The organism is Shewanella chilikensis (assembly GCF_037953065.1).
Taxonomy (GTDB): domain Bacteria; phylum Pseudomonadota; class Gammaproteobacteria; order Enterobacterales; family Shewanellaceae; genus Shewanella; species Shewanella chilikensis.
In genome coordinates, this window is sequence record NZ_CP149966.1 from 2,177,489 (window position 1) to 2,235,159 (window position 57,671).

A 57,671-nucleotide genomic window follows, 5' to 3' on the forward strand; every position below is an offset into this window, starting at 1 on the left:
TTCATCGCTCCCTTCAATATCCCGTCATTGCTGGATTTGTACAGGATGTACCACTAAAATTTTGCTCGAATTATGGTTTGTTTAGTAATACACTGCGCGGCATGACCTCGGTCACAAAAAATTCAGGCCCGGGTCATTCGACGAAGCATCCATATAATGAAAAAAGCGCTGCCATAGACGCTTAAGGAAACAGCAAAATGGCCTTGAAAGATGCAATGCCTTCAGTACTACTTGAAAAGGTAGTCAGTTTAATCCACTCCAAAGTCCCTAAAACACAAGCAAATCAGGTGGAACAGTTCGCCACCTGCCTCTACGCTCACATGTCTAAGGACGATCTCCTGGCCCGTAACGATAGCGATCTCTACGGTGCCGTCCTGAGTCTTTGGAATGCTCTGAACAGCACGCCTTGTGGGGAAACTCACTTAAGGGTATTCAACCCAAGCCAAGCCAAGCACGGCTGGCAATCAACCCACTCCATCATAGAAGTTGTGCAGCCCGATATGCCCTTCCTGGTGGATTCTGTGGGTATGGCTCTCAACCGTTTGGGGATCACAGCTCATATGATGTTGCATACGCCGCTGGCAATTGAGCGCCAGGGCACAGACATCAAGCGGGTCAGCTTTGTTAACGACAGCAAGGAAGACAGCGACAAGGTTGCGGTATTCCTGATTGAAATCGACCGCCAAAGCAGCGACAAGGACATAAAACAACTCGAAAAAGAGATAGAGTCCGTGCTCGGTGATGTGGCCGCCGCCGTCAATGATTGGCGCGCCATGTCCGATAAGCTGGCTGAAGTGGTTGATGAGTTGCCAAAGCGCCCGTTCCCCGGCGATAAGGCTGAACTTGAAGAAGCGATTCGCTTCCTTGGTTATTTGAACAACCATCATTTTACTCTGATGGGTTATCGTCGCTACGACCTGCGTAAAGTAGAGGGTGATGTTGAGCTGGTGCCGGATATGGCAAGCAGTCTGGGCTTGATGAACAAACCCGGTAAGGCGCAGCCAGAGCACGGTTTGATGCTGTCTTCTTTCTCTGAATCGGCTCGCCGTGAAGCGCTGGACAACAGCCTGCTTATCCTGACCAAGAGCAGTGCCAAGAGCCGGGTTCACAGACCCGCCTATGTCGACTATATCGGCGTCAAACGTTTCGATGAGGCCGGTAATGTCGTCGGCGAAGACAGATTCATCGGCCTGTATGCCTCCAACCTGTACAACCGCAGCCCGAAAGAGATCCCCCTGCTGGCCGAGAAAGTCCAGCGGGTGATGGACAAGTCAGGACTGGCACCGCGCTCCCACGACTATAAAGCGTTGATGAATATTCTGGAAAATCTGCCAAGGGACGAGATTATTCAGGCAAGCGTCGAAGAGTTGTCGCACATGGCGCATGGCGTGTTGGAGATGCAGGATAGAGATAAACTTAAGCTGTTTGTCCGTAAAGACGGTTTCGGCCGCTTCCTGTCCTGTTTGGTGTATGTCTCCAAAGACAGATATAACACCCGTCTGCGTGAAGATACCCAAAGGATCTTCGCCCAAACCTTTAACAGTAATGAAGAGGTGGAGTTTACCACTTACTTCTCCGAGTCGAGCTTGGCCCGTACCCACTACATAGTTAAAGTCGACAACAACAATAATTTGGAACTCGATGTGGCTGCCATAGAAAACAATCTGATTGAAGCCGCTCGCTCATGGGAAGATAAACTTCAGAGCGCGCTCAACAATTCACTGGGTGAAGAGCAGGGCACTCGCCTGTTCAAGCGCTATCTGACCGCATTCCCGCAGAGTTACAAAGACGATGTGTTGCCTACGTCGGCCGTGGTGGATCTGCAACAACTGGAAGCGCTGGACGACGACCATAAGCTGGGCATGTTGTTCTATCAGCCACAGGAAGCGGCGCCCGGCAGTAACAAGGTACGTTTGAAGCTGTTCCACAAGGATGAGCCTATCCATCTGTCGGATGTGCTGCCTATGCTGGAAAACTTCGGTCTCAGGGTGATCAATGAGCGTCCCTATGAAGTGAAGAGCACAGATGGCGCAACCTTCTGGATCCTCGACTTCCTGATGACAGTACAGGGTGGCGCCACTGAGAACCTGGCAGACAGCCAGGACAGATTCCAGACCGCGCTGGCTCAGGTTTGGCAGAAAAAACTGGAAGACGACGGCTTCAACCGTATGGTGCTGGCTACCGGACTTTCCGGCCGCGAAGTGTCAGTGCTGCGCGCCTATGCCAAGTATATGCGTCAAATAGATGCGACTTTCAGCCAGGCTTACATCGAAGAAACCTTCAGCCGTTATCCGCAGATTGCCGATTCGCTGGTGAAGATGTTTATTCGTAAGTTCAATCCCAAGCTGAAGACCCGCACACTGGACAAGTTTATCGAGCAGATCAATCTGCGTCTTGATGATGTATCCAGTCTGGATGATGACCGTATCATTCGTCGCTATCTGGATCTTATCAACGCCACGTTGAGAACCAACTTCTATCAGCAAGATGCCGCCGGCCAGCCGAAGGATTATATCTCCTTCAAGTTTGCCCCCAACCAGATCCCTGAAATGCCCAAGCCGCTGCCGAAGTTTGAAATCTTCGTTTACAGCCCAAGGGTTGAAGGTGTGCATCTGCGTGGTGGTAAAGTTGCCCGTGGTGGTCTGCGCTGGTCTGATCGCCGTGAGGACTTCCGTACCGAAGTACTGGGTCTGGTGAAGGCGCAACAGGTTAAGAACACTGTGATTGTGCCCGTAGGTGCCAAGGGTGGCTTTGTTTGTAAACAACTGCCGACCGAGGGCGGCCGTGAAGCCTTCTTCACCGAAGGTCAGGAATGCTACCGGATCTTTATCCGTGGTCTGCTGGATATCACAGACAATATTGTCAACGGTGACCTGGTTCCTCCTGTGGATGTGGTTCGTCACGATGAAGACGACCCTTACCTGGTGGTCGCCGCCGATAAGGGCACGGCGACCTTCTCTGACACAGCCAACGCCATTGCCATCGAATATGGCTTCTGGCTGGGTGATGCCTTCGCGTCCGGTGGTTCCAACGGTTATGACCACAAGAAGATGGGCATCACCGCCCGCGGCGCCTGGGAGTCGGTGAAACGTCACTTCCGCGAAGTGGGTATCGATTGCCAGACTACAGATTTCACCTGTGTGGGTATAGGCGACATGGCCGGTGATGTATTCGGCAACGGCATGCTCTTGTCTGAGCACACCCAGCTGGTGGCTGCTTTCAACCACATGCATATCTTCATCGACCCAACGCCGGATTCAGCGACCAGCTTTGTTGAGCGTAAGCGTCTGTTTAATCTGCCTCGCTCCAGCTGGGAAGACTATAACAAGGAGCTTATCTCAAAAGGCGGTGGCGTGTTTGCCCGTAGCGCCAAGTCCATCAGTTTGACGCCGGAAATCAAGAAGATGCTGGCGACCGACAAGGATGCTATGACGCCGACTGAGCTGATCAAATGCCTGCTGAAAATGCCGGTTGACCTGATCTGGAACGGCGGTATCGGTACTTATGTCAAAGCGAGCAGTGAAACCCATGCCGAAGTCGGCGATCGCGCCAACGACGGTTTGCGGGTCAACGGTGGCGAGCTTAAGGCTAAGATCATAGGTGAAGGCGGTAACCTGGGCTGTACTCAGCTTGGTCGTATCGAATACGCCGCCAATGGCGGTCGTATCAACACCGACTTTGTCGATAACGTGGGTGGCGTGGACTGTTCGGACAACGAAGTTAACATCAAAATTTTGCTCAACGCCCTGGTGGCCGAAGGTGAGATGACCCTCAAGCAGCGTAACCGCCTGCTGGAAGAGATGACAGATGAAGTTGCTCAGATAGTACTGCAGGACTGTAAAGATCAGACCCGCACCATCTCTGTGACTCAGGTGCGCGGCGCCGAACAGCTTAAAGAGCAGATCCGCTTTATCAACTATCTGGAAAAAGAGGGTAAGTTGGACCGAGCACTGGAGTTCTTGCCTACAGAAGAGGAGCTGTCCGAGCGCTTGGCCAACGGCCGAGGTTTGACCCGTCCTGAGCTGTCGGTATTGGTGGCCTATGCCAAGATGGTGCTCAAGGAGCAACTGCTGACACCTGTTATTACAGATGATGCCTGGTTGAGCCAACTGCTGGTGGATTACTTCCCTGGCAAGCTGCAGCAGAAGTATGCCGACAAGATGACTCAGCATCCGCTGCGCGGTGAGATCATTGCTACCTCGCTGGCCAATGAACTGGTTAACGATATGGGGCTCAATTTTGTCCAGCGTATGCAGGATGAGACAGGCGCCTCAGTTGCCGATGCCGCCATTTGTTACACTATGGCTCGCGAAGTGTTTGGTTTGGCAGATTTAACCAAAGCCATTACTGATTTGAACGGCATAGTACCTGCGGTTGTTCAGGGCGAGATGCTGCACCAGCTGCGCCGTAACATGCGTCGTGCCTGTCGCTGGTTCCTGCGTAATCGTAGCCGCGCCATGAGCATAGAGCAGGTTGTTGCCTTCTATAAGCCGGTGTTCGACGAGCTGAAAGCCAATATTCGCTCTTATCTGGTAGCCGACGAGTTGGCGGGTATTGAAGAGGATATCGCTGCGCTGGAAAAAGAAGCTGTTCCTCATGAGGTCGCCAATCTGGTTGCCAACATGAGTACGCTGTTCTCGGCACTGGATATCGCCCAGATAGCTCAGTTGGAGTCCAAGCCGGTTTCACTGGTGGCAGAAACTTACTTTAAGTTGGGTGCCAGAATCGATCTGCACTGGTTCCTGGAACAGATCGGTGGCCAGCCGGTGGCCAACCACTGGCAGGCACTGGCCAGGGCGGCGTTCCGCGAGGAGCTGGATTGGCAGCAAAGAGCGCTGACATCGGCGGTACTGCGCAGCTGTACCGACAGCTGCGAGTCCGATGCCATTATCGAAGAGTGGGTCGAACTCAATCAGGGCTTGCTGGAGCGCTGGTTCCACATGCTGGCTGACTTCAAGACATCGCAAACCCATGAATTTGCGAAGTTCTCAGTAGCGCTACGTGAACTGAATCTGCTGATCCTGCACTGCGAAGGGCAGAAGTAAGCTATTATAACAATAAGAGCCCTGGCAAACGCCGGGGCTTTTTTTAGGTCTAGGAGAAGCCATGTTTTACAAACTCGCACAAAAAGTCATGTTTCAGATGGATCCTGAGCGCGCCCATAATCTTGCCATCAGTAGTCTCAGAACCACAGGTAATTCACCGCTGAACTGTTTTTATGCGCAGCATCTTGCCCCGGCCCCGGTCGAATTCATGGGGCTGACATTCCCTAATCCTGTCGGTTTGGCTGCCGGTATGGATAAGGACGGTGAATGTATCGACGCCTTTCATGCCATGGGATTTGGCCATATTGAAGTGGGAACTGTAACCCCAAGGCCGCAACCTGGTAATGACAAACCTCGGCTTTTCCGGATTAAGCCGGCCAAGGCGATTATTAATCGCATGGGCTTTAATAATCTCGGCGTGGATAATCTGGTGGCCAATCTCAAGGCTAAAAAATCCAACGCCATGGTCGGTGTCAATATAGGTAAAAATAAAGATACCCCGGTAGAGCAAGGGAAAGATGATTATCTGATCTGTATGGATAAGGTTTATGCCTATGCCGATTACATCGCGGTTAATATTTCTTCTCCCAATACCCCCGGCCTGCGTACCATGCAATATGGCGAATTACTGGACGACTTGCTGTCAAGCTTAAAAAATAAACAAACAGAACTGGCAGAAAAGCATGGCAAGTATGTACCCATAGCATTAAAAATAGCGCCGGATCTAACCGAAGAAGAGATCGAAAAGATAGCCGAGTCATTATTGAAACATAAGTTTGATGGTGCTATAGCCACCAATACCACTTTGACCCGTGATGGGGTCAGTGGCTTGGCCAACTCCAACGAGACAGGTGGCCTGAGTGGCAAGCCGCTGAACCAGTTGTCGACCAAGGTGATCAAGTATTTGGCGCAGTGTTTGAAAGGTGAGATCCCGATCCTGGGAGTGGGTGGTATTAATAGCGCCGAGGATGCTCTGGATAAATTGGATGCAGGAGCAAGCATGGTGCAGATCTATTCCGGCTTTATCTATCAAGGGCCGAAATTAATTAAAGATATTGTTGACGCCTATAGATCCAAATAAGTTAAAAAATACTCAAAGGGATCGCGATTGCGATCCTTTTTTATTTAAATCGATCGTTTTTTGATCTAAAGGATCTGTCTAAGATATTGTTATCTCAGTCTAATATTTAAAACTTTTTTTGATATTGGGTAAAATATCATCTATTATTCGGTTTGTAATAAATCACAGGTCTTATTGGATTGCGTTATGTTATTAATGCCAAACAGAGATTGGCAATGGAGATATAACGATTCGTACGGTGTCCTTAGCGTATCGTTAGGTTCGGAAATGGAATTTCTGACTCCTTATAAAGCCAAGACTTTGATACCGGATGCAATGAAAGAAGCTGAATTTAGCGTCGAGCACGCCAAGTTCTATATTGACCTGCTTGATCGTCTAACCAAGTCACTGTCATTGACGGATGCACAAGTGGTTCAGTTGGCATTGAATGCCACAGCCGCTCACTTTATGCAAAAACCGCAGATGCCCAAGTCATGGTTCTTCGACACCAGTGCTGTCTGTGTTTACAGTGAGCCAGGGAAGGTATTTGACCTCAAATGTCGCGGAGAGCGTGTGCTGGTGATGGTGGTTGAGACCGGGCTGCAGGTTTCTTTGGTAATGATGTTGGCCAACGAATGTCGACTCAGCGATGTCAAAACCCTGACCCGCTTTGAAACCATCAAGGTAATGCACGATCGTCTGCATCCGCTCAGGGCGCAGCAACAGATAGTTGCCGCCTGACAAAGCTTGTCAGCGAGTATCAACGGGGCTTATGGCCCCGTTTTGGGTTTTTCAGCTGAATGACTGACTCAAGTGGTCAATCAAGGCCCTTAGCGCCACCGGCATATGCTCTCTTGAGCTATAGAGAGCGTAGGCCGTCATGACTCTCGGTGTCCAATCCGGTAGCAAGCGTTGCAAGCTGCCATCTTTGAGTGCCTCAGCCAGCAGATAATCGGGCAGTTGGGCGATACCGCTGCCTGCCTGAGCCGCCTTGAGTAACACTGTCGCTTCATTGGCCACCAGTTGGCAGTTGACCGCCACAGATTCGTTCTGCCCTCCCTTGGAAAGATGCCAAAGATTGCGATTGAAATGGCGGTAGCCAAGGCACAGGTGTTGGCGAAGATCCCTGGGGTGCTGCGGCGCCGAATACTGTTTGAGGTATTCAGGAGAAGCCACCAGCTGCGAATTCACCTTGATAAGCGGCTTGCCAATCAACAAGGGATCCGGGCTTGAAGCAATACGGATCACCAAATCGACCCTTTCCACCACCAGATCCACAGCGCGATCGCTCACATCCAACTCGATTTCCACCCCGGGATTAAGCCTGATGAATTGCGCGAGGCTCGCTGCCAGTCGTGCGTGTGCGAATGACATGCTACTGCTTATTCTCAGTTTGCCGGTCAATTGTCTGCGTCTCTCGCTTAGGCTGATTTCCAATGCCTCACGGGTCGAGAGTAACTGGCGACAATATGTCAGGCACTGATTCCCGGCATCTGTAAGGGTTACACTGCGGGTGGTGCGATTGAGTAATCTGGCGCCCAACCAATGCTCAAGCGTCTTGATATGGCGGGTTACCATGGCGCGCGACATCTCAAGCCGCTCGGCGGTAGCGGTAAAGCTGCCACTGGCGGCCAGATCCACAAAAACTTCGGCGGCGGTTAATCTGTCCATCTGCGATTACTTGTCCGGGTTATGCAACAATATTGCGCAATTTTAGCCGTATATCTGCATTAATTGAAATCATAAACTGGCCAACGTTGAAATTCACCGGAGTAAAACCATGCTTAAATCACTCGTATTGGCTGCCAGTTTAGTGTTGCCATTTTCTTTACACGCCGAATCGGACGCCCTCGACTTCAAAGTCTATAACGCCGACGGTAACAGCTTTCATGTCAACGCCACCCTGATAAGCGGTGACAAGGAAGCCATTTTGGTCGACACAGGCTTCACCCGCGCCGATGCCTTGCGACTGGCCGCCGAGGTTCTGGACAGTGGCAAGCACTTGACCACTGTATTCGTCAGCCAGGCGGATCCTGACTATTACTTCGGGGTTGCCACACTCAAGCAGTTTTTCCCTAAAGCAAAATACCTGACGACCCCGGCAGTGCATGCACAAATTGCGGCCAAGCTGGAAGACAAGCTGAGCTTTTGGATCCCCAGAATGGGTAGCAATGCCCCCCTCAAGGCGCAGCTGCCAGAGATATTTAAAGGCAGTCAATTAATGCTTGAAGGCAAGGCGATTGAGATAAAAGGTGACCTGGGACGGCTGGCTGACAGGCCATACCTCTGGGTACCTTCGAGTAAAACCATTCTCGGCAATGTGGCCGTCTCCGGAGGCTTGCACCTGTGGATGGCTGATAGCCAGAGCCAGAGTGAGCGAGCGGCCTGGAAGGCGCAGCTTGCGGAAATGGCGGCGCTTAAACCTGCCAAGGTGATCCCCGGACACATGTTGTCTGAATCTTTTCTCGAGCAGGACAATATTGCCGCGACACTTAAGTACCTGCAGGATTTCGAACAAGCCGAAGCCGACACCCAAACCAGCGCTGAGCTTATTGACACCCTGCAGCGTCTGTACCCGAATGCCGGGCTTGCTATGGCATTGGAGATAGGTGCCAAGGTCAGCAAGGGCGAGATGAAATGGTGAGGCTGCACTACTTTTTTGACCCCTTGTGCGGCTGGTGCCATGGTGCGGCGCCCCTCATTCATGCCTTGAGTGCCAGACTCCCGATAGTTTTGCATGCAGGCGGCCTGATGGAGGCAACAAGAATAACGCCCGGTCTCAGGCAACATATCCTCAGCCACGACAGCAAAATTGCCAAGCTGACCGGGCAGCCCTTTGGCGACGATTACACTCAGGGTTTGCTTCAATGTCCTGACGCCGTGTTGGACTCGGGACCGGCCATTGCCGCCATCCTGCTCGCCGAAAAGGCGGCAGGGCAGGGATTGGCGCTGCTGGAGATATTGCAGCGTGGTCATTATGTTCAGGGTTTAAGGCTTGCCGAGCCTGAAGTGTTACTGCAACTGCTGATGGCGCTGCGAAGTCTCCAGGCGCTGGGGCGCGAGAAATTGGCTAGCGATCTGACGGCGGTTATGGAAGCAAACTCAGCCGGGCAGATTTCGCCACTGGCGAGCCATATCGCCCAAAGCCGAGCCATGATGGCAAAGCTCGGATTGGCAGGCTTTCCGTCGCTGGTTCTGGAAAGCGAAATCGGTGAGTGGCACCCTGTGCCTTTGAACCGCTTCTACGGCCAGACAGAGGCAATGCTGGGTTGGTTTGACTCAAGTTTTGCCAAACAGCTCTCTGTGATTGACGCCAAGAGTGATAATCCGAAAGCCGCGCCAAGCGCTCCGGCGGCTTGTATCCTGGGAGGCGGCTGCGATTAAGCTTTCCGCAAGGATTAGAGAGGGCTTAAAGGCGTTGAAAGAGGCTGCAATCTTACTCTTGGCTTGAGTAAAATGAGCATCCTAAGCTTGCGCTGACAGCAGAAGGGGATGAATACCTATTGGTTGCATTCATCCCTTTCTCTTTTTGCCTTTGTTCGTTGGTGCTGTGCCACTGCCTTATGTAGGCTTTGCTTTAATCCTGTGCCGCTTTGGCCTGGGTGTGACGTTTGGCCAGGTTGGCATGGATATCATCGAGGGACAGTTGTTGATCTTCCAGCAGTACCAAGAGGTGATAGAGGAGATCCGAGGCTTCATTCACCAACTCTTCGCGATCATGAGTGGCCGCCGCCAGCGCGGTTTCCAATCCCTCTTCGCCCACCTTCTGGGCAATGCGCTTGGTACCGCGCTGAAACAGCGAAGCTGTATAGCTCTCGTTGGGGTCTTCCTCCTTTCGTGAGGCGATAAGGCTTTGGAGGCGATTGATAAAGGGGTGCACTTCGCCGCAGGCCGGATTATCCCAGCAGCTGTCAGTCCCCTTGTGGCAGGTGGGGCCTAAGGGGGCGGCCTGCAGCAGCAGGCTGTCGTTGTCACAGTCCACTCCTATGCTGACCAATTGCAGCAGATTGCCTGAGCTTTCACCCTTGGTCCAGAGCCGCTGTTTGCTGCGGCTGTAAAAGGTCACCAGGCCTTTGCTTAGGGTGACATCCAGGGCTTCGCGGTTCATATAACCCAGCATCAACACCTTGCCACTGTGAAAGTCCTGTACTACGGCCGGCAGTAATCCCTGTTGTTTATCCCAGTCCAACTGTTTGAGCCAGTCGGCATTGTTTGTCTCGGTTGTCATATCAAATACCTGTATTGGGTTGTGGGGCATTAAGGAAGGTGCGAACAAGTCCCATGTGTGCTCTGCGCCGGCTTACGGGCCTGGATGCAAGGCGTGGTTCGCAGCCAATGGCCCTAGTCCTTTGCAAGAAGCCTTCCTTAGCTGCGAATGGCGACGCCGCTTTGCTTGAGAAAGGCTTTCAGCGCCTGGATCTCTATGATCCCCTTGTGAAATACGCTGGCGGCCAAAGCGGCATCGACCTTGGCCTTGTCGAAGACCTCGAGAAAGTGCGCCATGGTGCCGGCGCCGCCGGAGGCGATAAGCGGCACATCGCAGACGGCTCTCACTTTGGCGAGCTGCTCGATATCATAACCCTGGCGCACCCCATCCTGGTTCATCACATTGAGGACGATTTCGCCGCAGCCCTGGCGTTGCACCTCTTCGACCCAATCCAAGGTGTGCCATTGAGTGTCGCGGGTCGCCGCTTCATCGCCGGTAAACTGTTTCACCTTATAGCTGTTGTCATTGGCATCGAAGAAAGAGTCGATACCCACCACTATGCACTGGCGGCCGAATTCGTCTTGCAGCCTGCGAATAAGGCTGGGATCTGACAGTGCCGGTGAATTGATGGAGATCTTGTCGGCACCGAATGCCAGCAGCTCGCGTGCCTGGGCCAGGGTCTTGATGCCACCGGCCACGCAGAAGGGTATGTCTATCTGTTGCGCCACCCGGCTGACCCAGGACTTATCCACCACCCGCGAGTGGGCGCTGGCGGTGATATCATAGAACACCAGTTCATCGGCGCCTTCGGCGGCATATCTGGCCGCCAGTGGCACGATATCGCCTATGGTTTCATGGTTACGAAACTGCACGCCTTTGACCACCTTACCGTCGCGTACATCGAGACAAGGGACTATACGTTTTGCCAGCATGCGATCGCCTCCTCTACGCTGAATTCGCCGGTGAGCAAGGCCTTGCCGATAATCAGGCCGCTGGCACCGGAATCCCTGACTGCAGCGACATCATCCAGACTGGCGATACCGCCGGAGGCCTGCCAGGCGATATCGGGAAAGGTCTGCGCCAACTCGCGGTACAGGGCTGTGTTGGCGCCCGTCATGGTGCCATCACGACTGATGTCGGTGACCAGGGCATGTTTAAGGCCCAAAGGGGCAAACTGGGCCACCAGAGATTCCAGGGTTTTGCCACCGCCACTCTGCCAGCCGTGAACCGCCACTATTTTCTCGCCCGCGGCATTGATATTGACATCCAGCGCCAGACAGATGGCATCCGGGCCGTATTGCTCGAGCCAGGCGCCAACCAGTTTGGGCTCACGCACCGCCAATGAACCTATCACTACCCGGGAAACCCCGGCTTTGAACAGTTCATCGAGCTGACGCTGACTGCGCACGCCGCCGCCCACTTGCAGTGGTGTATCCAGGGCGGCCGCGAGTGACGCTATCAGGCTGCTCTGGCAGCGGTCAGGGTCCTTGGCGCCGGTCAAGTCCACCAGATGCAAGAGTGAAGCCCCCTGGGCCTGATAAGCGAGCAGTTGAGCCTCAGGTTGCAGATTGAAGCGGGTCTCCTGTTGGTAATCGCCCTGAAACAGGCGCACTACCTGACCTTCTATAAGATCGATTGCCGGTATAATCATGCTGCAGCTCCGTTAAAATCATCCTGGGTCAGAGTGAGAAAGTTAGCCAGGATAAGGCTACCGATAACGGCGCTCTTTTCCGGGTGAAACTGCACTCCCATAAAGTTGTCTTTGGCAATGGCGGCGCTGAAACGCTCGCCGTAACGGCATTCGGCTATGGTGGCCGCGGAAGGCGCGGCGCAAAAGGAATGGACGAAATAGCAGTAGCTGCCTTCATCGATACCGGCAAACAGCGGGTGTGCCTGGCCGTTGGCATCAAGTACGGGGCTCAATTGATCCCAGCCCATATGTGGACTGGGCAACCCCTTGCAGTCGAGCTGGCGTATAGTGCCCGGGATCAGCCCAAGACACTGGCATTCATCGGCATCCTCGCCACTTTCCTGCGAGCTGTCACACATGAGCTGCATACCGAGACACACTCCCAGCACCGGCTGTTTCAGCGCCTTGATAACAGGAATTAACTGCTTTTCAGTGAGCGCCGCCATGGCGGCTCTGGCTGTGCCCACACCGGGAAGCACCACTCTTTCGGCGCTGCGGATAACCTCGGCATCATCACTGATACAGACTTCGGCGCCGAGGCGCTCAAAGGCGTATTTCACCGAGCTCAAGTTGGCGCAGCCGGTATCTATAATCACTGTCTTGGCAATGGCTTGGGTCATTACAACACTCCCTTACTGGAAGGCAAGGCATCACCTTCAACCTTGATGGCCTGGCGCAGAGTGCGCCCCAGCACCTTGAACAGCGCCTCTACCTTGTGGTGGTCGTTGTCGCCCTCGCAGCCAAGGTGCAGGGTGCAGCGCAGGCCGTCGGCAAAGGAGCGAAAGAAGTGCGCTACCATCTCTGTGGCCAGCTCACCGACCTTTTCCCGCTCAAATACGGCGCTGAACTTGAGGAAGGGACGGCCGGAGAGATCCAGCAGGCAGTCGCCGCGGGCTTCATCCATGGGCAGGGAAAAACCGAAGCGGGCAATGCCGCGTTTATCGCCCAGCGCCTGACGCAAAGCATCGCCCAGCGCCAGCGCGGTATCTTCCACACTGTGGTGATCGTCTATCTCAAGATCGCCGTCAACCTTGACCGCCAGTTTGAAGTTGCCGTGGGTGGCAATCTGATCCAGCATGTGATCGAAAAAGCCTATGCCGGTATTGATGTCGCTGTTGCCGGCGCGGTCGAGATCCACCTCGACCCGAATGTCGGTCTCTTTGGTGGTGCGCACCACAGTTGCCTGGCGACCCCGGCTCAAGAGGGCATCACAGATATCGCCCCAGTTGAGCTTTTCCCTGTCATAGCGATAGCCGGTCAAGCCCATGGCCTCGGCCAGGGCAATATCGGTTTCCCGATCACCAATAACTGCCGAGCGGGTGAAATCCACCAGGCCCTGGGTCAGAAACTCTTTTACCAACCCGAGTTTGGGTTTGCGGCAACTGCAGTTTTCATCGTTGAAGTGAGGGCAAATCAACACCTCGCTGAAGTTGACCCCCTGGCTTGAAAAAATCTGCATCATCAGATTGTGGGGCGCATCGAAGTCTTCTTTCGGGAAGGAGGGCGTGCCCAGGCCATCCTGATTGGAGACCATCACCAAGCGGTAACCGGCGCTTTGCAGTTTGAGCAGCGCCGGAATAACGCCGGGTTCAAACACCAGCTTATCCAGTCTGTCCACCTGTTTGTCGGTTTGCGGCTCTTCAATAAGGGTGCCGTCGCGGTCGATAAAGAGTATTTTCTGGCTCATTGATGTTTCCTTGTGCCGGCCGCTGCCGGGCTGATTATTATCGTTATTGCACCTGGCTCAGGGCGGCTAGCAGCCGCTCGGTATCTGAGTCATCGCTGAAACTGAAACGTATGGCGTCGACAAGACGCGGATCCTGGTAGCTGCGGGCGACTATGCCAAAACGCTGCAACTGCTCACGCACCTTGGGGGCATCGGCGAAATACGCCAGCAGATAGTTGCCGCCACTTGGCAGTACCCGGGCACCGAGTCTTTCCAGCGCCGTAGCCACTCTTTGCCCCTGGGTCTTGAGCAGCGCCACGTCGGCCAGCATTCTGGCTATGCCCTCAGGACTTAACGCCAAAGCCGCCAAGCATGCCACAGGGACAGGTACCGGGTAGGGGGCCAGCACCTGTTTTACCATCTCGATAATGCCTTCATTGGCCAACATAAAGCCGCAGCGGGCTCCGGCCAGGGCAAACGCCTTGGAGAGGGTGCGCAGCACGACCAGGTTGGGATAACGCTTGAGCAAAGAGGCGGCGCTCAGCTCGGGGCTGAATTCAATATAGGCTTCATCCACTACCACTAGCGTGTCTGGCATGGCCTCGAGTATCCGCAGAATTTCACCCTGGCTTACCCAGGTGCCAGTGGGGTTATTGGGGTTGCAGATAAACAGCAGTTTGGCGCCTTGGGCCTGGGTTAACGATTTGGGCAACTGAAAGTTGTCATCCAACGACAGCGCCTTGACCTCGACATTGAAGGTCGCGGCACTGATGGCGTACATGCCGTAGGTGGGGCCAAAGAGGGCGATGCTGTCTGCCCCCGGGGTGCAAAAGGTGCGGATCAGCAACTCTATCGCTTCATCGGCGCCGCGGCTGCAGATGAGCTGCAAATCTGAGACTCCGGCATAGGCGGCATAGGCGGCTATCACCTCTGGTGGCTGGCACTCGGGGTAGCGGTTGACCCGGTCGATATCCGTGTGGTTGAAGGGGGATTCGTTGGCGTTGATCCAGACTTCCCCCTGGCCGCCAAGGCGCCTGGCGCTTTGATAGGGCTCGAGTGCCAAAAGCTCGGGGCGGGCCAGAGTAGCGGCAAGCTCGCGGCTTTGGTGGGTAACGGCTATTGTTCCTTTCTTGGCATCCGCAGTGGCGGTATTAATGGCTGCAGGCATGGTGTTTATTCCTCCATTCTCGCGGACGGCGCGCGCGATGATGAAACACTCTCGGTTGAACCTTCGGAGCCGGATACCCCAAGAGAGGCCAGACGCAGGGCAACGGCATTGCTGTGAGCGTCAAGCTGCTCTGCCTGGGCCAGGGTCATTACCGAGGGCCCCAAGGCGCACAGACCTTCGGCGCTCAGCTCCTGCACGGTAAAGCGGCGGCAGAAATCTGCCAGTGACAGGCTGGATACCGAGCGGCTGTAGCCGTAAGTGGGCAGCACATGGTTGGTGCCGCTGGCGTAATCACCCACAGATTCCGGGGTGTAGGGGCCGAGAAACACAGAGCCGGCAGCGCGAATTTGTGCCAGCACTGCTCTTGGGCTGCGGGTCTGGATGATCAGGTGCTCGGGGCCATAGCGGTTGGAAACGGCTGCAGCCTTATCCAGTGAATCGAGCAGTAAAATACGGCTTTCGGCCAATGCCTGGCGGGCAATATCGGCGCGGGGCAGAGCCGCAAGCTGCTTGTCCAGCTCTTGGATGACGGCTTTTGCCAGCGATTCACAGTTAGAGAGCAATATCACCTGAGAGTCGGGACCGTGCTCGGCCTGTGACAGGAGGTCAGCCGCCACAAAGGCTGGATTGGCAGTCTCATCGGCGATGACCAGCACTTCGGATGGCCCTGCCGGCATGTCGATACTGACTCGCGCCCTGGGATCCTGGGACAACTGGCGCTTGGCTTCGGTGACATAACGGTTGCCCGGGCCAAATATCTTGTCCACCGGGGCTATGGTCTCCGTGCCCAATGCCAGCGCGGCAATGGCCTGGGCGCCACCGGATTGGTAAATCTCTTCGATGCCGCATTCGCTGGCGGCGTAGATGATGGCGCTGTCTATCGGAGCCGGGCTTATCAAGACCCGGCGGCGACAACCGGCGATTCGGGCCGGCAGCGCCAGCATCAACACAGTGGAGATCAGCGGCGCGCTGCCGCCCGGTATGTAGAGGCCGACGCTGTCTATGGCTTCGCTTCTGAGCTCACAGCGCACTCCGGCCTGGGTATTGATATCCAAAGCCTGAGGCTGTTGCGCGCTGTGGAACACATCTATGTTGGCCATGGCGGTCTTGATGGCGTCTTTGAGCTCAGGGCTAACGTCCTGGGCAGCGGCCTTTATCTGCGCCTGACTGAGGGCGATATTCTCAAGGGGGATATTATCAAAGCGCTCGCTGTACTCCCTGAGGGCTTGGTCTCCCTTGGCGGCGACGGCCTCAATGATCTCGCCGACGCTCTGCTCGAGCGCTTTGCTGCTTACCAGGGAGGAGCGCTGGAGCGCGGCGGCCTGCTCGCTTTCGCTCAGTTTGTCCCATACCAGATACTGCATGCTTCACCCCATCATCTTTTCAATTGGCATTACCAGAATCGAGCTGGCACCGAGCTTGGTCAGCTCTTCCATTGTGTCCCAAAACAGATCTTCTGTGCTGACCGCGTGGATGGCGACCCGGTTGCTGTCATCGTTGAGCGGCAACACTGTGGGGTTCTCGGCGCCGGGCAGCAGGGCAACAATCTGCTCCAGGGTTTCAGTGGGAGCGTGCAGCAGGATATATTTGCTTTCCCGGGCACGGATGACGCCGTTGACCCGGCTCATCAGCTTGTCGATCAAGGCCTGTTTGGCCGGGGTTTGGGTTTGCTGTGATTGGATGACACAGGCCATAGAGCGGAAGATAACTTCGGTCTCGTACAAGCCATTGGCTTCCAAAGTGGCGCCGGTGGAAACCAGATCGCAGATCCCGTCGGCGAGTCCGGCACGGGGGGCCACTTCTACCGAGCCCTTGAGCATACAATCGCGATAACTTATGCCCTTATTTTGCATAAAACGGCGCAACAGGTTGGGGTAGGAGGTGGCAATTCGCAAGCCTTCCAGTGAGGCGGCGTCCTGATAAGGGAACTCACTGGGTACCGCCAGCGATAAACGGCAGGCGCCGAAGTCCAGTTGTCTGAGTTTGTTGCAGGCCGAAGGTTTGCCCAGTGTCTGCCGTTCTATCTGCTCCTCTTCCAGCACATTCTCGCCAATGATCCCCAAATCGACCACGCCATCCATGACCAGGCCGGGAATGTCGTCATCACGCACCCGCAGCAGATCCAGCGGCATATTGTCGGCGTGGGCTATCAGACGTTGTTCGTTGACGGTGAATTTTACGCCGCAGTTTTTCAGCAGTTGTTGTGATTCTTTCGAAAGCCGGCCCGATTTCTGGATAGCGATGCGCAGTCGATTTGAAGTCATAGTGGTCATTCCTGTTGGTCAATTCAATCTTGGTTAAAAAACTCAAATCCGGAAACGAAAAACCCCCGGAATTCCTTCCAGGGGTTTTCAGATCTTATGAATCAACCGCCAGAAGGAATGAACCTTCGGCAGTCAGCTCCGAAGGCTACCGCTCGTGGTGGTGATGATGGATAGCGTTGCGAAGCTGTGTCATGTAATAAATCCTGTGATTTCACGCTGTAATTTGGCAGCGCATAAACATTCAATTCTGAGCCAATTCGGCTGGCGTGTTTTTAAGCTAATCCCTTTGGCTGGAATTTGCAACACCCAAAATCAAAAAATGTCTGCTGCTTGAAAAGGATTCATCAAGCGGCCCGCTTGGGCATAAGTTTGCGAATCGTTAGCCTGAAGAGTTTGGTTTAAGTGGTTATGTTAACTATATCAATGCCAACTCTGTTGGGTAGAGCGGCTTGGCGATAAGGTTTGTCCCTTGTATCCGTCACTCAAATAGCGATAATGCACGCCATACCCCAGGGCAAAATGGAGCACAATGCGTAATCGACTCGTCAGCGAAACGGCACTGGCCTTCGCCCCGGGCGGCCCTTTGGCCTCCAATATCAGGGGCTTCAAGCCTAGAGAGCAACAACTGGAGATGGCCCGCGAAGTGGCCCAGTTACTCCATGGCTCAAGCGGCGCTGCAGTGCCTTTGGTGCTCGAAGCCGGCACCGGGGTTGGCAAGACCTTCGGTTATCTGATCCCGGCGCTGCTTTCAGGCAAGCAGGTGATTGTCTCCACCGGCTCAAAGAACCTGCAAGAACAGCTGTTTTATAAAGATCTGCCGGCCTTGCTGCAGATGCTGGATCTGCAAGTTCGGGTGGCGCTGCTCAAAGGGCGCAACAATTATCTGTGTCAGTTGTTGCTGGAGCAGCAGTTGGATGGCGCCCAGAGCCGCAGCCCGGAAGTGCTCGATGATCTGCTCAGGATAAATCAATGGGCCGCGGCCAGCACAGATGGCGATCTCGGTACTCTGGCCACGGTTTCCGAACAGTCGCCGGCACTGGCGCTGGTGGCTTCTTCGAAAGAGCGCTGCACCGGCAAGCGCTGCGCCTTCTATGACAGCTGCTTTACCCGCAAGGCCAGACAGAAGAGCCTGGAAGCCAGGATTATCGTGGTTAACCATCATCTGTTTTTTGCCGACAGGATCCTCAAGGATACCGGCTTTGCCGAGTTGTTGCCCGATGCCGATGCGGTGATTTTCGATGAGGCTCACCTGCTTGCCGATATTGCCGTAACCTACTTTGGTCGCCAATTGTCGCTCGCGGCCATGCAGCGAGTGCTGGAGCGGGTGGAAGCGGTATATCAACAGGAACTCAGGGATACTTCACAACTGAGCGATCTCGCCAGGCGCTGCGGCTCCCGCCTGGCGGATTGGGCGCAGATGACCCAGGCTTCCGGGCAAAGCGACTGGCGGCCCCTGTTGGCCGATAAAGAACTTGCGAGGCAATGCTGGCAGCTGCTCGAAGAGTTTCGGGCGCTGGAGCGGGTGATGCTGGCCAATATCGGTCGCAGTGATGAACTGGATGATTGCCTGGAAAAATGGCTAGATTACTGTGTGCAGCTGGAGCAGTTTTTCAACTGTGAAGACCAAAGTGCGGCTTACAGCATAGAGCAGGGCAGTCGGTTGCCGACGCTGAGAATGGCGCCTATTGATGTTGCCAAGGCGTGTCAGGCGCTGTTTGAGGTGCAAACCCGTTGGCTATTTACCTCGGCAACGCTACAGGTGAATCGCAGCCTGAACCATTTTTGCCGGACATTGGGGCTTAAGGGGGCCAGGGAGCTTATTCTGGACAGCCCTTTTGACTACCGACGCCAGGCAATTTTGTGTGTCCCCAGGGAGCTTGGGGATGTGCGATCTGAAGGGGATTATCAGTTTCGGCGCCTGCTTGAGGTGTGCGAGCAGGCGATTAATGCGGCCAAGGGCCGAACCTTTATTTTGTTTACCAGTCACAGGATGCTCCAACGGGTGGCGCAGGCGCTTCATGGTCGCAGCCGCTATCCACTCTTGGTGCAAGGCAGCGCCGGCAAGCAGACACTGCTGAAAAAGTTTCGTCAGCTGGGTAATGCCGTGCTGCTGGGCACCGGCAGTTTTTGGGAAGGCGTGGATGTGCGCGGCAAGTTACTCTCTTGCGTGATAATCGACAAACTGCCCTTTGTGTCTCCGGACGATAATCTCTATCGCGCCAGAGCCGCAGAGATCAGTAAGCGACAGGGTGACCCCTTTGTGGAGTTGGCCTTGCCCCAGGCTGTGATAGCACTCAAACAGGGTGTTGGACGGCTCATTCGTGACGAGAGCGACCGCGGTGTGCTAATTCTCTGTGATAATCGCATCGTCAATCGCAGTTATGGTCAGGCATTTCTCAACTCCTTGCCGCCCATGTACAGGACCCGCAATTTGCAATCTGCCTTGTCTTTTCTTGAAAGAATAGATTGATTAAAAACAGTTGGATACTGTATTTGAGAGTATTAATTCAATTTTTGGAACAAATAAATTGATAGTAAAAAGGCGCCTAAAACTAGGCGCCTTTTGCTCTCTGTCTCTGTACTAGCTATTAGCCGCGATCTGCGGCCAGCCAGGAAGCAAATTGCTTGGTGTAGTAACTGACAATCAAGCTGGCACCGGCGCGTTTGAAGCCGACAAAGCTTTCGGTAACCACGGCCCTTTCGTCCAGAGCGCCGGCCAGAGCCGCGAACTTGATCCCGGCATATTCACCGCCCACATGATAAGCCGCCAAAGGCAACTCGGTACGCTCTCTCAATTGTGACAACACATCCAGATAAGGCGTACCAGGCTTAACCATCAGAATATCGGCGCCTTCCTCTTCATCGAGCAGGGCCTCCAACAGCGCTTGCCGGCCATTGGCGCTATCCAGTTGATAACCTTTACGATTGCCGCTGAGTTCACAATCTACCGCCGCCCGGAATGGACCGTAGAAAGAGGAGGCAAACTTGGCCGAGTGGGCCAAAATGGCGACATTTTCAAAACCGGCCGCATCCAGGCCTTCGCGTATCGCCCGAATTTGGCCGTCCATCATGGCCGAAGGAGCCAGCATGTCGGCACCGGCGCGGGCAGCGCAGACAGACTGCTTGACCAGGTTTTCCACAGTCGCGTCATTACAAACTTCATTGTGCTCGACCACACCGCAGTGGCCGTGATCTGTGTACTCGCAGAAACAGATATCCGGGATCACCAGCATCTCGGGCGCTTCCTGCTTGATGGTGCGGATCATCCGTGCCAGCAGGCCGTCATCGTTCCAGGTATCGCTGCCGATGGCATCTTTATGGTGTGAAATACCAAAGGGCATTACATAGCGGACTCCGAGGGCCTTCAGCTCACGGATCTCAGCTGCCAGCATGCTCTCGGGCAATCTGCTGATCCCGGGAAGGGTGCTGATGGCCACAGGCTCAGTAATGCCTTCTTCGATGAACAGTGGGTGTACCAGATCTGTCAGGGAAACTTGCTGCTCGCGAACCAGATCCCGCATGGCTTCTGAACTGCGAAGACGGCGAAGACGACGAAGAGGTTTAGTGAAGCTGCCGTGACGGCAATGACTGTCTGACATGAGATTTCCTTTACTGCTATGGCGGGTGCCTGTTTGCCGAATATTGTCTCAAGACTCGGTAAAGAGCACTAAGCTATTGAGGTTAAAGGGGCGCAAGCGCCCAAGTGCGCCTAGGATACCCTTTGCAGGAAACGCGATACTATGACGAGGGTCACAGTTCACCCAGGCAGATGTTGGCAGGTGCAATACTGGTCTCACAGGGACTTGTTCCCTGTTGCCATTGCTGCTTGTCGAGCTTGGCGGTGCAACCACTGTCTTCCATCAGGGCCCGCTCACCGTCTGCGCTGCACAGCAACAAGAGGGCATGATCCTCGATGCGAAACAGGTGCAGTTGGTATTGGCTGAATGGCTCGAGCAGGGAGGCGTCATGGGCTGTGGCCAACGCCAGTAAAGTTTGGCCGTCGAGATTGGCCGGATGATTTTCATAACGTATGGTGGCCTCGGCGGCGCTGGTCACCTTGGTCAGTGCCGGTGCCAGTTGTTGGTAGTCTTGTTCATGCCTGTCACCCAGACCGCAGCCACCAAGTGTCGGTAGCAGTGCCAGCAACAGGCAGACGATTGGGCCTTGATGGAAAATTGATTTCATCCTTGAATCCTTATCTACAAATAGTAGGTCAGCGCTAGTTCCTGTTAGGCCTGTTCCTGCCAAAAGGCCAGTTTACCTGCGGCATCCCGGCCCGTGTCCAAATTCCAATCTTTGATACTCTCCAGATAGGCGCTATCTTGCTCGAGCACACCGCTGGCGATAAGTTGCCAAAAGTGTTTGACGTTTTCTCTGGCGCGCAGAAAAATCGCGTCATAGTGCATATCGCCCTCAGGGGTGGTCAGGGTTAAATATGCTTTTTCAATCAGCTCCTGCTCTGGGTAGAGAACGGCGAACTTGACGCCCAGGTGGCGGGCAAACGGCAGCAGTCTGTTGCCTTCCTCGGCAATCTTGTCCACCACAGTGATAAAGCCTTTATGCCAGTCATTGATGGCCGGCGGATTATTGGCCCACTCATCGATATAAACATCTTTGAAGCAGTTGTCCCACAATCTCTCTATGACAGGATCCAGTTTCTGGCCTGTGGCATCGCAGCAGGCGGCAATGCCGGAATCCAGGTGTTCGGATAGACCTATTGTCCCGAGATTGAGCTTGGGATAGATGTAGGCATCCTGATGCATTTCACAATGCCTGTGGGCATCGGCGTTGTCTTTGTAGGGGCCTACTTTCATCTCAATAACCGGATGGACAGTGATATCTGTGATCACATGGGCACAATAGCCCAGCAACCAGGCCAGGCCCTTGTCGCGTTCTTCCCCTTCACTGCAGGCCAGATGACGAACGCCGGCTTTGAGCATTTCGCCGCTATGCTGGTAATGCATCTTGTCGGCCCAGCTTTTGGCCTGTTGGCGATCATTGAGGGCAAGATAGGGATAATCCGGGCTGACAGCCCCGAGCTCGCAGTATTTGAAGTGCTTCAGTAAGGCGCGAATAGCGTCCTTGGGCATATGGGTAACCGCCTCTAGCTCAAGTGGCTGTCTGAGGCTGTTGACCATGGTGAGGTGTGCATAGGCGCCTGGCATTCCCTGGCCTCCAATCCTTTGCTGTTGCGTGCGGTTCCTTGGGGTTAACCTTAGCCGCTTAAGGTGACAACGGCCATAGCCCGAAGCTACTATCAAGCGCAATTCACTCAAGAGTAAATCAGACTGGCCGCTTCCCTTGGTTGATACCCGGAAACCACCATGCCGCCTTCCTTAGTTAGGATACGGCTGGTGAAGCTTGGGCTCTACTGCGGCGGATATGGCGCTCGACCAGAGCACCTATCAGGTACATCATCAGGTAACCGCAGCCGAGGGCGAGGATTACCGCCACCACATTGGCCGTCAATTGCCTGAGCAGGAAGAAGGCGCCCACCAGAGTAATGATGCCGGCCAGGCGGATCAGCAAACTGGCATTAAAGTAGCCTTCGGCCTTGATATAGGCTAGTTGATAACCGTTGAGCATCAAAAAGATGAAGAAAATGGCATAGTGCAGCAGTACCGGGACGGCGCCGTGATACTGGGGCGGAAACAGCATTCTGAACAGACTATCGCCGCCCAGCAGCATGACAACAAAGAAACTGGTGCTGACAATTAGCGCCATCTTGTAGAGCCAGTGTTTGATGGCGCGGATCTGTTCATTGTCCCGGGCGCGAACACAGACCGCCAATTCCGGCAATACGAAGCGGTAGATAGGGAATACAAACAGCAAGGTCATGTAGGTGAATACCGGTCTGACCACCACTTGGAAATCCCCCAGCTCTTCGACACTGAAATAACGTATGGTCAGTAGTACGGTAATATAGATCATCAGAATGCTTGAACCGGCCTCGAGCGAGGCGGTGACACTGCGCTTCATAAAGCTCTTCAGCGCCGGCTCAAGATTGACCTTGGCGAGCGGCGCGGTGGCGATTTGGCGCCGCCTTCTCAGATACATAAAGACCGCGATAATCAGAGACGACAGCGTCGTGGCGTAAAAGAGTGCTCCCAGCGGCGCCATGCTCAGCCCGTAGTAACACAGGGCAAAGGCCAGCACCAAAGACAGCGGCTCCATCCAGGTTACCTTGTTGCTGATTTCATAGAGACGATACATGGCAACCAGGTTGGTAAAGTACACCTTGAGCCCCATGCTGACTATGATGCCCACCAGTTGCAGGTACTCCACATCTATGGCGAGTTTGTGCTTGATATAGGGCAGTATAATGCCCCAGGTCAGCAGCACTACAAGTATCAGCACATAGCGGAAAATATTGATGATATCCCTGTCGTTGCGGGTCTGGCTGTATGACACCACCATAGACGAGCGAAAGCCTGTCATCAGGATAAGTGACAGCGAGATGATATCGATAACTGTGTGGTAGATAGCCAGATCCGCCTTGGGAACCCAGCTTGCGAGCCAGACTTTAAAGGAAAACCCGATTGCTATGCTGATGAGCGTGGCCCAAATACCGGCGACAAAGGCACGTTTCAACCGCGAAACTGCGGTTTCATTGGAAGACTGAGAGAGGCTGGACATAACAGACGCTAACCGAAAAGGGGACTCTATATTAGTTGAGAACTGTTCTCATTGTCCATGATAAGGATCACAAGGGCAGATCCGGGCTTGGTTTCGGCGTATTTGATGGTATGATCCCGCCGCTATTAACTCGCCGAAGGCTATACCTTCGCTTATCAAGGTTTAAACCATGACATCGACTACACTTGCCAATTCTCCTGTTATTCTGGCTCTGGATACCTGTACCGAACTCTGCTCAGCGGCGCTGGCATGGCAAGGTGGCAGTATTGCCGAATCTGTCGATGCTCCCCGTGAACATAGCCAAAGATTGCTGCCCATGATAGAGAACTTGCTGAGCCAATCCGGGCTCAAGATGCAGGATATCGGCCTTATCGCCTATGGCCGAGGGCCAGGCAGTTTCACCGGCATCCGCATCTGCACTTCTATGACTCAAGGGTTGGCGCTGGGGCTGGATGTACCTGTAATCGGTATCTCTACCTTGGCTGCCATGGCGCAGCAAGCGATAACCGAACATGGTGCGCAGCAGGTGATTTGTGCCATAGATGCCCGCATGGGCGAAATCTATTGGGCGGCGTTTGAACAGGAATCCGGCCTGGCCAAACTGGTGGGCATAGAGCAAGTGAGCGCCCCTGAGACAATGACCTCGCCCTTTGCCAATGCGGACAAGGTGTATTGCTGCGGTACAGGGTTTGACGCCTACCCGGCACTGTTACAACATGCCGAGAACTTGACCTTGCTGGATGCGGTGAAATATCCTCAAGCCAGTGCTATGCTTGCTTTGGCAAGCCTTGGCTGGCAACAAGGACAGGCCACCTCGGTCGATGAGCTGGCGCCTGTGTATTTGCGAGATACAGTTGCCTGGAAGAAACTGCCGGGAAGGGAATAGGGCTTCAGGCGGGTTAACTGCCTCAAGGGCTTGGGGCAAACGGGGATCAAACCAGTATCATGATGATCAAGCAGACGGGACATCCGGGGGCAGTTCAAAGTCTGTCGCAGGCGGTAGCCGGCAACAGGCCACCTGAGAGTGCCCAGCAAACCATTGAAACTCAAGATGAAATCCTTGTCAGCCCATCCAGACAGTTGCTCGAGTTTGACAGCCAAGCCCTTAACGACAAATACCAACAAAGAGAGCAACTTAAGCGGGAAACCGCAGGTCATTCTGATGCTATCGCCCTCTATCTTCATACCCAACACGCCGCGCAGCGGGACGCTATCTCAGCCATGGTGGGCATAGATGTCTACGCCTGACAATCCCGCCGCCGATAACGCGTTTGTAAAACCCTCCCATTCTCTGGCGTTGCCGGGAAGAGGCCAGTTTCTGCTGGAACTCTTGCTGGCCTTGATGTTGACTCATCTGCCCTATGTCTCTGTACCTTTTAAATGGTTGGAAAGCTATTTCCATGAATTGTCTCATGCGCTAGCCACGCTGTTAAGCGGCGGGATTGTCAGCCATATCCAACTCTTTCCGAGTGGCGCCGGTTTCTGCTTCAGTCAGGGCGGTTGGCCGCTCCTTATCGGCTTCAGTGGTTATTTGGGCGCGGCCTTTTGGGGCTGCCTGCTTTACCACCTGGCCACTTGGCCGCGGGGGATCCGTGTCAGTTTCGCCTTTATCGGCGCCTTGGTGCTGCTCACCATACTGCTGTGGGGACGGGACTTACTGACTCTGAGTATCCTCATTAGTCTGAGTGTATTGTTTTTGCTGCCGCTGAAATTTGGCGGCAATCGACTGCTCAGCGGCAGCTTGCGCCTAGTGGCCTTGATGGTGATGCTCAACGCGCTCGCCAGCCCAGCAGTATTGCTGGGGCTGGACAACAGGGGAGATGCGGTATTGCTGGCTGAGCACAGCTGGGTGCCTGCGTTCGTCTGGGTATTGCTGTGGTTCGCTTCCGGCTTATTGGCGTTACTGCTTTGCTGGCGCCGCATAGATGGAAAATCAAACTGATCCTTGGCAAGTCTGCCGCTCACTGTTAGCTTGAACTCCAATCTTATTTGGCACCAGTGCGTGCCAAAAAGTCGTTTCGGCGGGTTTGTTGCCGCAGCATAAATCCACATTCAAAGGAGAAGGGAAATGGAATACAAGCAATTTAATCGCAAGCTGGCAACGCCGCTTGGCAAGGCGTTGCTGTTTGCAGGCATGCTGCTTGGCAGCGGTGCGCTGCAGGCCGGCGAACAGGCGTTGCAGGAGGCGGTTAACAGTGACTTTCGCCGGGAAGCCAATGTCGAGCGCGACCAATATCGTCATCCAGAGCAGACACTGGCTTTTTTCGGGATCAGTGCGGAGCAAACCGTGATTGAGCTCTGGCCCGGCGGCGGCTGGTACACAGAAATCCTGGCGCCTATGTTGGCGGACAAGGGGCAGTATATTGCCGCCGGTTTTAACACAGCGCCGCAGGAAGACACCCCGGGCAGCCGTTATCGGGCCAAAGCGGGCAAGCGTTATCTAGAATGGCTGCAAGCCCACTCCAAAGAGCTTGGCAAAATCGAACTGGTGGTTTTGGATCCTCCCGCACAGGTTAAACTGGGAGAAGATGCCAGCGCCGATGCTGTACTCACTTTCAGAAACCTGCATAACTGGGCCAGTCAGGGGCAACTGCAAACCGTGTTTCAGGCTGCTTTTAATGTGCTTAAAGATGGCGGCGTCTTTGGTGTGGTTGAGCACAGGGGCAAAGCCGGTAACGGCCCTGACAGCGGCTACATGATACAGGATGAGATGATAGCACTGGCAGAAAAGGTCGGCTTCACCTTGGAAGCCAGCAGTGAGATCAACGCCAATGCCAAGGACAGTAAGGATTACCCCAAAGGCGTCTGGACCTTGCCGCCGACATTGCGACTGGGTGAGCAGGACAGGGACACTTATCTCAAGATAGGAGAAAGTGACCGTATGACACTCAAATTTATCAAAAAAGCGAACTGATACACTGACAACAGAGGCATTATGTGGCAACCTTCCGCCCCCGTAAAAGCACTGAAGATCCCGCTGCCGCACCTCACGCTGGCAGCCCAATGCTGGGGAGCGGAAGATAAGCCGCTGTTACTGGCATTGCATGGATGGCTGGATAACAGTAACAGCTTTGCTCCTTTGGCCGAGAAGTTGATGAATGATTATCGTATTCTTGCCATTGATTGGCCGGGGCATGGTTTATCGGAACACAGGCCAGGGTGTTATCCGCTGCACTGGATTGACTATCTGTATGATCTTGAGCAGCTGCTGGACCACTTGGCCGGCGATGCACCAGTCACTCTGTTGGGGCACTCGCTTGGGGGAATCGTTGCCAGTGCTTATGCTGCCGCATTTCCCGAGCGAGTTGCCAAGTTGCTGTTGATTGAAGCCTTTGCACCTCTTTATGAGGCGGTGGAGCAGGCCAAACCCAGGCTGAGAAAGAGCTTTGCTGCCCACAAGCGTATGCTCGCCAGCAAACGTAGCCAAGTGGTTTATGACAGTATCGAACCGGCCATCAAAGCAAGAGTGCAGTTGACCGGCTTGGCGGAGCCCTGGTCCAGATTATTGGTGACACGCAATATGCAAATTGATGCACAGGGTGCCAGATGGCGCAGTGACCCAAGGCTGCGGCTTGACTCGCCGATGCGACTTTGTTTTGAGCAGGTAGCATCCCTGATGCAGGGGATCGCCATCCCCAGCTTACTTATCACGGGTGAGCAGGGATTTCCCGGATTGGTGCAGAGTTTACCCCAGGCACGTGCCTGGTACAGCGAGTTGCAAATAGTACAACTACCAGGGGATCACCATCTGCATATGGCGAACGCCGATGGGGTAGCGCAAACTCTGGCCGGATTTCTCCAAGGTAGAAAATCCAATCCGGGGGACTAGGCAAATAAAAGCTTTTATGTGATGATGATCAAAATTTTAAACGCCCGTATGATTTTTTGCGGCGCGAAAGTTAACTACCAAGAGTCGAGGCCAAAGGCCTTAATAAGAACTTTATAAAAAATACTCAGTGCTTTGCCCGCAGATGTTGCGGGCTTTAACGACATAGAGAGTCGTTTCCGCTGAAGACGGAATTTTAGGAGAGATTTGTGGACCAGCCCTGGATTAACAGTTTGCCTGCCGACGTGCCTGCCGAAATTGATACCAGCCGCTATGCTTCCTTGCTGGAGATGTTGGAATCAGCGGTCAATACCTACGCCGATCAACCCGCATTCGTCAATATGGGTGCAACCCTGACGTACCGAAAACTGGAAGAGCGCAGCCGGGCCTTTGCCGCCTATTTGCAAAATGATCTCAAATTGCAAAAGGGCGATCGGGTGGCGATCATGATGCCGAACCTACTGCAATACCCCATCGCCCTGTTTGGTGTGTTGCGGGCCGGTATGGTTGTGGTCAACGTCAATCCGCTTTATACCCCGAGAGAGCTAAAGCACCAGTTGGTCGACTCCGGCGCCAAGGCGATAGTGGTAGTGTCCAACTTTGCCAGCACACTGGAGCAAGTGGTCGATCAAACTCCGGTCAAGAATGTGATTATTACTGGGCTTGGCGATCTCTTGAGTGCGCCCAAGCGTACCTTGGTTAATTTTGTGGTGAAGTATATCAAGCGCCTGGTGCCCAAATACTCTTTGCCACACGCCATCTCTATGCGCCGGGCGCTTCGGGCCGGTAAAAAGGCACAGTACGTCAAGCCTGTGGTCAAGAGTGATGATATCGCCTTTTTGCAGTATACCGGCGGTACCACTGGCGTTTCCAAGGGCGCCATGCTCAGCCATGGCAACATAGTTGCCAACGTATTGCAGGCCAACGGTGCTTACGCCCCTTTGCTCAACGATGGCAAGGAGTTTGTGGTAACCGCCTTGCCGCTTTACCATATTTTCGCCTTAACGGTGAATTGTTTGCTGTTCCTGCATAAAGGCGCCAATAACTTATTGATCACCAATCCAAGGGATATCCCGGGATTTGTGGCGGAACTGAAGAAAACACCTTTCACTGCTCTCACTGGGGTGAATACCCTGTTTAATGCTCTGGTCAACAGCGAAGAGTTTGCCGCTCTGGACTTCTCCCGCCTCAAACTTTCTATTGGTGGTGGAATGGCTGTGCAGCGCGCCGTGGCCGACAAGTGGCAGAACATCACCAAGACTCGTTTGCTTGAAGGATATGGCCTGACCGAAGCTTCACCTCTGGTGGCTTGTTGCCCTTACGATCTGGCCGGTTACAACGGCTCTATCGGCTTACCTGCGCCTTCGACGCAAATTCAAGTGCGTGGCGATGATGGTCAGGTGTTGCCTCAGGGGGAGACGGGTGAACTTTTTGCCAAGGGGCCTCAGGTGATGTTGGGCTACTGGCAACGTCCGGAAGAAACCACCAAAGTTATCGACAAAGATGGTTGGTTGGCCACAGGTGATATCGGCTATATGGATGAAAAAGGTTTTTTCTATATTGTTGATCGCAAGAAGGACATGATCCTGGTTTCCGGCTTCAACGTCTTCCCCAATGAAGTGGAAGAGGTGGTGGCCTTGCATCCCAAGGTGGTTGAAGTGGCTGCAGTAGGGGTACCCCACGAGGTCAGTGGCGAACTGGTGAAGATTTTTGTGGTGGCAAAAGACAAATCTTTGACCGAGAAAGAGCTTATCAAACACTGTCGCCATCATTTAACAGGATATAAGGTGCCGAAGCTGATAGAATTCAGGGACGAATTGCCGAAAACCAATGTAGGAAAGATCCTGCGCAGAGAACTCAGAGATGAGGCCAAATCTGCATAATATAGAGAGCCGGCGCCAGCCGGCTCTTGTGTTTCCGAGACCTGGAAACTCGCGCAGGATGGGAGTTGAAGTTGCAAGATTACCTGTATGTAAAAGATGACGCCACCCTGGCACAGCTGGTGGCTCAATACCGTGATGCCGAACTGCTGGTGCTGGATACCGAATTTGTACGCACCCGTACTTATTATGCTTGTTTAGGGCTTATTCAGGCCTATGACGGCAAGACCTTGGCTCTGATAGATCCCTTGGCCATCTCGGATCTGTCGGGCTTTTGGGCCTTGTTGACCGATGAGAAGATCACCAAGTTGTTGCACTCCTGCAGTGAAGACTTGGAAGTGTTTGCCCGCCAGGGTCAGTGTCAACCAAAGCCTTTGTTCGACAGTCAACTGGCAGCGGCCATTGCCGGCATGGGGCATGGCCTGGGTTATGCCAAGTTGGTGCATGAGTGTCTGGGAGTGGAGCTCGACAAGGGCGAGTCCCGTACCGACTGGTTGAAAAGGCCGTTATCAGAGGCGCAGCTCAGTTATGCCGCCAATGATGTCTATTATCTCTACCAACTCTATCCTCAGCTGCAGCAGAAACTACAGCAACAGGGCCGGATTGAGTGGGCATTGGAAGAAAGTCGGCGCATGACAGAAGGGCGTCTGGATCCGCCGGATGAAGACACGGCCTATCTTAGAGTCAAAAACGCCTTTCAGTTGAGTACACCACAATTGGCTGTGCTTAAGGTGCTGGCGGCCTGGCGTTTGCGTAAAGCGTTAGCAAAGGATATGGCGTTGGGTTTTGTCATGAAAGATCATGCCCTTATCGGCTTGGCTAAGCGTCAGCCAAGAGGGATCAATGATGTGCTTGCCATGAAAGAGCTGACAGATCATGAAAAGCGTCTTTACGCCAAAGATGTGCTCAAGGTTATGGCCAAGGCGGATATGAGTAATCTACCTGAGCCCTTGGATGTGCTGGCGCTCAAACCAGGGTACAAGAGCGCTTTCAAGAGCATTAAGCAGTGCTTGAGCGAGGTTGCAGAATCCGAAAGTGTGCCTATGGAGTTGCTTGGCTCCAAGCGTCATATTCACGAATACCTTGAATGGGTATGGGATGGCAAACAAGGGGCCTCGCCCTTGGTGTTGCAGGGATGGCGCGGTCAACTTGTGGCTGATAAATTGGCAAAATTGCCACTCTGATCCAGGTTTGACTTATATGACTTTGGAACTTGGAGACATTTGACTGGTAAATTTTTGGCATTCCCTTCAGGGAGCCGCGTTGTGTTCTAACGCGGTTTCCATGGGGAATGCCATAGGTGAACACAGGTGTTTTTACACGCTTTGACAAATGGCGCCTACCTGGAAAAATATCGCCGTTGCTTTGTTGTCAGAACTGGGCGATGAGCTCTTTTTGACGTTCGCTTTGCCTGGTGAGTTCCTTTCCATGATGGCTTGCGTCCTCACTGTTATCGGTTAAACAGCCAACGCCCTGTTGCAACTGCTCTGAATGGCGGTGTAACTGTTCTACCACACAGGCTTGCTGCTCGGTGGCAACGGCTATTTGCTGGCTATGGGCGGCAATTCGGCCCAGTGCACTGGTGGCGTCGTCCAACCGTTGCGCCAACTTTTGCTCCAGTTGCAGACTTTCTTGGGTCAGTTGCTGGCTACGCTCCATCTCGGTCACTGTCTGGCGACTTTGCAGACTGAGCTCGGCAATAATTTGATGTATTTCACCGGCGGATTCAGAGGAGCGTTTGGCTAGGTTTCGCACCTCATCTGCCACTACGGCAAATCCGCGGCCGGCTTCACCGGCTCGGGCCGCTTCGATAGCCGCATTGAGCGCCAGCAGATTGGTTTGATCGGAAAGTTGCTCAATCACTTCCAACACAGTGTTTATACTACTGCAGCGTTTGTCCAATGCCAGCAACTGTGCTTCAACCTTCGCAAGCAGAGCGGTGACTTCGCTGTTGGCGGCGCGGCTGGCGACCAGAGCTTCTAGAGTGTGCCGGTTGCTTTGCTCAAGCTCAGTCACTTCGTTGGCCGTTTCGGCTGATGTATCAGCAATCTCGGTCACGGCTCCTCTGAGTTCGTTGATGGCATCACCTTGCTGTTTCAGGGCGCCGGTTTGCTGTGCCAGTTCGCGGTAGTTGGCATCGACGGCAGCCTGATGGGCACTCAAACTGTTATCGAGGATCTCACCACTGTCTTTTATCCGTCCTGTGATGGCGAATATCTCGGCCTGCTGCATTCTCAAACTCAATTCCAGTTCGGCGAGTTCATCTGTGCTGTTGCAGTAAATAGCCTGCATTAGTGGGTTATTCTGTACTCCGCGGCTGAATTGACTGACTTTATTTAACCTTTGTTTGAGCCTGAAAAGACTCCAGCCCATCAAAGTTGCCGCTGCGCTGACCGGTGCAAGTTGCCAGAGACCGCTTAGCCAGGGCAGGGGCACCAAGGATAGCAGTGATGCACCCCAACAGAGCGCCAGCTTTGCCGTTAGCCCTATTCGAAAGCGTGGCAGTATCGATTTCCCTTGATTGATAGCCTGATAGCAGGTCTCGGCTCTGGCAATCAGCTCAGGGCTAGCCTTGGTACGTACAGATTGATATTCAACTATTTTACCCTTGCGGCGAATCGGGGTGACGTAGGCGTTGACCCAGTAGTGACCGCCGTCCTTGCGGCGGTTTTTAACCAAGCCCATCCAGCTGTTGCCACTCTTGACCTGATGCCAGAGATCGGCAAACGCCTCCTTGGGCATATGAGGATGGCGCACTATGTTGTGACCATGCCCCAAGAGTTCCTCACGAGAAAAGCCGCAAAGATCAATAAACTCCTGATTGATATGGGTGATGCGCCCTTTGAGATCTGTGGTGGATAGAATGCGGGCATTTTCCGTCACAGGTGTTTCAATGTCGGTAATGGGCAAATCTCTGTTCATCGTGATTTTGTTTAGGCTGGATTAATTCAGCGGACGATTATCAACAAAGAGGAGTGTCAAATTTGTGACAGCGCACGAATGGATTATGATTGTAATATAATAACTTGCAAAAGTTTGAACGGGATCATAAGCGGCACCTTGGGTGCCGCTTGAGTAGGAGTTTTTATCAGGTCTTGACGCGGGTCACATCCACGAACAGGGTCAACATCTGTCCGGGTTGCAGGTACTTACTGGCCTTGAGCTGGTTCCATTCCAGCAGATCATCCACACTGACATTGAACTTGCTGGCGATTCGAGCCAGCGAATCACCGGAGCGAACCTTGTATTTCACTGTGCGCATTACGGCATTGGCACTCTGGGATTGCCCAGAGGCTTTAGTCCAGATGGTCAGCTGTTTGCCGGGACGCAGCGGCGTCTTGGCGGAGATCCCGTTCCATTTCACCAGTTCATTGACACTGACGCCGTTATCCTTGGCTATCTGCCACAGGGAGTCACCGGACTTGACCTGGTAGCTGCGTTTGCTCTTGCCGGACTTATTCTGACCCAGACGTTGCTCCTTGGAGAGCGGGTAGGCCGATGCATCCTTGAGGGCGACCGGGATCAACAGGTGCTTACCGGCGACAATATTGTTGCCACTGATGCCATTGACAGAACGAATAACATCGATACTGGTATGATGCTTCTTGGCTATCATGCCAAGAGAGTCACCCTTGCGGATCTTGTATCTGAGCCAGTTGAGGCGCTCGCTTGGTTCCGTACTGGCCAGGGCAATTTCAAACTCTTTCGCTTTGTCCAGCGGCAGTACCAGCTTGTGTGGCCCTTCCGGTGCAGTGGCCCAGCGATTAAAACCTGGGTTGAACTGTTGCAACTCATTGACCTCCATGCCGGCAAGACGCGCCGCCAGGGCCAAGTCTATCTGGCTGCCGACATCGACAACTTCCAGTTTCTGCTCGTTGGCAATTGGTGTCAGGTTAATGCCGTATTTGTCGGCGTTTTTGATCACATCGGCCAGTGCCAGCAGTTGCGGCACATAACGCTCGGTTTCCTTGGGCAGCGACAGGGACCAGAAGTCTGTAGGTTGTCCCTTTTGACGGTTACGCTTGACCGCGTTCAACACCCGACCTTCGCCAGTGTTATATGCGGCAATGGCATAGAGCCAGTTCTCGCCCGTTTTTTCGTAAAGGTATTCCATCATATTCAGAGCGGCAGTGGTAGCTGCGGGAACGTCGCGGCGTCCGTCATACCACCAGTTGATCTCCAGGCCAAAATGCAACGCCATTGGCGAGGTAAACTGCCATAATCCTGAGGCGGCACCATGGGAGTAGGCGAAAGGATCGAAGGCACTTTCCACTATCGGCAGCAGTGCCAGCTCCATCGGCAGTTTGCGCTCTTCTATCTGCTCGACAATCAGATACATGAAGGGAGCGGCTCGCTCGGAGATCTGCTCCAGGTGTCTTGGATTATCTATGTACCATTGACGGTATTGGCGCACCAGCTTTTCATCGGGAACCGACATATTGAGTTGGTTGCGGATCCGCTGCCACACGTCAGTGACAACAATTTCCGGCTCGCTGATGACTTGTGGAGCCTGAGTAATGATCGGAGCTGGGGTGGCCTTAACCGGCGCTTCGGCAGTAGACTCCGGCGCTTGAGATAGCAGCTGACAGCCGCCAAGCAGGGATAGGCTCCCCGCCAATATAAAAAATCTGATTTGCTTCAAAAACAGCAATCCTCGAATGATGGCCTGAACAGACAGGCAAACGCACATCAAACGGAAACCCGGGATAGGCCTGGTCCCTTGGCCCGGGATAGTACCTTGGGTGGTATTTTTACCCTGGTTTGGTTTCCGTGGTGAAAAAGAAGCGTCGTCACTGAAAGCCAATATTGTCATTTAAAACAACTAGATAAATATATCTTGGCTGAACGTTGTCATAATAACGACACAAAAAAGCGGCTTATTGTAACCCGGTTTTCAGAAATTGTCTTTCCATTGCCTGAGAACTGCAAAGCGGCTCACGGGATCATTGCAGGGCTGACCGCTGTGGGATTCGAGCCTGCTCTGCAGTGTGTTCTTTTGGCAGCGCATAAAGGGGTTGATGGCCTTTTCACGGCCAATAGTAGAGGGGAGTGTGGGTTGTTGCTGCTCACGCAGCGCTTCTGCGGTAAGCATGTAATCTGCAAGCGCTTGGTTGTCCGGCTCAATAGCTTTGGCAAAACGCAGATTGGCCAAAGTGTACTCATGGGTGCAATACACCTTGGTGCTGTCATCGAGGGCGGCAAACTGACCCAAAGAGTGGTACATCTGCTCGGCGCTGCCTTCAAACAGGCGGCCGCAGCCGGCGCAGAACAGGGTATCGCCGCAAAAGAGTGCATCGTCAATCAAATAAGCGATATGATCCAGCGTGTGCCCGGGAACCTTAAACACTCGGCACTCAAGAGCAAACTGGCCATTTCCTGGCTCAAGCCGATATCCGCCTTCCTCTGTTAGTGGCTGGGTAATGCCTTTGATGGCCGGATTGGCTGGCCCGTAAACCGGGAGCGAGTCGAAAGCTTCCTTCAAGGCCAGGATGCCGCCGGTATGGTCGCTGTGGTGGTGAGTTATCAGTACTCCGGCCAAAGTCAGGTCATTTTGTGCCAAAAATGCCAATACGGGCGCGGCATCACCCGGGTCTACCACCCAACAACTATCACCTTTGGGGGCGACTATGGCCCAGATATAGTTGTCATCGAAGGCAGCTATCGGCGTTATCTGAGGCCGGGCACGGGTGACATGGACGTTGGACATAAGCTCAAAGCTCCTTTAAGTCGGCGGGATCAGTTTCAATTTTACTGAGCCTCATACTTGCTTGTATAGGGGATTCGTTATTAAGCTGAGCCTAGAATGGCTTAACCGGAGTATCTATGCCTCTCTCGTCTGAGTCCAGACCCAGTTCCTGGGACAGTTTGCCTGCCGGTGAGACTATCAAACGTGAGCTGGAAAGCAAACTGACCTATTGGTGGCCCAGGGTGTTTGGTTATCATTTGTTGCGCCTGGGTGCCTTAAGCCGCGAACTCGAGATCAAAAATTGCCCGGTCGGGCATCAATTTTCCCTTTATCCAGATAAAGGTGCTTCGATAGTTGCCGATTTTGCCGAGCTGCCGCTGGCCCCGGCCAGCATAGATGCAGTAGTGATGAACCTGGTGCTGGAGTTTGAGGCGGATCCTTATCGGATTTTGCGTGAAGCCGACCGGGTGCTGGTCAGCGGCGGTTATCTTTTTATAGTAGGAATTAATCCATTCAGTTGCGCCTTTTTCGGCAAGCTGCTGCCCAGGTTTCAGCAGGCCTTACCCTGGAGTGGTCAGTTCTTTATGCCGGCCAGGGTCAAGGACTGGCTGGGGCTTTTAGGGTATCAGTTGGTGCACGATGAGCGGCTCTTGTATCACTCGCTGCTCAGCGAGGCGGCGCCCTTGAGGATATGGCATCATTGGCAGCAAAAATGGCTACCGGGTACCGGTTCGCTGTATCTGTTGGTGGCCCGCAAGCTGGATTCGCCGTTGACCCCTTTGGGGGATAAGCGCCGCCAGCGGATCCCTGGTTGGCAACCCACGCCAACGCCGGGATTCTCCGGCAGGCAATTGGAGCGCCACACTAAAGAAGAGCAATAATTTTAATGCGTATCACCCTGAAACAGCTGATGATTTTTGAAGCCGTAGCCCGTACAGGCCAGGTGGCCAAAGCGGCAGAGCGGATTAATCTTTCCGCGCCGGCTACCTCGATGGCACTGTCAGAGCTTGAAAAGCAACTCGATGCCCGTTTATTTGAGCGTATTGGCAACCGTTTGCAGCTTAACTCCCAAGGCAGCTTGCTGTTACCGCTGGCCAGCGATGTGCTGCAGCGCATCGAGCGTATAGAGCAGGCTTTTACTCCGAGCAACCACGAGCTGGCCGGTATGTTGAATGTCAGTGCCAGTTCCACCATAGGCAATTTTCTGCTGGCCAAGGCGGCGGTGGCATTCAGCCAGCAACATCTTCAGACTCAGGTCGACTTGGCGATAGACAATACCCGCAAGGTTATTCGCGATGTGGCCGAGTTTCGCGCCGAGTTGGGCTTCATTGAAGGTTACTGCCTCGATAGTCGTATCGCCGTATTGCCCTGGCATCAGGACTGCCTCAAGGTATTCTGCCATCCGGCGCACCCGCTGGCGGGAAGCAAGGTCTCGCCAAGCGAGCTCAAGGGGCTCTCCTGGGTATTGAGAGAAGAGGGCTCAGGCACCCGGGAGTACTTTGTCGATGCTGCCAACCGCCTTGACCTGCAGCCAGAGGCCCGTTTCTGTTTTCCAACTCCCGATGCCATCAAACAGGCGGTGAAGCAGGGCGCCGGGCTCGGAGTCTTGTCCGAGCTGACACTGGATAAAGAGCTGGCCCGTAGAGAACTGGCGTTGGTTGAGGTGGAGGGGCTGGCGCTTGAGCGGCCGTTTTACCTTATTCGCCACAAGAGCCACAGCCTGACGCCATTGGCGCAGGCCTTTATCGACTTTTGCGGCAAATTTTTGAAACTCAAGACAGTCGCGGACAAAGGGATTTAGAGGCTGTCCTGATAACCCTTATCGATTGTGGCAGGGTTGGCTTCGGCGGCTTCGCGGGCCAGGGCATCGCAACGCTCGTTCTCCGGGTGTCCGGCGTGGCCCTTGACCCAGCGCCAGTCTATCTGGTGTTGTTGCGTGGCCTTATCCAGCCGCTGCCAGAGATCGACATTTTTCACCGGCGTCTTGTTGGAAGTGACCCAGCCTTTTTTCTTCCAGCCGTGGATCCATTGGGTGATCCCCTGGCGCATATATTGGCTGTCGCTGGTCAGCACGATTTTACAAGGCTCTTTCAGGCTTTCCAGCGCGATAATGGGGGCCAGCAACTCCATGCGGTTGTTGGTTGTCAGGGCAAAGCCACCGGAGAGTTCTTTGGTATGTTGTTTATAACGCATGACGACACCATAGCCGCCGGGGCCGGGGTTGCCCAGGCAAGAGCCATCGGTGTATATCTGGATCTGTTTCAGTTCGCTCATCAAGTTGTTACCATATCCGGCAAATGCGGGCGAGTATACCCGTAAATTCACTCAGGAAGCTGCAAAAAATAGATGAATATCATATCGAATGCCAGTCGGCAGATCATTCTTGATACCGAAACCACAGGTATGAACCAGGGCGCAGGCCCCGTATATCAAGGCCACAGGATCATTGAAATCGGCTGTGTGGAAGTGATTAACCGCCGCCTGACCGGCCGCACTTTCCATCAATACATTAATCCGGGGCAACCCATTGATGAAGAAGCGATCGCGGTTCACGGTATTACCAATGAGAGAGTGGCCAACGAACCCAGATTCCATGAAATTGCCGCCGACTTTATCGCTTTTATTCAAGGGGCTGAGATTGTGGCTCACAACGCCTCGTTTGACGTGAGCTTTATGGATCATGAGTTTTCCATGACCAACCCCAGGGGACCGGTGACGGCGGATATTTGCCAGATCCTCGACTCCTTGGCCATCGCCAAGTTTTTGCACCCAGGGCAAAAGAACAATCTGGACGCCCTGTGTAAGCGCTACCATATAGACAACTCCCGCCGTGAATATCACGGCGCTTTGCTCGATGCCGAGATCCTCGCCGACGTATATCTGGCGATGACAGGTGGCCAGACCAAGTTCAACCTCTCCAGCGATCAAGCCGGTCAGGAAGCCGGTGGCATCATGCGTCTCGATACCAATCGCGCAAAACTTAAAGTGATCGCCGCATCGGCCGATGAACTGAATATGCATGAGCAAAGGCTCGATTTAGTCGCAAAATCAGGCAAGTGCCTCTGGCGTGACGAGCCACAACCTATGGATTGAAGGAAGTAATGGGATTGAGACCAGCGCTGGGCCTCATAGTGTGCCTGCTGCTTGGCCTTGGGGGGGCGACAGCTGCCGAGATAGTCCCCAAGGAACAGGCTTCAGAGCTTAAGAATCGTTTTCGGATCGATCATATGGTCGACAGAATCGTACTGCTGGTGCAGCGGGAATACGGCTCCGCCCCTGTAGTGGTGGTCTTGCCCGATGGCAGTAAATGGTATGCCTCGCGCCACCCGGAGAATGTCAAGTGGACCGATGGGGTTACAGGCGACATGATTTCGGTGGAAAACCCTGTGCCGGGGCCTTGGCAGCTTATCGGTAAAGTGGTGCCCGGCTCGCAAATTACCCGGGTTTCCGAGCTGGGGATTGAGGTGGATGAACTACCTCAGCCTCTTTATCAAGGCGAACGGCTTAAATTGACAGCCCATCTCACCGGTGACTCGCTGAGAATGCGGCTGCCTGGGCTTGAATATTTATTGAGATGGACCGCGCGTTTTGCCTCATCCCATCAACCAGGTGATGAAAACTTTGCTGCCGGCACCCTGATTGTCGGCAGTTATCAGGATAACGGTGAAGCGCTGGATGAAAGGCCAGATGACGGCACTTTCACTGCAAACATTAACCTCAACCAGCCCTGGGGGGATTACACCCTGCAGGTCAATGTGCAAAACGATGTGTTTGAACGTGAGTTTAAACAGGTATTTAGATTGGAGCCTACTCCCGTGGACATCAAGGTGCTGGAGCCGGACGACCCTTTGACTCAGCCATGGGGCCTGTCGCTGAGTGCCAACCCTGATATTCTGCGCCTTGAGGAAACCTATTTTGATCTAGAACTCTTGGGACCGGCTGGGTTGCAATTGCCTTTTACCGTGCGTCAGCCCAAGGAAGGTACCACACAGCTTGTGTTGCCCCAGGTGAGTGATTTTGGCAGTTACCGTATCAAGGGCACTGTCTTCAGCACAGACAAGCAGGGAAGGGAGCTGGTATTGAGTTTGCCGGAGCGTTTCTTCAATTTCGTCGAGCCTCCCAAGCCGCCACCGAGCGCCGAAGAGATGGCCGCTAGGGCTGCAGCAATAGCAGCCAAAGAAGAGGCGGCTGCCAAACAAAGTGCCCTTTACCTGATAATAGGCGGTAACGTCTTGCTGCTGCTGTTTGGGATCGGCGCCATTCTATTTTGGCGCAAGCGCCAAAGTTTGAAACAGGCCTTGGCTGCGGCTGAGGCCCAAATGCTGGTTCAGCAACAGCCCACTCCCGAGGTTAATACGTTACAGGAAATCGATTTGACGCTGCCGGATGAGGATGAGCAAAAATCAAACAGAACACTTTGATTATTAGTGGTTTGCTGATTTTTTGGCTGGTTGAGAGCCGATTAAAGAAAAAGTTGTTGACGCTGGCATAGGCTCTACGTATTATTCCCGGCAACTTGAGTGGAGCGGTAGTTCAGTTGGTTAGAATACCGGCCTGTCACGCCGGGGGTCGCGGGTTCGAGTCCCGTCCGCTCCGCCAATCAAGTCAGCCAGTTAAAACTTTATTGCCCAGGCGATAAAGTAAAATATTGGAGCGGTAGTTCAGTTGGTTAGAATACCGGCCTGTCACGCCGGGGGTCGCGGGTTCGAGTCCCGTCCGCTCCGCCAAAATAGGAAGCCCAAGCTATTCAATAGCTTGGGCTTTTTTGTTGTCGCCTTTTAACATTTTTCATCAAACTCTTAGTGAGCCAGAGCTGCTTCTTGTTGTTGAACGCATTACAACAAGACGGATAGCCCGCCTTGTTGTTGAACGCATTACAACAAGACGGATAGCCCGCCTTGTTGTGGCCGTGTTTAGAGTGGATCTCCAGCTGTATGTACATCAATATCCGGATGGGTTCTGGCATAGTTAAGTGCCAACACCACCAGCACCACCATGGAAGAAGTTAAAAGCCCTATGCTGAGTTGCCCCATCATGGGCACCAGCGACATCAACATGGCCGCGAGACCGGCGGCAAAGTTCTGCAGGCCACCGAGCAGGGCGCCGGCAACCCCGGCTTGGCGCGGGAAGGGCTCGAGCGCAGCCGATGTCAGTGCCGGAAACAGTATGCCGGCTCCGGTAAAGAAGAGCACAGAGCCAATCAGTAGGCACCAGCCTATCACCAGAGTTGACAGGCCGGGCAGTAGTAAAAATAGCGCCCCGGCGCCCAGCAGAGCTACGCCGTGGTGAAACAGTTTATGCAGTGATGCCTGTCTGCCGGCATACCAGGCGCCCAGCAAGTAGCCCGGAATAGGGGCCACGAAATAGCAACTGACCATCATGGGACTCATGGCCAACACCTGACCATAGAGAATACCGGCAATAGCCTCAAAGGCGGCAATCCCGGCGAAGGTAGCCACCAAAGACAGCAGATAACCGCGAAAGGCTCTGTGTTTGAGCACCAAGGCATAAGACTTGAGCACAGATTGCGGCTGGCGTTTTTCTTTGGGCAGGGATTCCTTGAATTTCAGCGCCAGGGTGATTACCACGCAGACACCGAAAAATGCCAGGAACCAATACACGGCATGCCAGCCATAATGCATACTCAACACCCCGCCAATAAAAGGAGCCAGCAGCGGTGAGAACACCACGGCCATGGACACGTAACTGTTGAAGCGCACCAGTTTTTCACCGAAGAAGAAATCTCTTGGAATAGAACGGCAAAGGGCGCCGGCACTGGCGGTGCCGCAGCCTTGAATGGCACTGGCAAGCAACAAGGTGTTAAAGCTCTCGGCGCAGGCGGCAATGATAGCGCCTACGACGAACAGACTGAGACCGATAAGCAGCAGTGGTTTGCGGCCGAATCTGTCCGATACCGGGCCATAAATAAATTGCAGTAGGCCATAGGCCAACAGATAAGTGCCCATAATCGCCTGCAACTGACCGGCGCTGACACTGAATTGCTCACCCATCATAGGCAGAGCGGGCACAAAAATGGTTTGGGCTATCTGGCCGCAGGCGACCATCATCACCAGCATGATTAACAGGGGGCTCAAGGATACGCCGGAAACATTCTCATCAGGTACCACAGTCAATACTCCACAACCTTGATACAGAACTAAAAGATCGTTTGGGAAGATACGCAAAGACGGGTGCCGGATAAGGAGGCGCACCTTCCTGCTCGGGGTCTCCCCGAGACGGGCGCTATCATACTCGGCAATTTTGCAATTTCAATGACAGAAGTCGCTGTTAAACAAGAAAAAACTAGAATTATTGATAACTTTTTATCTGGCACAACAGTATGTAATTAATAGTTTACACTTGTTGGGTTGATTCTTGGGCAAGGCCAACAACAAGTCACCTCTGCGCCCCCCTGTTTCCCCCGGCTTTATTGGTTTTGAAGTCAGCAGTTGAATATTGGTTTGGAATAATAAGTTTACATTCTGCTTTGGCAAATTAATTTTTGGAACTCAGCACTGTTATTCGTGTTATCGGCAAGCGGCAAGTGTTCCATCCTGGAAAGAGTGAGGTTAAAGCGCTTGCTGCAACCAGGATGCGGCAGTAAACTGCGCCGGCCATTGGGTTCGGCTGTCACAGCCTTAACACCGCACCTAATCCCGTGGCACAAACTAGCTATTAAGTCATTGTTATTCGGAAAATTCATGTCAATTCAATCTCACGCGGTTCACCGCTTGTATGAATACCGTCAGTCGTTGTCGACCAAGCCTTATGCATCAAGGGGTAAGAATCTTGTTCGCTGTGGCCGTTGCTTGCTGGAGCAAAGCTTTTGTACCTGTGAGCACAGGCGCCTGTTGCCTTCCAAGGCGGCATTTGCTCTGGTTATGTATGATGCCGAGGTATTGAAACCCAGCAACAGTGGGCGTTTGATAGCAGATCTCATTCCGGATACCCATGCCTTTCTCTGGTCGCGAACTCAGCCGGACCCTCAACTCTTGGCCTTGTTGGAAAACCCGGATTATCAGCCTTATTTGGTGTTCCCCGGGGAATATGCCTTACCCGGGCAAGAGGTGGTGACTGAGGCTTTGAGTGAGGTGCTCGCTAATCAGGGAGAGCCAGAGCAAGCCAAGCGGCCGCTGTTTATTTTGCTCGACGGCAGTTGGCGTGAGGCGGTGAAGATGTTTCGCAAGAGTAGTTATTTGCATCAATTACCTATGCTGTCATTCAGCGCCGAAACCTTGGCTCGCTATCAGCTCAGAAAGGGTAGTCGCGACTTTCAGATGGGCACCGCCGAAGTGGCGATATTAACTCTGCAGTCTTTAGGAGAAGAAGGCTGCGCCGACGCTTTGGATACCTGGTTTAAGCTCTTTATCAGCAGCAGTCTGGCAACCCGCAGTCGCTTGGTAAAACACAAGCCAGAACAAATTCAATTACTCAAACAGCAGTTTGCCCGCCAGGTCACCGATTTGTATTCTGAACAGATAACTTATCATCCCTAACCAGGGATGATAATTGACAAGTAGCTTCAAGCACTTACACTGGGAAATAAAACAATCTGGCACCAAACGCCGGGTTGTTGAGCCATCAGGACCGCCCATTGAATGTTGGAAGCTGCCATGTCCTTTGTTGTTACTGCACTAAAACCCGTGTTTGCCCGCAAGGGTTGTTTTAATCACTCGACTGTCCCACTTTTTGTCTTGCCACTGCTTATTGTCAGTGGCTTTTTGTTGCTCGGCTGTGAACCTGAACCCGTGGCCATCACTCCCAAATTGGTGGTGGTGGAAGAGGTCGAGCAGGCGACTGTGCCTGTTTACGGTAATTATGTCGGTATCACCAAAGCTTCATTGGATGTGGAGGTCAGGGCCCGAGTCGACGGCTTTGTCGAGGAGCGACTCTTTACCGAGGGCAGTGCGGTCAATGCCGGCGATATCTTATACAAGATAGATAACAAGCCCTATAACGCTGTGGTTAACCGACTCAAGGCCAATGTCGAGTCGCAGCAGGCGATATTGGAAAAGGCGCAGCGGGATGTGAAGCGTCTGAAACCTCTCTATGAACAGGATGCCGCCAGTCAGTTGGATTATGACAATGCGCTGTCGGCGTTGGCTCAGGCCAAGTCGGCCTTGGCCGCCGGTCATGCTGAGCTGGAAGAAGCGCTGCTGGAGCTTAGTTACACTGAGATAAAGGCACCGATCGCAGGTTTAGTCAGCCGCTCAGAGGTGGATATCGGCGCCTTGGTCGGTAGCCAGGGGCAATCCTTGCTGACACGGGTGAAGCAGGTGAATCCCATCTATGTCAATTTCAATATGTCGGCGCTGGATTACCTCAATGCCAGACGTCGTATGACCAGTTATAACCAGCAACAGGAAGCAGAAACCGAAGGCAAGGCGGTAGAGGGGTTTGTACGTATCACTTTGCCGGACAACAGTGAATATCGCTATCTGGGTAACGTCAGTTTCACCGACCCCCAGGTTAATTCCAGCACAGGTACTTTCGAGGTGAGGGCGGTTTTGCCCAATCCGGACAAAGAGTTGCTGCCGGGTCAGTACACCAATGTCAGAATCAAACTCAGTGAGATAGACAATGCCATAGTGATCCCGCAGCGTTCGACCCAGGTTGATCAGGGCGGCGTGTATGTGATGGTGGTGATGCCGGACAATAAGGTAGAACGGCGCTTTATTGTGATTGAGCATCAGGGGCCGGAGGGTGTGGTGGTCAAGAGTGGTCTCAACGCCGGTGAGCGTGTGATAGTCGAAGGCATGCATCGTGTGCGTCATGGCCAACTGGCTGAGCCGCTTGATGCCAAAGAGTATCAAAAGCGTCTCGACGAGCAGGAAAAGAAAGAGGCGCTGGAACAGCAATCAAAAGAACAGGAGCGTAACTAGATGGCTCAGTTCTTTATCGGCCGACCTGTATTCTCGGCTGTTATTAGTATTGTTATTGTGCTCTTGGGCTTGATCGCCATGTTCCAGCTGCCTGTGGATCAATATCCCTATATCACGCCGCCGCAGGTGAGTATCTCGGCTTCCTATCCGGGAGCAGCCTCCACAACCGCCGCCGAGTCCGTGGCAACACCGCTGGAACAGGAGGTCAATGGTGTGCCCAATATGATCTATATGAGCTCCAAGAGCACCAATTCCGGCGGCACCAATGTCACCATTACCTTTGATGTAGGCACAAGCCCGGATCTGGCGGCAGTGGATGTGCAGAATGCTACTCAGCAGGCTCTGGGTAATTTGCCAATCAATGTGCAAACCGAAGGTGTTTCTGTCTCCAAGGATTCCTCGGTGGAACTGCTCAAGCTGGCATTGACCTCCAAAGATCCCCGTTTCGATGAAATTTACCTCTCCAACTACGCCTCCATTAATATCGAATCGGCACTGAGACGGATCCCAGGCGTTGGTCGTACCCGGAACACCGGCTCCCGCAGTTATGCCATGCGGGTGTGGCTGCGTCCGGATGCCATGGCGGGACATAGCCTGACCACGACAGATGTTACTGACGCCATCAAGGCACAAAACAAGGAAACCCCGGCCGGTACTGTGGGTACCCAGCCCAATAGTGATGCCTTGAGCCAGACCTTACCGATAACCGCCAGTGGGCGTTTGTCCAGTGTCAGGGAATTTGAAGAGATCATAGTTCGCGCCAATTCGGATGGATCCATCATTCGCCTGCGCGATATTGCCAGGGTGGAGCTCGGCTCCTCGGCTTATACCTTGCAATCCCAACTCAATGGCCAGAATGCCACTATCTTGCAGGTGTATCTGTTGCCCGGAGCCAACGCGCTTGAGGTGACCCGTAAGGTCAAGGAAACCATGGCTGAGCTGGCGACCAAGTTTCCCAGTGGTATGGAATGGCAGGTGTTTTACGATGCTTCTGTGTTTATTGAAGAATCCATCGATGAGGTGGTGCAAACCCTGATCGAAGCCCTGGTGTTGGTGGTGCTGGTGGTATACCTGTTCTTGCAGAATTGGCGGGCGACTCTGATCCCGGCGATTGCGGTACCTGTCTCCCTGATTGGGACATTGGCCGCTATGTTGGCCTTCGGTTTTACCATCAATACCGTCAGCCTGCTGGCACTGGTTTTGGCCATTGGGATTGTGGTCGACGATGCGATTGTGGTGGTGGAAAACGTCGAGCGACTTATCAATGAAAAGGGTATGAGCCCGATGGCGGCCACCCGCAGCGCCATGAAAGAGTTATCCGGTGCCTTGATAGCAACCAGTTTAGTGCTGTGCGCCGTGTTTGTACCTGTGTCTTTTCTTGCCGGGATCACCGGCATTATGTACCGCGAATTTGCCGTCGCCATTGCCGTGGCGGTGCTGCTCTCCACTGTGGTGGCATTGACCCTGAGTCCGGCACTTTGCGCCTTGCTGCTGCGCCCGGGCGATGCGGCCAACAGCGGTTTTTTCTTCTGGCTCAACAACCGCCTCTCCAAATTGACCGACAAATATGTGTCCCTGGTAGGCTTAGCCAACAAACATGCGCGGCGCAGTTACCTGGTGTTTGGCGCTATGGTGGTGGCGGTTTGGTACATCATGAGCCATTTGCCATCGAGCTTTATGCCGGATGAGGATCAGGGGCGTTTCTTCATCGATATGACGCTGCCGGCCGGAGCGACGGTTAACCGCACCCAAGAAGTGCTCAAGATTGCCGAGCGCCATGTGCTGGCTCATCCTGCTGTCGCCTGGTCTTTTACCCTGGCGGGGGAAAACCGCCGCTCTGGGTCGAATCAGGCCAATGGCCAGTTTGAAGTGATCCTCAAACCCTGGGCCGAGCGAGAACAAAATCAAGCCACTGTGCAGAAGGTGATGAAAGAGCTTAAATATCAGCTCAACCAAGTGTTGCAGGCCGAGTTCAACCTCTACCTGCCATCGGCCGTGCCCGGTCTGGGTAACGGCTCCGGGGTGGAGATGGTGTTGCAGGATACTTCGGGAACCAACTTCAAGGGGCTGATGGAAACCAGTAACGAGTTGGTGGAGCTGCTCAAGCAGCAACCTGAGGTTGCGGCAGCGGCCATGTCGTTGCAGGGTTCTATTCCACAGCTGTACCTCTCGGTCAATGAAGTCAAGGCGATGGCTATCGGGGTGGATGTGGCCGATCTCTACAGCACTATTAAGACCTTTACCGATTCGGCCACGGTCAATGATTTTAATCTGTTTGGCCGGGTGTATCGGGTCAGGGTACAGGCCGAAGACAGTTATCGTCAGTTTCCCCAGCAGATTAAAGATTACTATGTCCGGTCATCCAATGGTGCCATGGTGCCCATCGGAGTTCTGGCCGACTATGAATATACTGTGGGGCCGGCAGCTGTGACCCATTACAACCTGTTCTCCAGTGCGTCCATCAATGTCACTCCGGCGCCCGGATATGCGACCGGCGATGTGATAAAAGCTATCGACAGGGTGGCCAAGCCCATGTTGCCGCCCGAGTTCAAGTATGAATGGACCGGGCTCACTTTCCAGGAAGTGCGCTCGGCCAACCAGACCAGTATCGCCATTACGCTGGCCTTGGTGTTCGTGTTCCTGTTTTTGGCGGCGCTGTACGAGAGTTGGACCATTCCTGTGGCCGTGCTGCTTATTGCGCCCATCGCCATGCTGGGAGCCTCGTTGGCGACACTGCTCAGTGGTATGCAGAGCAATCTCTTCTTCCAGGTCGCCTTTATTGCGCTTATCGGGATGGCAGCTAAAAACTCGATTTTGATTGTCGAGTTCGCCAATCAACTTCACCGAGAGGGCCGTTCACGGCTTGAGGCAGCAATGGAAGCCGCCGCGATGCGCTTCAGGCCGATTTTGATGACCTCCATGGCCTTTATTCTCGGTGTCTTGCCACTGGTGTTATCGGCCGGACCCGGCTCAGTCAGTCGCCACTCGGTATCTATTCCTATCCTCGGCGGCATGGTGCTGGCCACCAGCATAGGGATTGTACTGGTGCCATTGTTCTTTGTGACCACAGCCACTTGGGTACGCGCCAAGGTTAAGGGTGACTCGGGAAGGCAAAAGCCGGCAACGGAGGAAGGCTTATGATGACCGGAGTATTAGCCATGAGCCAAGAGAAGCCGAACAAGAGCCTTGTCAGCTGCAAACGCACTAGACCGGCGCTAGTCGCTTTGATACTTTCCTTAAGCCTTTGGGGCTGCACTCTGGGGCCGGATTATCAGCGCCCCGAGCTCAATATGCCGGCGCAGTTTGATAAGGCGCTGCCGCAAGTCGAGGCCGATGAAGCCGTTGCAGATGAGTGGCAGGCGTTTTTCCTCAATCCCGAGCTGCAGATACTTATTCGTCAGGCGCTGAATAACAATATCAACCTGGCGATGATGCAGAGTAGGCTGCGAGCCGCCAGAGCCGAAGGGCGGGTGGTCGATGCGGCCCTGTGGCCCGAGCTTGGGCTGGAGTTTGAAGCCGAACGGTCACTCAGCAGCGCCATTACCAATAAAGATCCCAGTGCCGAGACAGATGTTAATTTCAATGGGGTCGCTTCATGGGAGCTGGATGTTTGGGGCGCCAACCGCCGGGCCAGTGAGGCGGCGCTTGCCAATACTCTGTCGCAGGCAGAGCTGCTTGAGGCGTCCCAAATCAGCCTTATCAGTGATATCGCCACTGCCTTTTACGAGCTGACCGATATAGAGCAAAGGCTTAAGATCTCCCGGGAAACGGCCGAGATCCGCGCCAAGGAACTGCAACTGGCTAGACTCAGGCGAGCCAACGGGATGATCTCAGGGCTTGATGTACACCAGGCGGAAGTGGAATATCAATCCGCCATGGTGACCTTGCCTCAGCTCGAATATGACAGCAAGGCCAAGCGCAATCAGTTGCTTATCTTACTGGGGGCTTATGATCACCCCTTGCCAGAGCTTCCTAAATTGGTGAGCAGTGAATTTCCAGAATCTTTGGCAGTTGGAGTGCCTTCACAGTTACTGTCGCGCCGGCCGGATGTACGTGCCAGTGAGCTGGCTCTGGTAGCCGCCACGGCGGAGGTAGGGGTGGCCAAGAGTGCGTTTTTCCCCGGGTTTACCATTACCGCCGAATATGGCCGCGGATCCGATAGCCTGGATAACCTTTTCAGCTCAAAGGGGCTCACCTGGTCGCTGCTCGGTGGGATCACGGCGCCGATTTTCAATGCCGGCAAGATAAGCGCCGAATATGAGATAGCCAACGAGGCGCAGCTGCAGGCCATGCTTGCTTATCGCAGCACGGTATTGAACGCCTATATGGAAGTGCGTAATGCGATGAATGATTATCAGAGAACACAGCAGGCTCTGATAGAGCAGCAACGCTTGCTCGATGCTTCCTCTGAATACGTGCGCCTGGCGCGGCTCAGATACCAGAACGGTGTCGCCACTTCGCTTGACTTGATGGATGCTCAGCGCCAACACTTCAGCGCCGAGCTGTCATTGAGCGAGTCAAAACGCGATAAGTTGCTGGCTATGATAGCCCTCTACCGTGCCTTGCGTGGTGGCGCGCCGGCGAAGAGTTAACCCTGGGATCATCGCAAGCTCAGGTAAGTTTCTTGAGGATATCGCCCAGCAGTTGGTGGGCCATTTTGGCGTCTCTGTCACTTAAGCGAGATAGGCTTTCATTTAACCACAGGCTTAACTTGGCATCATCGGCGGCATCGACTCTTTCCAGCAGAGTGGCGGCTTTTTGTTTGAGGGCGCTGAGTTGCGGCAAAGGCGATTGAGCATCTTTCAGCCCCAGGTTGCCATCGGCACAAGCCAAAGCTTGACCCAGAGCGTAGGAATAGACCATTACGGCTTGCGCCAGATTGAGGGAAGGGTATTCGGTAGCCAGTGGTACGTAGCTGAGCAAGTCACAAATCGCCAAGTCGGCGTTACTCAAACCGCTGGCCTCACAGCCAAAGACGATGGCGGTGCGCTTCAGCTGTTCCTGCTGATGGCTCAGTTGTTCGCCGAGTTCTGCCGGGCTTAAATAGTGTCTTGGGCTGCCGCGCTCTCTTGCCGTGGTGGCCACCATAAGCTCAAACTCTTCTCTGAGCTCCTCCAGGCTGGCCACTTCCCGGATGTTGGTCAGTATGTCCTCGGCGCCGCAGGCGACCCAGGTCGCTTCCTCTTCCCGGTGAGCTTGCGAATTCACCACAATGAGTTCACTGAACCCTTGGGTCTTGATGGCGCGGGCGGCGGCGCCAACATTGGCAGCGCGAGCAGGAGAGACGAGTACAAAGCTGAGTTTCATCCGAAAAAGGCTCTAAAGGAAAACTGCAGCGATTATAAGGTTCTGCAATCGAGAATAAAGCAAAAAAGCTGCAAACAGCCGGGAAAAGGTCTGTTGCAGCTTTATGTGATCTTAAGTCGCTGTGTTACTTGGAGTAGCTGAACACAGTGTCGGCGCGCCACACCCGGTAGCGCAGCTCGGCATCTTTAGGCAGATAGATAACCATAGGCAACTTGCTGTTATATCTCAGCTTGTATTCCCCCGGAATGCGAACAAACTCCTCATGCTTGGCCTTATCGAAGCAGGCCATCATGGTCGAGCGTCCCGGGCCAATTTCATCCAGCTCCCAATAGGTGTAACCCCAACCTTTGAGATCCATCTGCTTTAGCTCGCCCATCAGGCCGTGTTTGTTGCAGTCAACCATCTGGGTTTGGCCCACCTGAATTTCAACCATGTAGTCGTCTTCGTTTTCCAATTGGGGCAGAGTCAGTATGTGTTGCACCATGCCTTCTTTGGGAGCGGGGAACATCTTGCTGCTATCCTGCGGTTGATAGCTGGTGGCATCAAATTGGTTTGCAGTAATCATGTTCTGGTTGTATCCCTGTGGATGCGGCGGGCTGACTGCCAAAACTTGGGCAGATAACAAAGCGGAAGCGATAAGTGCCAGTTTCAGTTTGCCGGACTTAAGCATAGGTTTTCTCCTTATGTGCCCGCTATGGGCTGAAATCAACTATTGGATTGGCGCTATGTATGATTGCGCTTTGTAGAGTTAAACGGCCAGCGGCTGAGAAAGGGTTATTTATTTTCAAAAAATCATAAATAATTTTGTATTGCCATACAAATCAAAATAGTACCCGAGCTAAATTCAGGTAATTGAGAGCTAAAACGCCCGCCAGGTGTAGCCTGGCGGGCGTCGTCAGTTTAGGCCGGTTAGTGTGAACCGGCTGTACGTTTTATTTAACGCAGCTATTTATTTAAATGCCAACTTCACCACCATCGACTTTGCGCAGCACCACGGTCGCTGCTCTTGGGCGAATGCTGGTGCCGATCGGTGTTTCCTCGGCGGCATTGGCAGAGACCGGCCAATTCCCCGGGTGCTGGATATTGGCAAACACCGAAGTGTAGTCCGGCGAGATAGCAAAGCCTGTGACTTCACAGCCATTGGGACCGACGAAGAAGCGCTTCAGCTCGGTTTGATTGTCGGCGGTAACTGTCAGAGGCTTGCCGTCGCCATCGATCATCTTGGATGGCACTATTGCCAGCATCTGGTCGTTGGTGTGCTCAGTCACCTCTTTGGCGCCATTATCTGTCTGGATCCACAGAATACCGCGGGCATCGAACGCCAGGCCATCCGGGCTGGCCAGCTGGTTAAGCTCAGTCAGACCGGAGAGGTTGGTGGCGTCGTCACCGTCGGCCGGAGAACCGAACAGGAAGATATCCCAGCTAAACTCGGTATCACTGGCACCTTCATCCCAGCGGATGATATGGCCAAAGTTGTTTTTAAGCCTTGGGTTGGCGGCATTGGCTTCTGTCCGCTTGGAGTTGTTGGTCAGGGTTAGATAGACACTGCCGGTGAAAGGGTCCACCACACACCACTCGGGTCTGTCCATTGGTGTCGCGCCAACCAAATCGGCAGCACCTGCGGTATTGATGATGATATCTGCCTGGCTGGCAAAAGTATCGGCCAGGGTCTTACCGTCCTTTGTCATGGCATCAAGGGTCAGCGGCAACCATTCACCTAGACCAACTTCGTTGAACTTGGCCACATAAAGGGTTCCTTCATCCATGTATTTGGCGCCGGTTGCCAGGCGGTTACTGCTGTCGGCATCCTTGGGATCCCAAAGCGCCGCCGAAACAAACTTGTACATATATTCGAAGCGCGAGTCATGGCCCGAATAGAATACCAGTGGTTTGCCTTCAGTCAGCTTGCCAAAAGCGCAGCCTTCGTGACGGAAACGCCCAAGCGCTGTGCGTTTGACCGCGCGGGAATTAGGGTTGTAAGGGTCGACTTCGACGATATAACCATAGCCGTTGTCTTCATTGCGATAGTCGTATATTGCATCGCTGGCCTTGGGGGTGACATCGAAACGGGCAAATTCGTCCAGGCGCTCTTCGGCATGACCGGCCAGATCGGCCCAGCCATAGCGGGTAGAACTACTGCTGACACCGATACGGCGTTGTGCTTGGGTCATCTCACCCTTATTGACGAAGTAGCCGGGCCAGTTCTCTTCACAGGTGAGGTAAGTTCCCCAAGGGGTATAACCGTTACCACAGTTGTTCAAGGTGCCGCGGGTCTGGCTGCCATCGGGCGAGAAGGCGGTTACGACTTTGTCTGTGTAGGCTACCGGGCCGCTGAGATCCATGGTGGAAGCACCGGTGAAGCGGCGATTATGCTTGTCATCCTTGACTACTTCCCAGTTGCCGCCGTTAAGTTTGATACGCACTACAGTCATGCCGTGAGCATTAATCTCTTTACGAACTTCATCGACCAGGGTTCTCAAGCCAGTATCGGCATCCACAGTTGGGCCGTTGGGGTGCAGGGCATCTGGCTCAATGTATTCATGGTTGATACACAAGAGGCCATCGGTTCCGGCCTCATTGAGCGGAAAGAAATGCATGCCGTCGTGGTTTTGACCCACAGAGTTAGCCTGATCCTGGGCGGTATTACTGCCGTCAGCCTGCCATTCGCCGGCTTTACTGTTCAGCGGAGTCCCCCAGGGTGCCAGGACCTGAGCGCGGTAACCCTCAGGGATAACCACTGCATCAAGGCGAGAACCTGCTACCGACTCAAAACCGAGTGTGACGTTGGATTGGCTGGGCGGAACCTGAGTCGGGGGGACAGGATCCGGTGTGCTAGAGGCGTTATTGTCGTCGGAACCACAGCCGGCAAGGCCGAAGCCGCCAAATGCAGTCAAGGCACTGACGCCCAAGCCACTTTTTACAAAGTTACGACGGGAAAGGTGCTTATCCAGTACCTGGGCAAAAGGTTCGTTCTGACTCTTGTTATAACGCGTCGGATCGAAAGTCGCCTTGCTCATAAGATTTCACTCCGTGATCTTCTATTTCATTATAGGAATTGCAAATGCGACGCAAAGACTAATGACGGCATATGACAGCCAGATAACTGAAAGGTGACACAAATAAGACATAGCCCCCATTTTGGGGATTAAATTGTTAGTTCTCTGGTTGTATTTGTGAGTTTTTCAGTCTCAAGGCTTGAAATTGTGAAAGGAAAGGGGGATGCTTTGCTCATCAAATAGTTTGAATGTCAAAATATAAGAGTGGCTTACTATGAGTTCAGAGTTTCACACCACCACGCGCTGGCAGCATAAGCATGACTTTACCCACCATAATGAGCAGGGAGAGAAGAGTACCAAGTGGGTGCTCTTGCTGACTGTGGTTACCATGGTGGCCGAGATTGTTGCCGGTACCATATATGGCTCTATGGCGCTGCTGGCTGATGGTTGGCATATGGGAACTCATGCTGCGGCATTCATGCTGACACTGTTTGCTTATTCTTACGCCAGGAAACATGCCAACAACCCCAGATTTGCTTTCGGTACAGGTAAAGTCAGTGTGCTCGGCGGTTTTACCAGTGCTATAGCTCTGGGGTTAGTGGCATTGTTAATGCTGATAGAGTCCGGCTCCAGACTCCTGTATCCGGAAGATATTCATTTTGACCAGGCGATTTTGGTGGCCATCATAGGTTTAACTGTCAATATCGTCAGTGTGTTTTTGCTCAAGGATCACCACGGTCATGATCATGGCCACAGCCACAGCCACAGTCATGGGCATAACCATGGACATACTCACGCCCATAACCACGACCATGGGGATTGCCACGGCCACAAAGATCATAATCTGCGCGCAGCCTATTTCCATGTATTAGCCGATGCCTTGACCTCCTTGTTGGCAATTGGCGCGCTGTTGGCCGGTAAATATTTTGGATTGAATTGGCTCGATCCCGTGATGGGAATTGTCGGAGCTGTTATCATCAGCCGCTGGGCTTGGGGACTTATCAGTCAGACCAGTCCCGTGTTGCTCGATGCAGGTGTTGAAGCCGAGTTCAGTCGCAAGTTGGTGGAACGGATAGAAGCCGAAAAAGATCACAAGGTAACCGATATCCATGTGTGGCCGGTCAGTGCCGATCATCACGCCGCCATGATCTCTTTGGTGAGCCACGCTCCTCACAGTACCGACTATTATCATGAGTTGCTGGCGGACTTTAACCGCATAGATCATTTAACCATTGAAGTTAATCAGTGTGCTGACTGCAATAAGGCGGCAACGCCGAGAGCCAATGAGCGTGAGCAAGTGAGCCACACGGAGGCAGGACATCACCACCATCATCATTGAGGTGCAAAAATAGATGAAACAGCAACAGCGGCAGGATTCGCTGCAACAGTCAATCAACCACGCCATTATAGAGTTTTATGAGCGTCTATCCTCCTGGGAGCAGAGCGTAGTCAGAGACCAAGGCGCTTCATTGGCGCAGATCCACACAGTGGAGATCCTGGGCGCTCACGGCCCTATGAAGATGAAGGAACTGGCGGAAAAGCTCGGTATTACCACAGGCACCTTGACTGTGCAGGTAGAGCGTTTGGTTAAGGCGGGCCTGGCCGAGCGTCAGCCCTTGGAAAATGACAGACGCGCCATCCAGGTATCCTTAACCGAAAAAGGCGAGCAGATGTTTAAGGAGCATGATGCCTTGCATCTGCAATTAACCCGTGAGATGACGGCGAAATTCAGTGATGCTGAGCTGGAGCAACTGCTTGGATTCTTCAAGCGGCTCAACAGCGAATTTTAATTGCGACTGTTTACCCTGATATAAAACCACAAAGCGCCTTTTCTGGGCGCTTTCTTTTTTAGGATATTAATAATCGCCGAACACTGATAGAGCTTGCGCAACTTACAATTGCTGGACATTTACGTGCAAAGCGGCTCTTGAGTTGTCAAATGATTCTTTTAACCTTTTATCCCGCAGTTTTAGCGTATGGTGCATCGCGAACTTTCCTATTGGCACAGAGTCTGAAAGCTTAATTCGGCCCCATGCGCGAAGTCGGAACCGATAAGGGAACCTTAAGATAAAATTGTTAGATTAACATTTAGTTAACCACAAGTTGAAATTGTTGGGTCTTGCGTCAATTTTAACCGTCATTTAGGAATGAGTGTATTGAATCCCATCTCTGTCAATCGCCTGACCTTTGTACTGGCACTGTTTTTTGTGGCCGTGTTCAATGTGCCTTTTTTTACTATAGTCAAACAGGGACTCGAGAACCAAGCGCATGTGGACCCTTTGTTTGTGGCGACCATTCCCATCTTCTTAATTTCAATCTTGGGGATACTGTTTTCCCTGTTCAGTTTTAAATATATTCTCAAACCTTTCTTTATTGTGTTGCTGCTGTGTTCATCTGGGGTATTTTTTGCCACATTCAAGTATGGCGTGGTATTTGATACCGGCATGATTGAAAACACTTTTCAAACCAACAGTGCCGAAGCCATGACTTATGTGAACTGGGCATCAATATTAAACCTGCTGTTGACCGGGGCGCTGCCTGCACTACTCTTGTATCGTATTCAGGTTGACTATAAGCCCCTAGGTAAGGAGCTGGTATATAAGGCGCTGTACATCATAGCGAACCTCCTCATCATAGTGGTGATAGCCTTTTTCTATATGCAGAACTATCTGGCTTTTGGTCGCAATAATGATGAAATCAAACGTTACATAGTGCCCACCTATTTTGTCGGCTCGGCGGCCAAATACATCAATCAGCACTATTTGCAAAAGCCGCTCGAATATCAAAAATTGGGTACAGATGCCAAGCAGGTAAAACCAGCCGGTGAAACTAAACCCAGACTGATGGTGCTGGTGGTCGGTGAAACCGCACGGGCACAAAATTACCAATACTATGGTTATGACAGGCCAACCAATGTCTACACCAAGGCGATTTCACCACTGGTATTTAAAGATGTCAGCTCTTGTGGCACGGCCACTGCGGTGTCCTTACCCTGTATGTTTTCCCGAATGAGCCGGGAAGATTATGACTCCCGCGCTGCCAAGGCTCAGGATACCGCTGTGGATGTGCTCAACCATGCCGGTGTGAAAGTGCAATGGTTTGATAACGACAGCGGCTGTAAAGGGGCGTGTGACAGGGTGGAAAACAGGTTGATAGCATTGAACGCCGACCCTAAGCTGTGTGATGGGCAGTTTTGTCAGGATCAGGTACTGCTTGATGAACTCAAACAAGCCTTGTTGCAGCCGAACAATGGCCAGGATCGCCTGATAGTGTTGCATATCATCGGCAGTCACGGACCTACCTATTATCTGCGCTATCCGGAGCAATATCGCCGTTTTACCCCGGATTGCCAGCGCAGTGACATTCAAAACTGCAGCCGCGAGCAGCTCACCAATACCTATGACAACACAATTCTGTATACCGACTATATCGTCTCTCAGGTGGTCGAGCAGCTCAAAGGCAGCAGTGGCGATTATGATACGGCAATGATGTATCTGTCCGATCACGGTGAATCCTTGGGGGAGAAGGGCATGTATCTGCACGGCTCTCCCTACGCCATAGCGCCAAGTGAACAAACCAGGGTGCCTTGGTTGGCTTGGTTTTCCAAGCAATTCAAGCAGCAACTGGGGCTGAATGATGACTGCCTGGCAAGGGAAGCCGCCGCCAAGAGTGTTTCTCATGACAACCTGTTCGATACGCTGTTGGGGCTATTCGATGTCAGCAGCAAGGTTTACCAGCCTGAGTTGGACTTGATAGCCCTTTGTCGCCGTTGAGCGAGTCTGCTCAAATTATCAAAAGAACCCGGCATTGGCCGGGTTCTTGGTTTTGAGGTGTGCTTGTTCACCTTCAATATAGAAGGGTTAGGTGTCCTTGCCGGTCAGTTCCATGTGCATCTTGATCAGGTGTTCTTCCATATCAAAGGTGACAGTAAAGCCAAGGTTCTTGGCGAGACTGGCCATATTGCGGTTTTCGAACATGGTGAAGCCGGTTAACACCTGAGTGCCCGTGGTGCGGTAGTAGTTAATCAGCTTCTCCAGCAGCAACTTGCCTATGCCGATACCCTGATGGGAGCTGCGAACCGCCATGGCAAATTCCGCTTCTGTGTTGTCCGGATCGATGGAGGCTCGCACGGCACCCAAGGTTTCCTCTTCGCCATTGTCATCTCTTATGGTGGCGATAAACGCCATTTCACGGGCGTAATCTATCTGGGTCAGTACCGCCATCTCTTCGTGGGTCATACGCGAGCGCACCCCGAAATAGCGCTTGTATCTGTCTTCATCAGTCAGCGAGTTGTCAAAGTCCAGATGCTTGGGTTCATCTTCCGGCAATATCGGCCGCAACATCACCTCAAGGCCATTACGCAGTTTGGCTTTTTCTTCCAGCTCTTTGGGGTAGGGTAAAATTGCCAGTCGGCCGGCATTATCCGTGACTTCCGGATTCAGACGCAGATTGACATCCAAGAGAGTAATTTTATCGCCCGCCGCCAATACAGGATTGAGATCCAGGCTTTCGATTTCGGGGCAATCGATAATAAGCTGCGAGATCTGAGTCAACATCTGGCACAAGGCGCGCATATCCAAGCCTTGGGGTAAGTGGCGATCGCGGATCTTTTGGGTCTTGAGTGCCTGGATTACCATATAGCGAGCCAGCGCCATATTCAGTGGCGGCAAAGCGACGGCGGCATCCCGGGTCGGTTCCCATTCGGAGCCGCCTTCACCGAGCATGATGGCAGGGCCAAATACAGGATCGCTTATTACCGCAACTCTGAGCTCCTGTGCGCCTGCGGTAAGTGCCATTTTCTGCACTATCATGCCCTCGACCGAAGCGGCAGGGTTAGCTGTGTGGACCCGTTCGACAATGGCCGCTGCAGCTTGATTGACCTCATTCGCTGATGTCAGATTCAGCATCACACCGTGAACGTCTGATTTATGCAAGATATCCGGTGATTGCACTTTTAATGCCACAGGGTAGCCCGCCTTATCGGCAATAGCGACAGCCTCGGCGGCATCTTTGGCATACCAGGTATCTATGGTATCCAAGCCATAAGCGTTGAGTATGTTGCGGGCATCATGGGTTTCCAGTACCCGTTTGCCTTTGGCAATGGCTTGTTGCAGTAAACTTCTGGCGGTAGCGCTATCCGTGGGAATCGAATCCGGTATCGATTGTGGGACTTCCTGCAGTAGTTTTTGGTTGCGGCGATATTCCACCATATGCATAAAGGCGCGCACCGCGCCTTCGGGTGTGCGATATGTTGGGATCCCGGCCTTGGAAAAGTGTTTTCGGGCCCGATAAGCGGCATCTTCCCCGCTCCAGTTGGTAAGTATACTTACCCGATTACGTTTAGGGTGTTGTTTGACA

The 57,671-nt window shown here is 53.3% G+C and carries 46 protein-coding genes and 2 tRNA genes (1 of these 48 cut by a window edge); 26 read left to right on the forward strand and 22 right to left on the reverse strand.

Features of this window, described 5'->3' with window-relative positions; all coding sequences use genetic code 11:
• The first annotated feature begins 197 nt into the window (after positions 1-197).
• From WKR14_RS09980 to WKR14_RS09990, 3 genes are all read left to right on the forward strand, one after another.
• On the forward strand, positions 198-5,045 hold the full coding sequence (locus tag WKR14_RS09980) for an NAD-glutamate dehydrogenase (protein WP_165565134.1): 4,848 nt from the start codon (positions 198-200) through the stop codon (positions 5,043-5,045).
• A gap of 61 nt (positions 5,046-5,106) precedes the next feature.
• The gene (pyrD, locus tag WKR14_RS09985) at positions 5,107-6,126 is read left to right on the forward strand and encodes a quinone-dependent dihydroorotate dehydrogenase (protein WP_165565133.1); all 1,020 of its coding nucleotides are present in this window, start codon (positions 5,107-5,109) and stop codon (positions 6,124-6,126) included.
• A 186-nt stretch (positions 6,127-6,312) separates the two neighbouring features.
• Positions 6,313-6,846, forward strand: coding sequence for a cell division protein ZapC (locus WKR14_RS09990; RefSeq protein WP_339087689.1), 534 nt, complete (start codon positions 6,313-6,315; stop codon positions 6,844-6,846).
• A gap of 51 nt (positions 6,847-6,897) precedes the next feature.
• Here the strand turns inward: WKR14_RS09990 and WKR14_RS09995 are convergent, their stop codons facing one another.
• Positions 6,898-7,776, reverse strand: a complete 879-nt coding sequence (locus WKR14_RS09995) for a LysR family transcriptional regulator (RefSeq protein WP_339087690.1) — start codon at positions 7,774-7,776, stop codon at positions 6,898-6,900.
• A gap of 109 nt (positions 7,777-7,885) precedes the next feature.
• On the opposite strand from WKR14_RS09995, the gene WKR14_RS10000 reads away from it, so the two are divergent.
• Together WKR14_RS10000 and WKR14_RS10005 are read left to right on the forward strand one after the other, a co-directional pair.
• Positions 7,886-8,749, forward strand: coding sequence for an MBL fold metallo-hydrolase (locus tag WKR14_RS10000; protein ID WP_335921653.1), 864 nt, complete (start codon positions 7,886-7,888; stop codon positions 8,747-8,749).
• Between the two features lie 107 nt (positions 8,750-8,856).
• Positions 8,857-9,489 carry a hypothetical protein gene (locus WKR14_RS10005; protein ID WP_339087691.1) on the forward strand — a complete coding sequence of 211 codons (633 nt, stop codon included), beginning with the start codon at positions 8,857-8,859 and terminating at the stop codon, positions 9,487-9,489.
• Between the two features lie 193 nt (positions 9,490-9,682).
• Here WKR14_RS10005 and hisIE read toward each other — a convergent pair whose 3' ends face one another.
• The 8 genes from hisIE to hisG all read right to left on the reverse strand — a co-directional run bounded on the left by hisIE (position 9,683) and on the right by hisG (position 17,100).
• Entirely contained in the window at positions 9,683-10,333 is a 651-nt protein-coding gene (gene hisIE, locus WKR14_RS10010; RefSeq protein ID WP_165565131.1) for a bifunctional phosphoribosyl-AMP cyclohydrolase/phosphoribosyl-ATP diphosphatase HisIE, read from the reverse strand.
• Between the two features lie 137 nt (positions 10,334-10,470).
• Positions 10,471-11,244 carry an imidazole glycerol phosphate synthase subunit HisF gene (hisF, locus tag WKR14_RS10015; RefSeq protein WP_044734598.1) on the reverse strand — a complete coding sequence of 258 codons (774 nt, stop codon included), beginning with the start codon at positions 11,242-11,244 and terminating at the stop codon, positions 10,471-10,473.
• Complete coding sequence (gene hisA / locus WKR14_RS10020; RefSeq protein ID WP_224866311.1) at positions 11,226-11,963, reverse strand: 1-(5-phosphoribosyl)-5-[(5-phosphoribosylamino)methylideneamino]imidazole-4-carboxamide isomerase; 738 nt, start codon at positions 11,961-11,963, stop codon at positions 11,226-11,228. The genes hisF and hisA overlap by 19 nt, the downstream gene beginning before the upstream one ends.
• Complete coding sequence (hisH, locus tag WKR14_RS10025) at positions 11,960-12,622, reverse strand: imidazole glycerol phosphate synthase subunit HisH (protein ID WP_224866310.1); 663 nt, start codon at positions 12,620-12,622, stop codon at positions 11,960-11,962. Before hisH ends, hisA begins: the two co-directional genes overlap by 4 nt.
• Positions 12,622-13,689: a bifunctional histidinol-phosphatase/imidazoleglycerol-phosphate dehydratase HisB gene (hisB, locus tag WKR14_RS10030; RefSeq protein ID WP_224866309.1), complete on the reverse strand. Its 1,068-nt coding sequence runs from the start codon at positions 13,687-13,689 to the stop codon at positions 12,622-12,624. Before hisB ends, hisH begins: the two co-directional genes overlap by 1 nt.
• A 43-nt stretch (positions 13,690-13,732) precedes the next feature.
• Positions 13,733-14,836, reverse strand: coding sequence for a histidinol-phosphate transaminase (hisC, locus tag WKR14_RS10035; protein ID WP_339087692.1), 1,104 nt, complete (start codon positions 14,834-14,836; stop codon positions 13,733-13,735).
• Positions 14,837-14,841: 5 nt separating this feature from the next.
• Positions 14,842-16,200, reverse strand: a complete 1,359-nt coding sequence (gene hisD / locus WKR14_RS10040; RefSeq protein ID WP_224866307.1) for a histidinol dehydrogenase — start codon at positions 16,198-16,200, stop codon at positions 14,842-14,844.
• A 3-nt stretch (positions 16,201-16,203) separates the two neighbouring features.
• Positions 16,204-17,100 (reverse strand): ATP phosphoribosyltransferase, encoded by an 897-nt coding sequence (gene hisG, locus WKR14_RS10045; protein ID WP_025011635.1) that lies wholly within the window; start codon positions 17,098-17,100, stop codon positions 16,204-16,206.
• 529 nt (positions 17,101-17,629) lie between these two features.
• Here hisG and WKR14_RS10050 point away from each other — a divergent pair.
• Positions 17,630-19,570: an ATP-dependent DNA helicase gene (locus WKR14_RS10050; protein ID WP_144225045.1), complete on the forward strand. Its 1,941-nt coding sequence runs from the start codon at positions 17,630-17,632 to the stop codon at positions 19,568-19,570.
• 118 nt (positions 19,571-19,688) lie between these two features.
• On the opposite strand, the gene hemB is transcribed toward WKR14_RS10050, so the two are convergent.
• The 4 genes from hemB to WKR14_RS10070 form a co-directional block, all read right to left on the reverse strand.
• Positions 19,689-20,699, reverse strand: coding sequence for a porphobilinogen synthase (gene hemB, locus WKR14_RS10055; RefSeq protein WP_101056902.1), 1,011 nt, complete (start codon positions 20,697-20,699; stop codon positions 19,689-19,691).
• A 151-nt stretch (positions 20,700-20,850) separates the two neighbouring features.
• A complete protein-coding gene (locus WKR14_RS10060; RefSeq protein ID WP_101056901.1) occupies positions 20,851-21,285 on the reverse strand; it encodes a hypothetical protein in 435 nt (144 codons plus the stop codon).
• 44 nt (positions 21,286-21,329) lie between these two features.
• Complete coding sequence (locus WKR14_RS10065) at positions 21,330-22,265, reverse strand: zinc dependent phospholipase C family protein (protein ID WP_339087693.1); 936 nt, start codon at positions 22,263-22,265, stop codon at positions 21,330-21,332.
• Between the two features lie 175 nt (positions 22,266-22,440).
• Positions 22,441-23,736: a lipopolysaccharide biosynthesis protein gene (locus WKR14_RS10070; RefSeq protein WP_165565124.1), complete on the reverse strand. Its 1,296-nt coding sequence runs from the start codon at positions 23,734-23,736 to the stop codon at positions 22,441-22,443.
• 169 nt (positions 23,737-23,905) lie between these two features.
• On the opposite strand from WKR14_RS10070, the gene tsaB reads away from it, so the two are divergent.
• The 7 genes from tsaB to rnd all read left to right on the forward strand — a co-directional run bounded on the left by tsaB (position 23,906) and on the right by rnd (position 30,626).
• Entirely contained in the window at positions 23,906-24,622 is a 717-nt protein-coding gene (gene tsaB, locus WKR14_RS10075; protein ID WP_071476593.1) for a tRNA (adenosine(37)-N6)-threonylcarbamoyltransferase complex dimerization subunit type 1 TsaB, read from the forward strand.
• A gap of 59 nt (positions 24,623-24,681) precedes the next feature.
• Entirely contained in the window at positions 24,682-24,984 is a 303-nt protein-coding gene (locus WKR14_RS10080) for a hypothetical protein (protein WP_101056898.1), read from the forward strand.
• The gene (locus tag WKR14_RS10085) at positions 24,971-25,678 is read left to right on the forward strand and encodes a M50 family metallopeptidase (protein ID WP_101056897.1); all 708 of its coding nucleotides are present in this window, start codon (positions 24,971-24,973) and stop codon (positions 25,676-25,678) included. Before WKR14_RS10080 ends, WKR14_RS10085 begins: the two co-directional genes overlap by 14 nt.
• A gap of 126 nt (positions 25,679-25,804) precedes the next feature.
• The gene (locus WKR14_RS10090; RefSeq protein WP_420884231.1) at positions 25,805-26,650 is read left to right on the forward strand and encodes a class I SAM-dependent methyltransferase; all 846 of its coding nucleotides are present in this window, start codon (positions 25,805-25,807) and stop codon (positions 26,648-26,650) included.
• A 21-nt stretch (positions 26,651-26,671) separates the two neighbouring features.
• Positions 26,672-27,565 carry an alpha/beta hydrolase gene (locus tag WKR14_RS10095; RefSeq protein WP_339087694.1) on the forward strand — a complete coding sequence of 298 codons (894 nt, stop codon included), beginning with the start codon at positions 26,672-26,674 and terminating at the stop codon, positions 27,563-27,565.
• 206 nt (positions 27,566-27,771) lie between these two features.
• Positions 27,772-29,445, forward strand: a complete 1,674-nt coding sequence (gene fadD, locus WKR14_RS10100) for a long-chain-fatty-acid--CoA ligase FadD (RefSeq protein ID WP_101056895.1) — start codon at positions 27,772-27,774, stop codon at positions 29,443-29,445.
• Positions 29,446-29,516: 71 nt separating this feature from the next.
• Positions 29,517-30,626 (forward strand): ribonuclease D, encoded by a 1,110-nt coding sequence (gene rnd, locus WKR14_RS10105; RefSeq protein ID WP_339087746.1) that lies wholly within the window; start codon positions 29,517-29,519, stop codon positions 30,624-30,626.
• 187 nt (positions 30,627-30,813) lie between these two features.
• Here rnd and WKR14_RS10110 read toward each other — a convergent pair whose 3' ends face one another.
• The 3 genes from WKR14_RS10110 to gloB all read right to left on the reverse strand — a co-directional run bounded on the left by WKR14_RS10110 (position 30,814) and on the right by gloB (position 35,149).
• A complete protein-coding gene (locus WKR14_RS10110) occupies positions 30,814-32,364 on the reverse strand; it encodes a methyl-accepting chemotaxis protein (RefSeq protein WP_226563875.1) in 1,551 nt (516 codons plus the stop codon).
• Between the two features lie 166 nt (positions 32,365-32,530).
• On the reverse strand, positions 32,531-34,084 hold the full coding sequence (locus WKR14_RS10115; RefSeq protein ID WP_224866303.1) for a LysM peptidoglycan-binding domain-containing protein: 1,554 nt from the start codon (positions 34,082-34,084) through the stop codon (positions 32,531-32,533).
• 252 nt (positions 34,085-34,336) lie between these two features.
• A complete protein-coding gene (gene gloB, locus WKR14_RS10120) occupies positions 34,337-35,149 on the reverse strand; it encodes a hydroxyacylglutathione hydrolase (RefSeq protein WP_101056892.1) in 813 nt (270 codons plus the stop codon).
• Positions 35,150-35,265: 116 nt separating this feature from the next.
• On the opposite strand from gloB, the gene WKR14_RS10125 reads away from it, so the two are divergent.
• Both WKR14_RS10125 and WKR14_RS10130 read left to right on the forward strand, forming a co-directional pair.
• Positions 35,266-36,009, forward strand: coding sequence for a class I SAM-dependent methyltransferase (locus WKR14_RS10125; RefSeq protein ID WP_101056891.1), 744 nt, complete (start codon positions 35,266-35,268; stop codon positions 36,007-36,009).
• A 5-nt stretch (positions 36,010-36,014) separates the two neighbouring features.
• Positions 36,015-36,929, forward strand: coding sequence for a LysR substrate-binding domain-containing protein (locus tag WKR14_RS10130; RefSeq protein WP_339087695.1), 915 nt, complete (start codon positions 36,015-36,017; stop codon positions 36,927-36,929).
• Here WKR14_RS10130 and rnhA read toward each other — a convergent pair.
• The gene (gene rnhA, locus WKR14_RS10135; RefSeq protein WP_039033210.1) at positions 36,926-37,402 is read right to left on the reverse strand and encodes a ribonuclease HI; all 477 of its coding nucleotides are present in this window, start codon (positions 37,400-37,402) and stop codon (positions 36,926-36,928) included. The two genes, WKR14_RS10130 and rnhA, sit on opposite strands and share 4 nt — an antisense overlap.
• A 72-nt stretch (positions 37,403-37,474) precedes the next feature.
• Here rnhA and dnaQ point away from each other — a divergent pair, with 72 nt between their 5' ends.
• The 4 genes from dnaQ (at position 37,475) to WKR14_RS10155 (ending at position 39,855) form a co-directional block, all read left to right on the forward strand.
• Positions 37,475-38,221 carry a DNA polymerase III subunit epsilon gene (gene dnaQ, locus WKR14_RS10140; protein WP_039033209.1) on the forward strand — a complete coding sequence of 249 codons (747 nt, stop codon included), beginning with the start codon at positions 37,475-37,477 and terminating at the stop codon, positions 38,219-38,221.
• Between the two features lie 8 nt (positions 38,222-38,229).
• Positions 38,230-39,549: a TIGR03503 family protein gene (locus WKR14_RS10145; RefSeq protein ID WP_339087696.1), complete on the forward strand. Its 1,320-nt coding sequence runs from the start codon at positions 38,230-38,232 to the stop codon at positions 39,547-39,549.
• A 101-nt stretch (positions 39,550-39,650) separates the two neighbouring features.
• Positions 39,651-39,727 (forward strand) — tRNA-Asp (locus WKR14_RS10150).
• 51 nt (positions 39,728-39,778) lie between these two features.
• Positions 39,779-39,855, forward strand: a tRNA-Asp gene (locus WKR14_RS10155).
• Between the two features lie 186 nt (positions 39,856-40,041).
• On the opposite strand, the gene emrD is transcribed toward WKR14_RS10155, so the two are convergent.
• Positions 40,042-41,262, reverse strand: coding sequence for a multidrug efflux MFS transporter EmrD (gene emrD, locus WKR14_RS10160; RefSeq protein WP_286995395.1), 1,221 nt, complete (start codon positions 41,260-41,262; stop codon positions 40,042-40,044).
• Positions 41,263-41,829: 567 nt separating this feature from the next.
• On the opposite strand from emrD, the gene WKR14_RS10165 reads away from it, so the two are divergent.
• The 4 genes from WKR14_RS10165 (at position 41,830) to WKR14_RS10180 (ending at position 48,602) form a co-directional block, all read left to right on the forward strand.
• Positions 41,830-42,624 carry a tRNA-uridine aminocarboxypropyltransferase gene (locus tag WKR14_RS10165; protein ID WP_165565117.1) on the forward strand — a complete coding sequence of 265 codons (795 nt, stop codon included), beginning with the start codon at positions 41,830-41,832 and terminating at the stop codon, positions 42,622-42,624.
• Positions 42,625-42,741: 117 nt separating this feature from the next.
• Entirely contained in the window at positions 42,742-44,010 is a 1,269-nt protein-coding gene (locus tag WKR14_RS10170; protein WP_101056675.1) for an efflux RND transporter periplasmic adaptor subunit, read from the forward strand.
• Entirely contained in the window at positions 44,011-47,151 is a 3,141-nt protein-coding gene (locus WKR14_RS10175; protein WP_339087697.1) for a multidrug efflux RND transporter permease subunit, read from the forward strand.
• Positions 47,148-48,602 (forward strand): efflux transporter outer membrane subunit, encoded by a 1,455-nt coding sequence (locus WKR14_RS10180; protein ID WP_286995403.1) that lies wholly within the window; start codon positions 47,148-47,150, stop codon positions 48,600-48,602. The genes WKR14_RS10175 and WKR14_RS10180 overlap by 4 nt, the downstream gene beginning before the upstream one ends.
• Before the next feature lie 19 nt (positions 48,603-48,621).
• Here WKR14_RS10180 and WKR14_RS10185 read toward each other — a convergent pair whose 3' ends face one another.
• From WKR14_RS10185 to WKR14_RS10195, 3 genes are all read right to left on the reverse strand, one after another.
• The gene (locus tag WKR14_RS10185) at positions 48,622-49,317 is read right to left on the reverse strand and encodes a tRNA/rRNA methyltransferase (protein ID WP_101056670.1); all 696 of its coding nucleotides are present in this window, start codon (positions 49,315-49,317) and stop codon (positions 48,622-48,624) included.
• A gap of 124 nt (positions 49,318-49,441) precedes the next feature.
• Positions 49,442-49,987, reverse strand: coding sequence for a serine protease inhibitor ecotin (gene eco, locus WKR14_RS10190; RefSeq protein ID WP_101056669.1), 546 nt, complete (start codon positions 49,985-49,987; stop codon positions 49,442-49,444).
• A 283-nt stretch (positions 49,988-50,270) separates the two neighbouring features.
• On the reverse strand, positions 50,271-52,334 hold the full coding sequence (locus WKR14_RS10195; protein WP_339087698.1) for a PhoX family phosphatase: 2,064 nt from the start codon (positions 52,332-52,334) through the stop codon (positions 50,271-50,273).
• A 253-nt stretch (positions 52,335-52,587) separates the two neighbouring features.
• Between WKR14_RS10195 and dmeF the strand changes: the two genes are divergently transcribed.
• From dmeF to WKR14_RS10210, 3 genes are all read left to right on the forward strand, one after another.
• Entirely contained in the window at positions 52,588-53,652 is a 1,065-nt protein-coding gene (gene dmeF / locus WKR14_RS10200; protein WP_335917473.1) for a CDF family Co(II)/Ni(II) efflux transporter DmeF, read from the forward strand.
• 13 nt (positions 53,653-53,665) lie between these two features.
• The gene (locus WKR14_RS10205) at positions 53,666-54,103 is read left to right on the forward strand and encodes a MarR family winged helix-turn-helix transcriptional regulator (protein WP_101056666.1); all 438 of its coding nucleotides are present in this window, start codon (positions 53,666-53,668) and stop codon (positions 54,101-54,103) included.
• Between the two features lie 357 nt (positions 54,104-54,460).
• Entirely contained in the window at positions 54,461-56,086 is a 1,626-nt protein-coding gene (locus tag WKR14_RS10210) for a phosphoethanolamine transferase (RefSeq protein ID WP_287591095.1), read from the forward strand.
• Positions 56,087-56,173: 87 nt separating this feature from the next.
• On the opposite strand, the gene WKR14_RS10215 is transcribed toward WKR14_RS10210, so the two are convergent.
• Positions 56,174-57,671, reverse strand: the 3' portion of a protein-coding gene (locus tag WKR14_RS10215; RefSeq protein WP_339087699.1) for a bifunctional acetate--CoA ligase family protein/GNAT family N-acetyltransferase. The gene runs 1,205 nt beyond the window's last position; the window shows 1,498 of its 2,703 coding nt (coding positions 1,206-2,703); its start codon lies off the right edge, out of view; its stop codon occupies positions 56,174-56,176.

Excerpts from the sequence above, each read along its gene's own strand:
- WKR14_RS09980 (WP_165565134.1), top strand. The coding sequence starts at position 198 with ATGGCCTTGAAAGATGCAATGCCTTCAGTACTACTTGAAAAGGTAGTC.
- pyrD (WP_165565133.1), top strand. The coding sequence starts at position 5,107 with ATGTTTTACAAACTCGCACAAAAAGTCATGTTTCAGATGGATCCTGAG.
- WKR14_RS09990 (WP_339087689.1), top strand. The coding sequence starts at position 6,313 with ATGTTATTAATGCCAAACAGAGATTGGCAATGGAGATATAACGATTCG.
- WKR14_RS09995 (WP_339087690.1), bottom strand. The coding sequence starts at position 7,776 with ATGGACAGATTAACCGCCGCCGAAGTTTTTGTGGATCTGGCCGCCAGT.
- WKR14_RS10000 (WP_335921653.1), top strand. The coding sequence starts at position 7,886 with ATGCTTAAATCACTCGTATTGGCTGCCAGTTTAGTGTTGCCATTTTCT.
- WKR14_RS10005 (WP_339087691.1), top strand. The coding sequence starts at position 8,857 with ATGGAGGCAACAAGAATAACGCCCGGTCTCAGGCAACATATCCTCAGC.
- hisIE (WP_165565131.1), bottom strand. The coding sequence starts at position 10,333 with ATGACAACCGAGACAAACAATGCCGACTGGCTCAAACAGTTGGACTGG.
- hisF (WP_044734598.1), bottom strand. The coding sequence starts at position 11,244 with ATGCTGGCAAAACGTATAGTCCCTTGTCTCGATGTACGCGACGGTAAG.
- hisA (WP_224866311.1), bottom strand. The coding sequence starts at position 11,963 with ATGATTATACCGGCAATCGATCTTATAGAAGGTCAGGTAGTGCGCCTG.
- hisH (WP_224866310.1), bottom strand. The coding sequence starts at position 12,622 with ATGACCCAAGCCATTGCCAAGACAGTGATTATAGATACCGGCTGCGCC.
- hisB (WP_224866309.1), bottom strand. The coding sequence starts at position 13,689 with ATGAGCCAGAAAATACTCTTTATCGACCGCGACGGCACCCTTATTGAA.
- hisC (WP_339087692.1), bottom strand. The coding sequence starts at position 14,836 with ATGCCTGCAGCCATTAATACCGCCACTGCGGATGCCAAGAAAGGAACA.
- hisD (WP_224866307.1), bottom strand. The coding sequence starts at position 16,200 with ATGCAGTATCTGGTATGGGACAAACTGAGCGAAAGCGAGCAGGCCGCC.
- hisG (WP_025011635.1), bottom strand. The coding sequence starts at position 17,100 with ATGACTTCAAATCGACTGCGCATCGCTATCCAGAAATCGGGCCGGCTT.
- WKR14_RS10050 (WP_144225045.1), top strand. The coding sequence starts at position 17,630 with ATGCGTAATCGACTCGTCAGCGAAACGGCACTGGCCTTCGCCCCGGGC.
- hemB (WP_101056902.1), bottom strand. The coding sequence starts at position 20,699 with ATGTCAGACAGTCATTGCCGTCACGGCAGCTTCACTAAACCTCTTCGT.
- WKR14_RS10060 (WP_101056901.1), bottom strand. The coding sequence starts at position 21,285 with ATGAAATCAATTTTCCATCAAGGCCCAATCGTCTGCCTGTTGCTGGCA.
- WKR14_RS10065 (WP_339087693.1), bottom strand. The coding sequence starts at position 22,265 with ATGCCAGGCGCCTATGCACACCTCACCATGGTCAACAGCCTCAGACAG.
- WKR14_RS10070 (WP_165565124.1), bottom strand. The coding sequence starts at position 23,736 with ATGTCCAGCCTCTCTCAGTCTTCCAATGAAACCGCAGTTTCGCGGTTG.
- tsaB (WP_071476593.1), top strand. The coding sequence starts at position 23,906 with ATGACATCGACTACACTTGCCAATTCTCCTGTTATTCTGGCTCTGGAT.
- WKR14_RS10080 (WP_101056898.1), top strand. The coding sequence starts at position 24,682 with ATGATGATCAAGCAGACGGGACATCCGGGGGCAGTTCAAAGTCTGTCG.
- WKR14_RS10085 (WP_101056897.1), top strand. The coding sequence starts at position 24,971 with ATGTCTACGCCTGACAATCCCGCCGCCGATAACGCGTTTGTAAAACCC.
- WKR14_RS10090 (WP_420884231.1), top strand. The coding sequence starts at position 25,805 with ATGGAATACAAGCAATTTAATCGCAAGCTGGCAACGCCGCTTGGCAAG.
- WKR14_RS10095 (WP_339087694.1), top strand. The coding sequence starts at position 26,672 with ATGTGGCAACCTTCCGCCCCCGTAAAAGCACTGAAGATCCCGCTGCCG.
- WKR14_RS10110 (WP_226563875.1), bottom strand. The coding sequence starts at position 32,364 with ATGAACAGAGATTTGCCCATTACCGACATTGAAACACCTGTGACGGAA.
- gloB (WP_101056892.1), bottom strand. The coding sequence starts at position 35,149 with ATGTCCAACGTCCATGTCACCCGTGCCCGGCCTCAGATAACGCCGATA.
- WKR14_RS10125 (WP_101056891.1), top strand. The coding sequence starts at position 35,266 with ATGCCTCTCTCGTCTGAGTCCAGACCCAGTTCCTGGGACAGTTTGCCT.
- WKR14_RS10130 (WP_339087695.1), top strand. The coding sequence starts at position 36,015 with ATGCGTATCACCCTGAAACAGCTGATGATTTTTGAAGCCGTAGCCCGT.
- rnhA (WP_039033210.1), bottom strand. The coding sequence starts at position 37,402 with ATGAGCGAACTGAAACAGATCCAGATATACACCGATGGCTCTTGCCTG.
- dnaQ (WP_039033209.1), top strand. The coding sequence starts at position 37,475 with ATGAATATCATATCGAATGCCAGTCGGCAGATCATTCTTGATACCGAA.
- WKR14_RS10145 (WP_339087696.1), top strand. The coding sequence starts at position 38,230 with ATGGGATTGAGACCAGCGCTGGGCCTCATAGTGTGCCTGCTGCTTGGC.
- WKR14_RS10165 (WP_165565117.1), top strand. The coding sequence starts at position 41,830 with ATGTCAATTCAATCTCACGCGGTTCACCGCTTGTATGAATACCGTCAG.
- WKR14_RS10170 (WP_101056675.1), top strand. The coding sequence starts at position 42,742 with ATGTCCTTTGTTGTTACTGCACTAAAACCCGTGTTTGCCCGCAAGGGT.
- WKR14_RS10175 (WP_339087697.1), top strand. The coding sequence starts at position 44,011 with ATGGCTCAGTTCTTTATCGGCCGACCTGTATTCTCGGCTGTTATTAGT.
- WKR14_RS10180 (WP_286995403.1), top strand. The coding sequence starts at position 47,148 with ATGATGACCGGAGTATTAGCCATGAGCCAAGAGAAGCCGAACAAGAGC.
- WKR14_RS10185 (WP_101056670.1), bottom strand. The coding sequence starts at position 49,317 with ATGAAACTCAGCTTTGTACTCGTCTCTCCTGCTCGCGCTGCCAATGTT.
- eco (WP_101056669.1), bottom strand. The coding sequence starts at position 49,987 with ATGCTTAAGTCCGGCAAACTGAAACTGGCACTTATCGCTTCCGCTTTG.
- WKR14_RS10195 (WP_339087698.1), bottom strand. The coding sequence starts at position 52,334 with ATGAGCAAGGCGACTTTCGATCCGACGCGTTATAACAAGAGTCAGAAC.
- dmeF (WP_335917473.1), top strand. The coding sequence starts at position 52,588 with ATGAGTTCAGAGTTTCACACCACCACGCGCTGGCAGCATAAGCATGAC.
- WKR14_RS10205 (WP_101056666.1), top strand. The coding sequence starts at position 53,666 with ATGAAACAGCAACAGCGGCAGGATTCGCTGCAACAGTCAATCAACCAC.
- WKR14_RS10210 (WP_287591095.1), top strand. The coding sequence starts at position 54,461 with ATGAGTGTATTGAATCCCATCTCTGTCAATCGCCTGACCTTTGTACTG.